The organism is Streptomyces sp. NPDC004031, from assembly GCF_053604375.1.
This window is the reverse complement of sequence record NZ_JBSGHL010000017.1, coordinates 57,007-112,510: the sequence shown is the minus strand read 5'-3', so window position 1 is coordinate 112,510 and position 55,504 is coordinate 57,007. Positions and strand designations below refer to the sequence as shown.

Genomic DNA, 55,504 nt, shown 5'->3' with positions numbered 1-55,504 from the left:
GCGTACGGGGCGATGGGCGCGGCCCTCGGCGTGGGGCCGGGGATCGCGGACGACAAGGCGCGCGGCTGGCTGCGGCAGCTGCGGGTGACCCCGCTGACCCCGCTCCAGGTGGTGCTGGCGCGGGCGCTGACGGCGGGGGTGACGGTGCTCCCGGCGATCGTGTCCGTCTTCGCCGCGGGCGCGCTCGTGGACGGGGTGCGGCTCGCGGTGTGGCAGTGGGCCGCGGCGGCGGTACTGATGTGGCTGGGCACGATCCCCTTCACCCTGCTGGGGCTCGGCAACGGCTACGGGCTCACCGCGCAGACCGCCGGTGTCGTGAGCATGGTCAGCATGATGGGGCTCTCGGTGCTCGGCGGGCTGTGGCTGCCGGCGGACGTCTTCCCCGGCTGGCTGGCCGCGATATCGCGCTGGACGCCCACCGCCCGCTTCGGCGATCTGGGCTGGAGCGTGCTGGACCGGCACGCCCCCGGTCCGGGCACGGTGGCGGTGCTGGGCCTTTGGCTGGTCGTTTTCGCCGGTTACGCTGTGTTCTCCTACCGGCGGAGCGCCCGGACCGTATGACCGTACGACCGTACGGACCGGCGTCGCCTCCCCCGGCGGACGCAAGGCGGCAGCGCACTCGACGGGGGACGGGGACCACCATGGCAAGGACGAGGACGGAACGGGCAGGCACCGCGAAAGCGGACGCCGACGCCCCGGACGAGGCGTGCAGCCGCCGCATGTGGTGGCGGCGCGGCCCCGAGGACTTCGAGCAGGAGGTCGAGCACCTCAAGGCGCCCGACGGCGGGGCCCTCATCCCGTGGCTGCTGATGGTGATCGGCCCCGGCGCGGACATCCTCAAGGGCGAGGTGGCCCTGCCCTGGCTCGCCGGGAGCGGGCTCCTGCTCTTCTGCGTGCTGTACGTGTCCACCGTCCGCTCGTCCTTCAGCGAGCGGTGGCGGCGCAGCCGGGTGCCCTACCGGCTGCTCGCGGCGCTCGGCGCGGTCACGCTCGCGCTGGCGATCGGCTACGGCGGCAACTTCATGCTGCTGTTCGTGCTGACGTCGCTGGGCGCGGGCTGCGTGTCGCGCAGCCGCCGCTTCCTGGGCGCCTCGCTGACGGTGCTCAGCGCCTCGGCGGGCGTGGTGTCGAGCCTGCACCACGAGGGCTTCTGGAGCACCACGAGCCTGGCGTACGGGACGTTCCTGTCCGGCTTCGTCGTGTCGCTGATCATCACGCTCTTCCAGGCGGTGGCGCAGCTCAAGGCCACCCGGCAGGAGCTGGCGCGCAACGCCGTCGCCGAGGAGCGGCTGCGTTTCTCGCGCGACCTGCACGATCTGCTGGGGCACACGCTGTCCGTCGTCGTGGTCAAGGCGGAGGCCGCGCGGCGGCTCGCGCCGCGCGACATGGACGCGGCGCTGACGCAGGTCGGCGACATCGAGGCGGTCGGGCGGCAGGCCCTCACCGAGATCCGCGAGGCCGTCACCGGCTACCGCGAGGGCAGCCTCGCGACCGAGCTGGACCGGGCGCGCTCGGCGCTGGCCGCCTCCGACATCGAGGTCGTGGTGCGGGAGTCGGGCCCGCCGCTGCCGCCGCAGACCGAGGCGCTGCTGGGCTGGGTGGTGCGCGAGGGGGTCACGAACGTCGTACGGCACAGCGGCGCGGCCCGCGCCCGGATCGAGCTGCACGCGGCGGACGGGCAGGCCCGGCTGACGATCACCGACGACGGCTGCGGCCCCGCGCCCGCCGCCCCGCCGCGCCCCACGGCCGCCGGGAGCACCGCGACGCTGCCCCGTACGGGCACGGGCCTGCGCGGCCTGACCGAGCGCCTCGCCGCGGCGGGCGGCTCCCTGACGACCGGCCCGTCCCCGTCGGGCGGCTTCCGCGTGACGGCGGTGCTGCCGACGGGCGAGGACACGGCGGGCTGAGCCGGGGGCGCGGCCGGGCCCGGGTCGGGCCTGGTGTCCGGCCGCGCGGGGTCAGGCCTCCGGGGTCGGCGTGCGCAGGTCGGCCACGACGCGGAAACGCTCCAGCACCACCGGGGTGGTGTCGTCGACCGTGAAGTGCGGGTCGTCCAGGGCCTCGCGCATCGCGTCGCTGTGCCAGAAGGCCTCGTGGCCGCGGCGCCACTGCTCGACCGTCGTGTAGCCCTCCCCCTCGTCCACCGCGTGCGCGAGGTCCACCTCCCCGAGCGGCACCACCCGCACCTCGGTGACCTCGACGACGGCGACCCCCTGCCCGGCGGAGTCCAGCACCACCGACCGCTCCCCGACCCGCGGCAGCTCCTCCCCCTCGTGCGTGTAGGCGGCGACGACCCCGGTCGTGGACGTCTTGCTGCCGTCCAGCACCGCGGCGACCAGCTGGTCGCGCAGCTCCCCGGGAAAGCCCAGCTGCATGATCCCCGGCGGCTCGGCGCCGCCCTCTGTTCCACTCGTCATGGCACGTCACGCTAGCGGCTCGCCCCCGCGGGCCACGAGGCCGGGCACGGCCGGTCTCCTGCTCAGCGCAGGACGGCCGACAGCAGGTCGCTGCCCAGTGCCGTCAGGTCGGGAAGGTTGAGGGAGTAGCGGACGTACCGGCCGTGCCGCCGGGACGTGAGCAGGCCCGCGCGGCGCAGGACGGCGAGGTGGCGGGAGACCTCCGGGGGCGACAGCCCCCAGAAGTGGGCCAGTTCGCTGGTGGTGTGCGGGCCGCGCGCCAGCGTGCGCAGCAGCCGGAGCCGTACCGGGTGGGCGAGGGCCTCCAGCCGGAGGGTGACCGTCTCCACGGAGACCGGCTCGGCCGGGGCGGGCCCCGCGACGGGGTACTGCACGACCGGGTGCCACCCGGGCGCGTGGACGGCGACCAGGTGCGGGCGGTTGAAGACGCTGGGGATGAAGGTCGCTCCGGCGACGCGGGCGGCGGTCGCCTTGTCCTGGACCTTGTCCACGACGATGCACCCGCCGTCCGCCGCCAGGCCGACCGCGCCGGAGACCGAGGTCAGCGCCGCCCCGAGGCCCTGCCGCCTGAGCAGCTCGTTCTTCAGCCGCAGATCGGTCGCGAGCCGCACCACGACGCCCGCCCAGGCCGCGTCGAAGAACGCCTCCGCGCACTCCTCCAGGGTGCGGCGCACCCGCGCCCGCACCGCCGCCGGGTCCGCGAGGAGCCGTTCGGCGAAGGCCTCCTGGAGCGCCCCGCGGGCCTGCGCGACCTCCAGGGCCCGCTCGCGCGCCACCGCGTCGGTGAGCGGCGAGGCCCCGCGGAAGTGCACCCGGTTGCTGCCGCAGGTGGTGACGAGCGCGGCCGTCACGTACGTCTCGTCGTCGATCCGGTCCACGTCGTCGAGTTCCTCGGCGAGGGTGGACCGGGGACGCCCGGGTATCAGGAAGTCGGCCTGTGTGTAACGCCAGAGGAACTCCGCCTCCCGGAGCCGCTCGGCCAGCTCCGGCGGCAGCCCGGCCCACACGTCCGCGGCCCACGCGGCGAACTGCGGGTGGTGGCCCGGTTCGGCGAGCACGTGCAGCATCGCGGTCAGTTCGGCCAGCGGGGAGGCGGCGAACCGCACCGGCTCGGAGGGCGCGCCGCTGATGTCGATCCTCAGCGTCATGCCCCCATCATCACCGCACGGGGGCCCGGGTGGCGGCGCCGATTGACGGGAGGCGTCAACCGGCGTGCCCCGCCCCGGCGGCCGGGCGCACCGTCTGACGTCATGGCAACCACCACCGCGCTTCGGCCCCGCGCCCTCGTCCGCGCCTCGGGAGGCCCCCGTTACGCCGTCGCCCTGGCCGTGGACGCGCTCGGCACCGGCCTGCTGCGGCCCTTCCTGCTGCTGTACGGCGTGACGGTGCTGGGGCTGTCCGCCCCGGTCACCGGCACCGCGATGACGGCCGGCATCGTCGTCGGCCTGGGGTGCATGCCCCTGGTGGGCCGGTGGCTGGACCGCGGCGCGCGCAGCACCGTCGTGGCGGCGTCGATGCTGGTGCGGGTGCTGGGTGTGGCGCTGCTGCTGGCCGCTCCGGCGGGGCACGTCCCGCTCTTCGTCGCGGCCGCGCTCTTCCTCGGCATCGGCAACCAGGCCTGGCCCGCCGCGCACGCCGCGCTCGTGGCGACGGTCGCGCACGGCAGGGAGCGCGACACCGCGCTCGCCGGGGCCCGCGCCCTGCGCAACGCGGGCCTCGGCGCCGGGGCGCTGCTCGCGACCGCGTGCATGGCGGGCGGCACGGGGGCGCTGCGGACGCTGGCGGCCGTCACCGCGCTCGCCTACCTCGCCGCGGCGGCCCTCGCCCGGTCGGTCCATGTGCGCGCGGACCCGGCGGACACCGTCCCGGCCGGGGACGGGACCGGCGCGCCCGTGCCCGCGCCCCGGATGGGCCTGCTGCTGGCCGCCAACGTCGTCTACGTCTTCTGCCTCAACGTCCCCGAGGTCGCGCTCCCGCTGGTCCTGACGACACAGCTGCACGCGTCCGCGGTGTGGCCGGGGGCGGTGTTCGTGGCCAACACGGTGCTGGTCGTCACGCTCCAGGTGCCGCTCACCGCCGCGCTGGCCCGCTTCCCGCGGCGGACCGTACTGGCCGCCTCCGGGGTGCTGCTGACCGTCTCCTACCTGGGCTTCCTCGCGGCCGTCCCGCTGGGCGGCGGCCGGGCGGTCCCCGCCGTCGCCGCGGTGTCCGTGCTCTGCACCGTCGGCGAGATCGTCTACGCGGGCAGCGCCACCGCCCTCGTCACCGCGCTCGCCCCGGCGCCCGTCCTGGGCCGCGCCCTCGCCCGCTTCCAGCTCTCCACGGGCTTCGGCCTCGCCGTCTCCCCCGCCGTCATCACCGCGCTCGCCCCGCACGGCCCGGCCGCGCTGTGGGGCGGCCTGGCCGCGGCGACACTCGGGTCCGCCGCCGCGGTGGCCGCCGAAGGCCACCGCGGACGCGGCCCGGACACGGCCCGCCGGGCCGGAGCGCCCCGGCCCCGCCCGGAACGCCCCGGGCTCGGGGAAAGGCCCGCTCGGGCGGGCCGTAAAGTGGCGGGGTGACGGAGGACGGGGCGCGGTCGGTGCGGGTGCTGCTCGCCGAGGACCAGGGGATGATGCGGGGGGCGCTGGCGCTGCTGCTGGACCTGGAGGACGACATGGAGGTCGTCGCGCAGGTCGGGGCCGGGGACCGGGTGGTGGCCGAGGCGCTGGACGTACGGCCCGACGTGGCGCTGCTCGACATCGAGATGCCGGGGATGAGCGGGCTGGACGCGGCCGCGGAGCTGCGGGAGAAGCTGCCGGAGTGCCGGGTGCTGATCCTCACGACGTTCGGACGGCCGGGCTATCTGCGGCGGGCGATGGAGGCGGGGGCGGCGGGCTTCCTGGTCAAGGACGGGCCCGTGGAGGAGCTGGCCGGGGCGATCCGGCGGGTGCTGCGCGGGGAGCGGGTCATCGATCCGGCGCTGGCCGCCGCGGCGCTGAGCGCGGGGCCGAGTCCGCTGACGGCGCGGGAGCGGGACGTGCTCAACGCGGCCGCGGACGGCGCGACGGTCGCCGACATCGCCGGGAAGCTCTTCCTGTCGGAGTCGACCGTCCGCAACTACCTGTCCGCGGCGATCGGCAAGACCGGCAGCCGCAACCGCATGGAGGCGGTGCGCGCCGCCCGTCAGAACGGCTGGCTCTGACGGGCGGCGCGTGACCGCTCAGCGCGGCCGGGGCCTCAGCCCTTGAGCTGCGGCTGCGGCTTGGGCAGCAGCACCGCGAGCGCGCTCGCCCCGACCAGGAAGGCGGCGCTCACCAGGAACGCCAGGCCGTAGCCGGAGGACAGCGCCACCGCGTCGCTCGCGCCCGCGTGTCCGCGCGCGGTGATGCGGGAGGCGGCGATCGTGGCGAGGATCGTCAGGCCCAGGGCGCCGCCGAGTTGCCGGGAGGTGTTGAGCAGGCCGGACACCAGGCCCTGGTCCGTGCGGCCGATGCCGGACATCGCGGCGGCCGCGACCGGGGTCATCATCAGGCCCGCGCCGAACATGGTGAGGAGGCCGGGTCCGAGGATGATGCCGACGAAGGTGCTGTCGGCGCTCACCCGGCTCTGCCAGGCCAGGCCCGCCGCGGAGATCAGGCCGCCGCAGGCGACCAGGAGCCGGGCGTCGAAGCGGGCCATGAGGCGCGGGGCGAGCTTGGACCCGGCGACGATCGCGATGGTGTGCGGCAGGAAGGCCAGGCCCGTGCGGATCGGGCTGTAGTGCATCACCTGCTGCATGTAGAGGGACAGGAAGTACCACGTCGAGAAGGTCGCGGCGCCCGACACGAAGAGCAGCGTGTTCGACGAGGACACCGAGCGGATGGTGAACAGCCGCAGGTGGATGAGGGGTTCGGCGGTGCGTGCCTCGACCGCCGTGAAGAGCGCGAGCACCAGCAGGCCGCCGACGAGCGGGCCCAGCGAGCGCGCCGACGTCCAGCCGTGCGACTCGGTCTCCGCGATCCCGTACGCGAGCGCGGCGACGCCGCCGGTCACGAGCACCGCGCCGGGGATGTCCAGCCGGCGCACGGACTGGCCGCGGCTCTCGGTGAGGAAGAGCACCGCGCAGATCAGCACCAGCGCGCCGATCGGCACGTTGACGAGCAGCACCCAGCGCCAGGACAGCCAGTCGGTGAGGGCGCCGCCGACGAGACCGCCCGCGGCGCCGCCGCCCGCGCCGACCGCGGTCCAGGTGGCTATCGCCCGGGTCCGCTCGGGGCCTTCGGGGAAGGAGGTGGTGAGGATGGACAGGGTGACGGGGGCGAGCACCGCCGAGCCGAGGCCCTGCACCGCCCGCGCGGTGATGAGCATCGCGGGGTTCTGCGCGAGGCCGCCCGCCAGGCTCGCGGCGGTGAACAGGCCGAGGCCGGTGACGAAGGTGGCCTTGCGGCCGAGCAGGTCGGCGGCGCGTCCGCCGAGCAGCATGAAGCCGGCGAAGGTGAGCGCGTATCCGTTGACGACCCACTGCTGCGCGCTCTCGCCGAGGCCGAGCGAGGTGCGCATCGAGGGCAGCGCGACATTGACCACCGACACGTCGAGCACCACGAGGAACTGCCCGGCGCACACCGCGAGCAGCACCGCCCAGGCGGGTGCCGCCCTGCGCGTGCCGCGGTCGGACGGGGTGGTGCGCTCTCCGAGGATTTCACTCATGGGCCCCATGCTCCCGGTCCGGAGGCCTTCTCCGCATCGGGACTTGGGACTACGACCATGGCCCCGGGTGCCTACGCCCCGCGGCCCGCGTGCGACTACCGCCCGCGGCCCGGGGGGCGTACGCCGGGCGTCCGGCGGGACCGGCGACCGCTCGCCGCGCCGACCCGGGAGGACGCGCCCTGCGTACCCGCACGACCTGCGGCTTCGTAGGATGCGGGGATGACAGAGGCGACGGAGACGGCGGAGACGGCGGGACCCGCGGCGGACGTGCTCGCCGCGTTCGAGGCGGCCCGGGGGTTCATGCCCGCGGACGAGGGCCTGGCCCTGCACGCGGCGGCGCGCGACGCGGCCGCGCGGCTGCGGCTGCCGGTCCTGGAGATCGGTACGTACTGCGGGCGTTCGACGATCCTGCTCGCGGACGCGGCCCGGCGGGCGGGCACGGTCGTGGTGACCGTCGACCACCACCGGGGCAGCGAGGAGCAGCAGCCCGGCTGGGAGTACCACGACCCGACGCTGGTCGATCCGCACACCGGGCTGATGGACACCGTCCCGCACTTCCGCCGCACCCTGCACGCGGCGGGCCTGGAGGATCACGTCGTCGCCGTCGTGGGGCGGTCGCCGCAGGTGGCGGCGCTGTGGGCGCGTCCCTTCGGTCTGGTGTTCATCGACGGCGGCCACACCGACGAGCACGCGGGCGCCGACTACGAGGGCTGGGCGCCGCGCGTCGCGCCCGGCGGGCTGCTCGCGATCCACGACGTCTTCCCCGACCCGGCGGACGGCGGCCAGGCCCCCTACCGCGTGTACCTGCGCGCGCTGGAGTCCGGCGAGTTCGCCGAGGAGTCGGTGACGGGCTCACTGCGGCTGCTGCGCAGAGTGACCGGTGGCGAGCACACGCGGTGACAGCCACCGCCCCGCGGCGGACGTACGGTAGCGGCCCGGTCGCGCCGGGTGGCCGTTGCGCGGGGGCGGTGCGGGGCGGCGAGCCGGGCCGATAGAGTCGCGGGCGTGTTCAGCAACGAGTCACACGGGGGCACTCGGAGCAGGTCGCTGGCCGTCACGGCAGTCGTGGTGGTCGCGGCCCTGGCCGGGGGCTGGTTCGTGTACGACGCGCACCGCGGCACGGACGCCGGTACGGCGGACGGCCGCGGGCCCGCGGCGGCGCCCGCCGCCGATCGTACGAGCCCCGCCCCGGTCGCACACGGTGACTCCGCGACTGCGGGCCCGGCGTCCACGGCGCCCCGCAGGGAGCTGACCGGCCGCGTCGTCGTGCTCGACCCGGGACACAACCTCGGCAACGCCCGGCACACCGCCGAGATCGGCAAGTCCGTCGACATCGGCACCAACCGCAAGGCGTGCGACACCACCGGCACGGCGACGAACGCCGGTTACCCCGAGGCGACGTACACCCTGGACGTCGCCCACCGGGTGCGGGCGCTGCTGGAGGCGCGCGGCGCGAAGGTGGTGCTCACCTACGACGGCGACCGCCCGTACGGCCCCTGTGTCGACGAGCGGGCCCGGACGGGCAACGCGGCGCACGCCGACGCCGCCCTGTCCATCCACGCCGACGGGGCACCGGCCGACAAGTTCGGCTTCCATGTGATCGCGCCCAAGTCCGTGCACAAGGGCGCGGCCGACACCCGCGCCGTCGCGGCGCCCTCGCTGCGCCTGGCGACCACCCTGCGGTCGCACTTCACGGCGGTGACGGGTGAGCCGTTCGCCAACTACCTGGGCGGCAAGGGCCTCACCGTCCGCGACGACCTGGGCGGGCTCAACCTCACCAGGGTGCCGAAGGTCTTCATCGAGTGCGGCAACATGCGCAACGCGCGCGACGCCGCCGAGATGACCGACCCGGCCTGGCGGCAGAAGGCCGCCGAGGGGATCGCCGACGGACTCACCGCCTTCCTGGAAGGGAAGAGGTGACAGGGCTGTAGCAGTCCGGTATGGATCGTGCACCAATGCGTATACGAGCCCACCCGGTCAAGATCGTCCCCGTACCATGGGGCACCTCCCCGAACTCGACGGTGCCAGGGCGCACATGCCGCACCCGCGGCGGGTGCGAGAGCCGTTGCGAGAGCACGACAGACACCAGCAGAAGCAGTACCGACAAAGGACAGGACCTGACGTGAACATCCGCTCCCTGACCCGAGGAGACGGCGCGGTGATCGGAGCAGCGGCGCTGCTGCTCATCGCTTCCTTCCTGCCGTACATCAGCATCGACTCGCAGTACGGGTCCGCGTCCAAGAACCTCTGGCACTCGGGCCTCTTCCCGGTGCTGCCCGCGGTCACCCTGACGGCCGTCGCCGCCGGTGCGGCGGTGTTCGCCTCGCACGCCCCGCAGTTCAACGGCAAGCAGGTGCTCGGGCTGTCGTTCAAGCAGTGGTCGGTGGCGCTGTCGCTCTTCGCGGGCTGGACGGCCGTGTGGGCCGTGCTCTTCACCGACTTCGGCGGGTACGACAAGGGCGCGGGCGCCTGGCTGACCTTCGTCTTCGGCGTGGTCATCGCGGTCGTCGCGCCGCTGTCGGACCGCCTCCCGGCGCTCAAGGCGCCGCTGGCGAGCGCCCCCGCCCCGGCCGCGCAGCAGCCCTACGCGGTGGGCGGCCCGTCCTACGGCGCCACCCCGCAGCAGGCCGGCTACGGCTACCCGGGCGGCGCGCAGTCCGTCGACCCGAGCTTCGGCCAGCAGCCGTACGGCGCGCAGACCGCCGCGCCGCAGGCCCCGCAGCCGACCGCCGCGGCCTCGGACTTCAGCGCCTTCTGGTTCGCGGTGCCGGTGCCGCGCCCGCTGTACGCGGAGGACGGTTCCGGCGCGCAGATCGCCGAACTGACCCCGGGCACCTGGTACCTCGCGGTCGACCAGCGCGGTGCGCAGCTCATCGCGCAGACCCAGGACGGGCGCCGCGGCGTCCTCCAGGACAGCAGCGGAATCCAGCGCGGCTGAACCGTATCTCCTCAAGGCACCACACGGCGGCAGGCCTCCCCGCACGGGGCGGCCGGCCGCCGTTCCGCATGTCCGGGCCCGCGCGTGCGCACCGCTCCCGCACGGGGTTTCGAACGACGGATCGCGGCAAGACAGCCGTCATGTACAGACGCTACGGCGGCAACCCCGCCGCGGCGATCATCATGATCGCCGCAGACATCGCTGCGCTGATCCTCATCCTGTGGATCATCTTCTTCGTCTTCGACGCCAACCGGGGCAACGACCTGGTGAACTGGGTCCACCACTCGGCGAACTGGCTGGCGACCTGGTCGAGGGACCTCTTCACCCCGGACAACGCCAATTGGCGCACGGTCCTCAACTACGGCCTGCCGGCCGTGGTCTACCTGGCCATCGCCCAGGTGGTGGCCGGCCGGGTCAACCGCTGACCGGCCCCCGGTGACCCACCGGAGCCTTCTCCTTCAGAACGTTCAGCACTCTCGGAGCCGGGGCGGGCAGCAGCCGGGCGCAAGGCCGTTCGGCAGCCGCTCCGCCCCGAAGACCGCGGTGGTCGCCTCGTCCCCCCCGAGTGCGGCCACCGCCAACAGCAGCGCGCCCGCCGTCCAGGTGGTGCGCTCCACGGGCCAGTAGGCGTCGTCGTCGAAGACGTAGCCGGTCCAGTACAGCCCGTCGTCCGCGCGCAGGTGCTGGATGTCGGCGAGGATGCGCACCGCGCGGTCCGACTCGCCCACCGCCCACAGCGCCAGGGCCAGTTCGGCGCTCTCCCCGCCGGTCACCCACGGGTTGGGCAGCACGCAGCGCACCCCGAGGCCGGGCACCACGAAGCGGGACCAGCCCTCCTCGATCCGGGCCACGGCACGCGGGCCGCGCAGCGCCCCGGAGAGCACCGGGTAGTACCAGTCCATCGAGTAGCGGGACTTGTCGAGGAAGCGCTCGGGGTGCCGGCGGATCGCGTGGCCCAGCGCACCGGTCGCCAGCTCCCAGTCCGGCTGCGGCTCCTCGCGGTGCTCGGCCAGCGCCAGCGCGCAGCGCAGCGCCTGGTGCACCGACGAACTCCCGGTCAGCAGCGCGTCGGTGACGACCGCCCCGCCGTCCTCCACGGATTCCCGCTTCCAGCCGATCTGCCCGCCGGGCTGCTGGAGCGCGAGCACGAACTCCACGGCGGCGGCGACGGTCGGCCACATCCGGTCGGCGAAGGCGTCGTCGCCGGTGGCCAGGTAGTGGTGCCAGACGCCGACGGCGACGTACGCGCAGAAGTTGGACTCGCGGGAACGGTCCACCGGGCGCGCCGGGTCGCCGTCCTGGTAGGCGGCGAACCACCCGCCGTCCGGCTGCTGGTGGCGGGCGAGCCAGGTGTACGCGGCCTCCGCCGCGTCCCGTTCGCCCGCGGCGTCCAGCGCCATCGCGGCCTCGATGTGGTCCCACGGGTCGAGGTGGTGGCCGGGGAACCACGGGATCGCCCCGTCCGGCCGCTGCGCGGCGAGCAGCGCGTCCACCGTGTGCTCGGCCTGCTCGGCGGTGAGCACACCGGGCAGCACGAGCCGTTCGGTACCGCGCCACCGCCCGGCCCTGGTCACGCGGGGGCGTCCAGCGACTCGTCGAACACCGCGGCGGCGTCCGGCAGTTGCGGCTTGGTCGCGTACGCCACGAAGCTCTTGCCGATCAGCGGGTTGAGCGCCTGCTCGGCCAGCCGGGTGGCCAGCGGCTTCTTCACGATGTCCCACACCAGCAGCTTGTGGTAGAGCTTCACCGGCAGCGCCTTGTCGTTGTCGACGCCGACCGCGCACTTGATCCACCAGTACGGCGCGTGCAGGCCGTGCGCGTGGTGCGTGCCGTACGGGCGCAGGCCCGCCTCCCGCATCCGCTCCAGCAGCTCGTCGGCCTTGTAGATGCGGATGTGGCCGCCCTCGACCTCGTGGTAGGCGTCGGAGAGCGCCCAGCAGACCTTCTCCGGCCCGTAACGCGGCACGGTCACGGCGATCCGGCCGCCGGGCCGCAGCACCCGCACCATCTCGGCGAGCACGCCCTTGTCGTCGGGGATGTGCTCCATCACCTCGGAGATGATCACGACGTCGAAGCTGTCGTCGGGGAAGGGGAGATGGTGGGCGTCGCCCTCCATGGCCACCGCGCTCGCCCCCGCGGGCGCCTCGCCCGCCTCCCGCATCGCCGCGAACCACTTCGCGACCTCGCGGATCTCCTCGCCGTTGCGGTCCAGCGCGACGACGCGGGCGCCGCGGCGGTAGCACTCGAAGGCGTGGCGGCCGCCGCCGCAGCCGAGGTCCAGCACGCGGTCGCCTTCGGCGACGGGGAAGCGGGTGAAGTCGACGGTCAGCATGAGGTGCTCCCCTTTACGGCTGCTGCCCGCTCCGGTTCCGCACCGAAGGGGTCGTTGCTGTCGTCCCCGGACCACCGGCCGGTGGAGGACTGAGCGCGCAGTTCCCCGCGCCCCTGAGTAACCGGCTCCTGCGCAACGCTGCCCTGCGCCCCGCTGCCCTGCCTCGCGATCGCCTCGCGGTAGAGCTCCGAGGTCTGCACGGCCGCGCGGGCCCAGGTGAAGTGGGTCAGGACGCGGGTGCGGCCCGCGGACGCGAGGCGGTGGCGGAGCGCGGGGTCGGCGAGGGCGCGGTCGAGGGCGGCGGCGAGGGCGGGGGCGTCGCCCGGCGGGACGGCCAGGCAGGTCTCGCCGTCGGGTCCGGCGACCTCCGGGACGGCGCCGCCCGTGGTGGCGACCAGCGCCGTGCCGGTCGCCATCGCCTCCGCGGCGGGGAGCGAGAAGCCCTCGTAGAGCGACGGCACGCACGCGACCTGGGCGCTGCGGATGAGGTCGACCAGCTCCGCGTCGCTTATGCCCTTGACGAAGTCGACCGCGCCTTCGAGCCCGTAGCGCTCGATCGCCTCGGCGACGGGCCCGGCCTCGGGGCGCTTGCCGACGACGACCAGATGCGCGTCCGGGTGCGCGGCGCGGACCTTCGCGAGCGCCTCGACGAGGAAGACCAGGCCCTTGAGGGGCACGTCGGCGCTGGAGGTCGTGACGATGCGGCCGGGTACCTCGGGCACCGCCGGGTCGGGGCTGAAGAGCGCGGTGTCGGCGCCGATCGGCACGGTGTGCACGCGCTCGGGGCGTACTCCGAGGTCCGTGGTGATCTCGGCGCTGGAGGAGCCGGAGACGGTGAGCACGGAGGGGAGCCGCCGGGCCACCCGCTTCTGCATGCGGGTGAAGCCGTACCAGCGGCGTACCGACGCGCGCCGCTTCCAGTCCTGCGCGGCGGCCAGTTCCAGCCGCCGGTCGACGGTGATGGGGTGGTGGATGGTCGTGACCAGCGGCATCCGCAGGCCCAGCAGTCCGTAGCCGAGCGTCTGGTTGTCGTGGACGACGTCGAAGTCGGCGCGGCGGGCGGCGAGATGACGGCGCGCCCGCAGGCTGAAGGTGAGCGGCTCGGGGAAGCCGCCGGTCCACATGGTGGCGACCTCCAGCGCGTCGATCCAGTCGCGGTACTCGCCGCGCGAGGGCGTACGGAACGGGTCCGGCTGGCGGTAGAGGTCGAGGCTGGGCAGCTCGGTGAGGGTGACACCCGCGCCGACCGCGTCCAGGACGGGGTAGGGCTGGGCGCCGATCACCTCGACGCGGTGGCCGAGCGCCGCCAGCTCACGGGAGAGGTGCCGTACGTAGACGCCCTGGCCGCCGCAGTACGGGTTGCCCTTGTAGCTCAGCAGCGCGATCCGCAGCGGTCTGGAATCTGCCGTCACTCCGGCCCCCTTCGCAGCGATTGAGCCGGAGCGTAACCGGTCGCGCTAATCTAGAACAAGTTTCAGACTCGATGGTACAGAGGGTGGATCACCCGGCAACCGGACGGCCCCCCGCGGGCCGGACGGCGCCCCCGGGAGGCCGCCTGCGTGACGGACGGACGTGCCCATGGACCGCGTGACCGGTGGTGTGACCGGCAGGACCGGTGTGACCAGTGCGAACCGTGTGACAAGTCTGTCCGGTTTGACCGTACGGCAGGAGGCCCGGCGGCGCCGCATCCTGGAGGCCAGCACCCGGCTCGCCGCCGGGGGCGGTTTCGACGCGGTCCAGATGCGGGAGGTCGCCGAGGAGTCCGGGGTCGCGCTCGGCACGCTCTACCGCTACTTCCCGTCCAAGATCCATCTGCTGGTCGCGGTGATGCAGGACCAGCTCGGACGGCTGCACGGCACGCTGCTGGACCGCCCCCCGGCCGCCGCGACCCCCGGCGAGCGGGTGGCCGAAACACTGCTGCGGGCCTTCCGGGCGCTCCAGCGCGAGCCGCTGCTCGCCGAGGCCATGGTGCGGGCGGTGATCTTCGCCGACCGGTCGGTGCGCGAGGACGTCGACACGGTGTCGGTGCTGACCCGGGCGATCATCCTGGACGCGATGCGGCTGGGCGGGGAGCCGAGCGCGGAATGCCTCTCGGCCGTCCGGGTGGTGGAGCACACCTGGCACGCGGCGCTGGTCAGCTGGCTGACCGACCGCGCGGCGGTACGGCAGGTGCAGACGGACATCCGCACGGTGTGCCGGCTGATCCCGGCGGGGTGAGGCGCGGGCGAGGCTCGGGTGAGGCGCGGGACGAGGCCGCGCCGACGTTTGGCCAAAGCCTGACCGTGTCACCCACACGGGTGGCGCGAAACGTATCGCGCCGCGCGCCCCCAAAAGCATCCGATTCACCCCTGTCCACCACTGAATGACGCGAATACGGGTCCTCCAGGACAACTCGCCAGGGTAGGAATGGACCGCTCTCTTCCGGTCCCGTCCGTGGCGACCGGCGTGCGCCGAGACAAGGGGACGGCCGAGTTGATACGCGTTCTGGTGGCCCATGACACCAGCCTGATGCGGTCCGCACTGGCGGCACTGCTGGGCAACGAGCCGGATTTCGAGGTGACCGACGTGGGATGGCACCAGATGGGTGAGCCGGGCCGATGTCGCGGCACCCATGTGTGCGTGGTGGACGCGGACTGCCCCGGCTGGCGCCGGCACGCCGACCGCTACGCGACCCCGGCCGCCGGAGTGCGCAGGCGCACGGACGGCGGCAACGGCTCCGGCGGCGGCGCGTGCAGCGCGGTCATCGTGCTGACCAGCAGCGGCAAACCGGGCAACCTGCGGCGCGCGTACGCGGCCGACGCGCTCGGCTTCGTCAACAAGGACCGTTCCGCGGATCGCTTACCGGCGGCGATACGCCGCGTCGCGGCGGGGAAACGGTTCGTCGACGAGTCGCTGGCCGTCGAATTCCTGCAAGCCGCGGACATGCCGCTCACCCCGCGCGAGCTGAGCGTGCTGTCGCTCAGCGCGGAGGGCGCGTCCGTCACGGAGATCGCCCGCAGCCTGCACCTGTGCAACGGCACGGTGCGCAACTACCTCGCGGCCATCACCCGGAAGACGGGGGCGCGCAACCGGGTGGACGCGATCAGGATCTCCCGCTTCGCGGGGTGGGTGTGAGCGGCGCCGCCGCGTCGGCGGGCGCCGGAGCAGGGGCCGGGGCGGGGGTCCAGGCGGCGGCCAGGTCCCGGTAGAGCGGCGAGAGCGCGAGCAGTTCGGTGTGCGGGGCGCACGCGGTGTGCGCGCCGTCCAGCACCAGGGTGCGGGCGGCGCGGCGCGCGGAGCTGATCCGGTGGGCGACGACGACCAGGGTCGTCCCCGGCCGCGCCGCGAACGCCCGCTCCGCGCGGGCCTCGGCGTCCGCGTCCAGATGGCAGGTCGCCTCGTCGAGCAGCACGACCCGGCCGGGGGCGGCGTACGTCCGTGCGAGCGCGAGCAGTTGCCGCTCCCCCGCGGACAGGGCCGCCGGATCGACCCGGCCGTCCGGCCCGCCCAGCGCCGCGACCAGTTCCCCCGCCCCGACGGCGTCGACGGCCTCCTGGACGGCCCGCTCTCCCGGTCCTCCCGCCGTCAGGTAGCCGACGTTCTCCGCGACCGTGCCGCGGAAGACGTACGCCTCCTGCGGCACCAGCACCACCTCCCCGCGGACCCGCACCTCCCCCGCACCGGCCCGCAGCACCCCCGCGACCAGCCCCGCGAACGTCGACTTCCCCGCCCCGCTCGGCCCCACCACGGCCAGGTGCTCCCCCTCCCCCACCACCAGATCCACCCCGTCCAGCACCGGCGCCGCGCCCGGCCCGTACGCGAAACCCACCCCCCGCAGCTCGACGGCGACCCCGGGCGCCGGGCTCCCCGGCACGGGCCTCGCGGCCTCCCCCGGATCCGCCCCCGCCGGGGCCAGCCGGGTGAGGATGACGCCCAGCCGGGTGCCCGCGGCGCCGAGGGTGTGGACGAGGTTCTGCAGGGCGGGCTGGAGGGACTGCGTCAGATACGCGAACGCGCCGAGCAGCGCCCCCGGCGTCAGACGGTGCGAGGACAGCAGCCAGGGCGCCGCCAGCAGCAGCAGGACCAGCGGGAGCTGGCCGCCGACCGCGAGGGCCGCGGTACGCACCACCCCGAAGCGGGCCAGCGAGCGGGCGGCGCCCAGCGCGGCCCCGATCCGCTCGTCGGCCCGCGCGGCGACGGTCTCGCGCGCCCCGCACGCCGTGATGTCCCGCAGCCCCGCGGCGAGCGCGCCGCACTCCCGCGCCACCGCCTCGTCCGTCGTGAGGTAGCGGTCCTGCCGCCGGGCCAGCGGGCGCAGCGCCGCCACGAACAGCCCGACGCCCGCCACCAGCGGCGGCAGCACCACCAGCAGCAGGACGGGCGCCAGCGCGATCATCCCGGCCAGCGCGCCCGCCGCCGTGAAGACGAAGGAGCGCAGCACCATGACGATGCCGCCGAACGCGTCCCGCGCGATCTCCACCTGGTGGGTGAGCCGCGAGACGACCGCGGAGTCCGCCGTGCGCCCGCCGCCCCCGGCCGCCCGTACGGCGTCCCGCAGCCCGCGCCGTACGACCCCGCGCACCAGCCGGTCCCGCAACGGCTCGACGAGCGCGGCGACCGCCCCGAAGACCCGCGCGGTCCCGTACGCCCCCGCGGGCACCCCCGCCGCGGCCAGCGCCAGCCACCACAGCCCGGTGCCCTGGCGCCCGCGCAGGAAGCCGTCGTCCATCGCCCGCGCCAGCGCGTAGCCGAGCAGGAACGTCTGCCCGGCCTCCAGCACGGACCACCCCAGCAGCACCGCGACGCCCCCGCCCCGCCCCCGGAACGCGTCCCGCATCCGCATCCCCCCGCCCCCCGGGCCGCCATCGGCGTGCGCCCCGGGGGGCGGGGCGGGATCGTCGCGGTACGGCCCGGCGCCGGGGACGGCCTCCCCGGGCGCGGCCGGACGCGGGCCGCCGCGGGCGGGGGCGGCCGACGCGCCGGCGCCGGGCGGGCGTGCGGCGGAGGCTCCTTCCGTCGGCCCGCTCGTGCGGCCCGCGTCCGGGCCGCCGCCGGTGGACGCGGGCCACGCGTCGGCGCCGCCCCGCCCCCCGGCCGCAACGGTCGGCTCCTTCCCGTCCGCCTGGGGCTCGTCCGGGTCGTGCCGGTCTTCCGCGCTGGAAGCGCTACGCATCGGACGCTCCGAAGAGGGTGCGGTAGGCGGGGTCGGGCCACAGGGCGGCGTGCGGGGCCAGGGCGCGGAGGCGTCCGGCGTCCAGCCAGGCGACGAGGTCGGCGCGGGCCGCGGTGGTCGCGCGGTGGGTGGTGAGCAGACGGGTGCGGTGCGGGTGGTCGTGGAAGAGGGCGCGGGCGACGCGCAGTTCGGTGACGGTGTCGAGGCTGGACGTCGCGTCGTCCAGCACGAGCAGCCGCCCCGGGTGCGCGAACGCCCGTGCCAGGCCGAGGCGTTGGTACTCCCCACCGGAGAAGGGCGCGTCCGCGCGGGGTGTCGCGTACCCGGCGGGCAGCAGCGTCACGAAGCCGTCCGCCTCAGCGGCGCGCGCGGCCCGCGTGACGTCCACGGCCGGGAGGGGCCGCGGCCCGAACGCGACGGCGTCCCCGACCGTCTCGCCGAACAGCACGGGCCGTTCGAAGGCGTAGCCGACCGCGTCGCGCAGCTCGCGCTCGGTGAGGTCCGGCAGCGGGCAGCCGTCGAGCAGCACGGTGCCGTGCTCCGGATCCGCCAACCGCCCGGCGAGCGCGGCCAGTACGGACTTGCCGGCGCCCGAGCGTCCCACCACGGCGACGCAACTGCCGCCCGGCACGGTCAGGTTGAGCCCGTCCAGTACGGTCTCGCCGCCGCGGCACGCGGTCACGTCCCGCAGTTCGAGCGTCCCCGGGCCGTGCGGCGGCAACGTCCGCTCCCCGTAGGCCGGTACGGGCTCGGCCAGCACGTCGGCGATCCGCGCGGCCGCGGCCCGGCCGCGTACGACCGCGCCCAACTGGCCCACGACCAAGCCGATTCCGGTGGCCAGCAGGACGTAGCGGCCCGCCGCGAGGAGATCGCCGGGGCTCAGGGCGCCCTGCGCCAGGCGGATGCCGCCCACCGCGAGGACCGCGATCTGGAGCAGCGGCACCAGGACGGTCGCCTGCGCCGTCGCCCGGCCCTGCACCTGCCACATCTTCCGCCCGTGCGAACCCAGTTCGGGCAGCGGCCCGAGCACGCGGGCCGTCTCGCGCTGCTCCGTCCCGGCCGCGGCGATGGTGCGCGCCCCGCCGAGCGCCTCGACCAGCAGCGTCGCGATCCGGCCCTGCGTCTCCTGGTAGCCGGTCACGCAGTCCGCCGACGCGCGGGCGAAACGGTGCACCAGCAGTGTCAGCAGGGGGGCGCCCGCGAGGAAGACCACGGCGAGCCAGAGGTCGGTGAGGGCCAGCGCCACGATGCCGCCGATCGGTGCGGCCAGCGCCGCGGGGAGGGCGGCGGCGGCCGCGGGGGTGCCGGCGGCGTCGGCGGCGTTGCCGACCAGCCGTGTGACGAGGTCGCCCTCGCCGTGCCGGGCGGCCGCGCCCGGACCCGCCGCGAGCACGTGCCGCAGCGTGCGGCGGCGCACGAACGCGGTGGCTCGCGCCGTCGTCACACCCGTGAGCAGGTCTTCGGCCGCGGCGGTGGCCGCCTGGGCGGCGACGATCGCCGCGCACAGGGCGACCCAGCGGGTCGCGGCCTCGCCGCGCAGCAGCAGGTCCAGGGCGTGGCCCAGGGCGGCGGGCAGCGCGACCGCTCCCGCCGCGGAGGCGAGCCCGAGCGCGGTCAGCGCGGTGACCCGCCCCACGTCCCGCCGCGCGGCGGCTGCGACGCTTCCCATGACCTCTCCTTCCGGGACGCTCCGGGTTGCCCCGTGCGGTGGGCCCCGCGACCTTCCGCCGGTGGTGGGTTGCGCGCGCAGTTCCCCGCGCCCCTTCACGCTCCGGGCTGCCCCCGGGGGCGCAGCGCGCGATCTTCCGCGCGAGGTGGCTGGTCGCGCAGTTCTCCCCCCAGAGCTTCGCCTGGGAAATGCCCCCACGCGCCCCTGGTTGGTCGCCCTGCGCGGCTACGCGCGAGCCCCTGCGGGGGCTGGCCTTGCGGGCGAGGGCGAGCGTTTTTCAGGGGCGCGGGGAACTGCGCGACCAGCCCACTACCGGCAGAAGGTCGCGGGCCCACCGCAAGGGGCAGCCCGTGGCGAAAGGGGTCCCGCCCCCCGGGCGGGGTACGGGGACGGCCCCGGGGGCGGTAGGTCGCCGTCCGGGGCCGCCGCCGCGCGGGCTAGAGGCAGATCAGGAAGCTCACGGAGCTGATGCAGCTCAGCAGGCTCAGAGAGCTGGCGGCGCCGCCGCCGCTGTGGTTCTCGGTCTCCATGTTCTGCAGGTCGAGGAGCGCCATGACATGTCCCTTCGATCGGTTGTGCGTGGATGGGTGGTGCGCGGTCCCGGCCGGTGGCCGGGCCCGGTTCAGGAGCCGCCCCTGAAGGGCGGGAGGAAGGGCAACCCCGCGGCGGCGGCGCCGCCGGTCGCGGCGCCCAGGGCCAGCAGGCAGCCGGCGGTGCCGGTGCCGAGGTCCATGGAGAGCCGCATCATCTGGTTGCCGGGGAAGGCGAGCCCGCCGCCGTACGGCATGCCGTACCAGCCGAGTGCGCCGGTCTGTTCGGCGAGTGCGCCGGCGGGTACGGGGGTGCGGGTGCGGGCCAGGTGCAGCAGCGTGCCGGCCCGGCCGGCGAAGAGGCCGGGCTGGGCGTACAGCCGCAGTGTGGCGGCGCGCACGATGTCGGTGCGGGCCTGCTCGAAGCGGACGGCCTCGTCGGACGTGAGGGTCCCGGCGTGCCGGGCGAGCGGCAGCAGGTCGTCGAGGACCATGCCGATGCCCGCGCTGCCGTCGCCGAGGTAGGGCATGGTGCGCCAGCCCTCGTCGACGTCGAGGCCGCCCGCGGCGGTGTGTACGCAGCGGTCGAGGTCGAGGGAGAGGGCGCGGGCGGCGTGCACGAGCAGGCCGCGGGCGCCGGTGCGTTCGTGGAGGCGGACGAAGAGCAGTGCGGCGCCGGTCGCCCCGTGCATGAGCCCGGCGCGGGGGGTGCCGCCGGAGAGCCGGGCGGCGACGATGCCGGCGGCTTCGAGGGCGCGGTCGCGCAGCGAGATGTCGCCGGTGCTGCGGGCGAGGCTGTCGAGGACGAGGCCGAGTCCGGCGAGGCCGCCGTACAGGTCGGAGGCGAGGTGCTGCCACTTCTCGTCGAGCAGGCTGTGGACGAGGTCGAGGGCGCGCTCGGTGTGGCCGAGCCGGTCGAGGACGTACGCGATCCCGGCGACGCCGTCGTAAAGGCCGAGGGGGGTGCCGTTCGGGGGCGGCGCGGTGCGGTCCAGGAGCCAGCGTTCGCCCTCGGGGTAGCGGGGCAGTCCGGTCTCGGCGAGGGCGAGCAGCACTCCGGCGGCGCCGTGCGCGATGCCGAGCCCGCCGCCGTCGCCGAACTGTGCGATGTCGCCGGGGAAGAGCCGGTCGTCGCGCTGCGGTGTCGCGGAGGCGAGGATCGCGCGGGCCATGGCGTCGCGGGCGGCGGACCAGTCCCCGACGTCGACGGGCAGGTAGCCGCTCGTGCCGTCGGTCCGGGCGGCCGCCGTGCGGGGGTGGTCCGGGGCGGTGTCCCGGGTGATCTCCCGGACCGCCTCCGCGAGCCACTCGTGCGGCACCGGGAACTGCTCGGCGATGACCTCCGCGAGGTGGGCGGCCTTGGTGCGGTCGATGGGCAGCAGGGTGGTGACGGGGAGGAAGAGGGCCAGCCGCAGGCACGCGAGGGCGTAGTGGTCGACGGCGGTGCCACGGCGGTCGGGGGGCGCCATGAAGCCGGGGTGGGCGACGGACTGGCCGCGCCCGTCGCCGGCGTCGGTCGCCGCCTCGAAGTCCAGCAGGCGGACGGATTCGTCGTCGGGGCCGACCATGACGTTGTACATGTGCAGGTCGTTGACGACGAGGCCGCGGGCGTGGACGGCGGCGACCGCCCGCGTGACGCCCTCGTGGATCCGCAGCGCCCAGCGCGTGTAGTCGGCGACGGCCTCCGGGTCCGGCTCGGGGGTGAGCAGCGGGTGGCGGTGGCCGAAGTAGCTGTTGAGCGGCTTGCCTTCGAGGAATTCCATGACCAGGAAGCGGTGGTCGCCGAGGGTGAACCAGTCGCGCAGCTCGGGGGCGACGCCCGATCCGCCGAGCGCGCGCAGCACGTCGCGTTCGCGCTCCAGGCGGGTGACCGCGTCGGCCCCGTCGGAGGCGAGTCCGGCGTGCGGGCGGCCCTCCTTGAGGACGACCTTCTCCCCGGTGCGGGTGTCGGTCCCGGTGTAGACGCCGCCGCCGTTGGAGAAGTGCAGCGCCTTCTCGATGCGGTACGGCAGTTCGCCGACGGTGGTGGCGTTGCGCGCCTCCAGGTGCGGGCGCAGGAAGTCCGGCAGCGTCACCCATTCCGGTACGTGGAAGGCGGGCGCGCGGCTGTCGGGGACGAGCCGGCCCTCGGCGTCCTCGATCGCGGAGACCAGCGTGCCGTGCTCGCCGACGCAGAAGCGTTTGGCGAAGGCCCCGTAGCGCACGTAGAGCGGGCCCTCGCGCCAGCGCAGGTCGGTGAGGATGTACGGGCCGCTCTCGCCGTCGAGGAGTTCGCCGAGTTCTTCGAGGATCTCGTGCAACTGCTCGTCGCCGTCCGGGTAAATGGTGACGAACTTTCCGCTGGTGTCGCGCCCGGCGTATTTCGAATTGCGCAGGTGCAGCAGCTGCGGGCTGGGCACGAATTTAAACGGAATGCCGCGCGGCACGCAGTGGTCCCATACCTTGGCGGCCACCTTGTCGGCGTTGCCGAGGCCGGCGGAGACATGGATCTTCCAGCCCTGCATAGGGCGTACGGCTCCGTCCCGACCGCTGGGGCCCGGGTCGAGGTGCAGCCAGTCCCCGACCCGGAGCGTGTGCCAGCCGGCCGGTACCTCGCGCTGCGCGGTCTCGAAGGCGGCGACCGGCGTCCGGACCGGCCCCTCTCCCGAGACCGCGCCGGACACCGCGCCGGCCACCGCGCCGGATGCCGAAGCGGAATCGCTGGACACGGCCATGGGAAGCCGGTCGAGGCTTTCGTAGAAATGCCGGTCCGCGAGGCAGAAAACCTCGTAGCGGTTGTCCATCGATCCCCCTTGTGGCGGTGACGGACACGAGATTTCCATATCGGCGGGCGGGCGGAGAAGTCACTGTTGTCACGTCCTGGCCGTGACGAACGCACGGGTCCGGCGGGCGCGTCGGCGTAGTCCCGCGGGCGGTCGCGGGCGGTGGTCGCGGGTGCGACCGGAGGGGATGTCAACTGCCGTGCGGCGTAGGGGCGTCAACGCGCCGCCCGGCGGAACGGACGCCGTCCGGCTGATGTTCCTCGGCCATTCGGGGGCCTCCCGGGACCCGCTGCGGGCCGCACCGTGCGAAAAGACCACGGCAACCGCGTACCCCGTCAACACCCCTACGTCATAAGGGAGTTGACTGTCCGAAGACGTATGTACCGCCGAACCTTATGGGGCAATACTGCCCCTCTGCAACCTTGTCGCCGAAATTTCCAGAAACGATCTGGACCCGGCGTGAGCGGAACGGCACACTCGAACCAGAGTCAAGAAGGGACACCATGCCGCTCAGAAGCACCGCAACCGCCCGTCAGGAGCGCCTCGGTGCGGAGCTACGGAAGATGCGCGAGGCAGCCGGAATCACGGCCCGCGACACCGCCCGTCTGCTCGGCACCGACCCGGCCAAGGTCAGCCACATCGAGGCCGGACGGCTCGGCGTCAGCGAGGAGCGGCTGCGGCGCCTCGCGTCGTTCTACCAGTGCGGTGACGAGGCCCTCATCGACGCGCTGGTCGTGATGGCCAACGGCATCGGCCGCAAGGGCTGGTGGGAGGCCTACCGGGGGGTCGTGCCGGCCCCGCTGCTGGACATCGCCGAGCTGGAGTTCCACGGCACCGCGATGCGCGCCGTCCAGATCACCCACATCCCCGGTGTCTTTCAGACCGAGGACTACACCCGCACCATGTTCAGCAACACCGTCCTGCCGCTGCCCCAGGCCGAGTTGGAGGCGCGGGTCGCCCACCGGCTGGAGCGCAGCGGCGTCCTCTACCGCGACTCGGGGGCCCCGTACGAGGCGGTGATCCACGAGGCGGCGCTGCGGATGGGGTACGGCGGCCCCAAGATCGCCCGAGCGCAGCTCGACCATCTGCTGGAGCTGAGCCACCTGCCGCGGATAAGCGTCCGGGTCGTGCCGTTCGCGACCCACGCGTACTTCAGCTCCGGCCACGTGCACCTGTACGTGTGCGGCGCCGTACCCGCCCTCGACACGGTGCAGATGGACTCCTCGCCCGGCCCGATCTTCCTGCACGCCGCGCCCCACCTGGCCAACTACCGCGTCATCCACCAGCGTCTCGCCGCGGCCGCGCTCGACGAGTCCCCGTCACGGGACTTCATCCACGCCGTCGCCCGAGACCTCTGACATCCGAAGGCAGCCGATGACCGCGCATACCACGTCCTGGCAGAAATCCACGTACTCGAACGATTCGGGCGATTGTGTGGAGGTCGCCGTCTCGGCGGGTGGCGCGGTACTGATACGCGAAAGCGACGAACCGGGCGTCGTGCTGTCCACGACGCCCGGCGCGCTGGCGCGCTTCCTTCAGGCGATCAAGCGCGGCTCCGGCGCCTCCTGACGCCTCCCGGCGCGCCGGTCACGGCGTGGGGAGGGCGAGGAGGTGGGAGGTCAGGGCACGGTACCGGCGCAGGGCCAGACGCAGCGCCTCCGTGTCGCTGCCGCCCTGCGCCACCGCGGCCCGCGCACCGGCGACGGCACGCTCGGCCTGCTCCAGCGCCGTGGCGAGCACCTTCTCCGCCTCGCCGACCGCCGACTTCGGCTCGTCGACGAAGCTGACCACCGCCTTCTGCATCCGCTGCTCCAGCGCGTCCCCCGCACCGCCCGGCTGGGCGGACGGCGTACGGCGGTCGGCGGAGGCGGGCGCGGCGGCCGGAGCGGAGGCGGGCGCGGTGGCCGGGGCGGAGGCGGGCGGTGCGGCGGGGCGCTCCGGTGTCTCGCGCGACCCGGACATCTCGGCCGCCTCGGGCGCCTTGCGCATGTCCCGTCGGTCGGTGGTCCCGCGCGCCTCGGACGTCATGGGGGTCTCGCGCGTCTCGCGTGCCTCGGACGCCCTGGTGGACGTCTCGCGTGCCTCGGGCACCGGGGGCACCCCGCGCGCGCCGGGCGCCTTGCGGGTGTCGCGCGCCTCGGACGTCTCACGTGCCTCGTGCGTCTCGCGTGCCTCGGCAGCCTCGGAGGTCTCGGACGTCTCGGTCGTGTTCGGCTTCGTGTGCGTGTCGGTCATCGTTCCATCCCCGTTCCCGTCGTCGTCCGGTCCCGCGCGGTCAGCGCGGAGAACCGCTTGCCGAGCGGCGCCTTCTCGGAGCCGTCCGTCACCTCGTCGGCCTCGTAGGCCTTGTCGGCCTCGTCCGCGCCTCCGGCCCGCTCCGCGGGCACGGCTGCCGCCCCGAGCAGCTGCTCGAACAGGCCGCGCGCGGCCACGAGCGCGGTACGGCGCCCCTCGGTGTCGAGGGAGGCGTCGGTCGCCGCGGTGTGCGCGTCGCGGTAGCCCTGCACGTGGTAGGGGTGGTGGACGGAGAGCGCGTCGAGGTGCTCGGGCGAGTCCGCCGGGGGGTAGCCGCATTCGACGGCGAGTTCGCCGACGACGGTTTCCGCCTCGGCGAGCGCCGCACCCGGGTCGTCGACGAACTGCCCCTGGATCGCGGTCCAGCGCCCCGCGTACCGCTGCCGTGCGTCGTCGTCGAGCGACGTCCGCTCCATGTCGCGGTAGCGCTTGACGCGCCCGGCGAGTTCACGGCGGGCCGCCCGCGCGTCGCCGTCGTGCAGGGCGAGGGTGCGCTCGTACTCGGGGCCGAACCGCCGCTTCACGCCGGGTCCCGCGCTGCCGCCCTTGAGCAGGACGGCCGCGACTGCCGCGGCGATGACGACGATCGCCGCCACGAGGGCGATGATCGTTCCTGTGGACATGGTCTGCTCCCGTCTGTCCCGGTGTGGGCCTCAGACGTTCGGCTTGCCGCCATTCCGCCGCGCAAACCCGTAACAGCCCGCCCCCGCCGGGCGGTTACGCCTCCGTGCGGTAGGAGCCGCTGCGGGCGGCGGTCCGCGGTTCCGGGCGGTCGGCGTCGCCGCCGCACAGCTCGCTGCTGAGTTTGCGGACCAGCGCGGCCAGTTCGGCGTGCCCGGCCGGGTCCCAGTCGCCGAGGAGTCCGGCGAGGACGGAGCGGCGGGCCTCGGTGAGCTGCTCGGTGAGGGCGACGCCGGAGGCGGTGAGCACGAGCGGGTTGCCGGACCGTACGGCGTAGCCGCCGGCCTCCGCCTCGACCGCGGCGGTCTCGATCAGCTCGCTGGGCACGGTGGTGCGGCGGGCGAGTTCGACGGGGTCGGCGCTGCCGTCGTGGGCGATCCGCAGCAGCAGCCAGCTGGTGGCGGGGTGGATGTCGACGCCCGCGAGCCGGGTGATGCGCTGGTAGAGGTCGCGCCGCGCGTCCCGGCTGCCGAGCAGCGACAGGCAGCGGGCGATCTCGTCGAGCGAGGAGCGCTCCACGGGGTTGACGCCGACCGTCTCGCCGCCGTCGGGCACGGTGACGCTGCCGCGCAGCGGCTGCTCCTTGAGCAGCCAGGCCATGACGAAGCCGAGCGCGGCGACCGGGATCGCCCACAGGAAGACGGTCGTGATGGCCTGCGAGTACGCGTGCAGCACGGGCCCCTTGACGCTCGGCGGCAGCCCGCCGATGGCCTTGGGGTCGGCCTGGAGGCGCGCCGGGTCGAAGCCGGGCGGTACGGGAAGGCCGCGCAGCGCCGCGGTGAGCTTGTCGGAGAGCTGGTTGGTGAAGACGGTGCCGAAGACGGAGACACCGAAGGAGGCGCCGATGGAGCGGAAGAAGGTCGCACCGGAGGTCGCGGCGCCGAGGTCCTCGTAGCCGACGGCGTTCTGCACGGCGAGCACGAGCACCTGCATGACCATGCCGAGGCCCAGGCCGAAGACGAAGAAGTACAGGCTCATCACCCAGGTGGCGGTGTGCTCGTCGAGGGTGTGCAGGAGCAGCAGCCCGATCGCGGTGACGGCGGTGCCGAGGATGGGGAAGATCTTGTAGCGGCCGGTACGGCTGACGATCTGCCCGGAGACCGTGGACGCCAGCAGCAGGCCGACGACCATCGGGATCATGTGCACACCCGACAGCGTCGGCGAGTAGCCGTGCACGACCTGGAGGAAGGTCGGCAGGTAGGTCATCGCGCCGAACATGGCGAAGCCGATGATGAAGGAGATCACCGAGCAGACCACGAAGGTCCGCACCCGGAACAGCTTCGGCGGCAGCACCGGTTCCTGCGCGCGCCGCTCGATGACGACGAACGCGACGACCAGCAGCACCCCGGCCGCGGCCAGCGCGATGATCGACGGCGACCCCCAGGAGAGCGTGGTCCCGCCGAGCGAGGTGACCAGCACCAGGCAGGTCGCGGCGGCGGCGACGGTGGCCATGCCCAGGTAGTCGATGCGGTGCGAGGTGCGGCGGGCGGGGATGTGCAGCACGGCGGCGATGACGGCGAGCGCGACGACGCCGATGGGCAGGTTGACGTAGAAGACCCAGCGCCAGGACAGCTGCTCGGTGAACACCCCGCCCAGCAGCGGCCCCAGCACGCTCGCCGCGCCGAAGACACCGCCGAAGACGCCCTGGTAGCGGCCGCGGTCGCGGGGCGGCACGATGTCGCCGACGATCGCCATGGACAGCGCGATCAGCCCGCCGCCGCCCAGGCCCTGGAGCGCCCGGAAGGCGATCAGCTCCCCCATGCTCTGCGCGACACCGCACAGCGCCGAGCCGATCAGGAAGATCACGATGACGGTCTGGAAGAGCCGCTTCCGGCCGTACATGTCGCCGAGCTTGCCCCACAGCGGGGTCGCGGCGGTCGAGGCGAGCAGGTAGGCGGTGACGACCCAGGACAGGTGGTCGATGCCGCCCAGTTCGCTGACGATGGTCGGCAGCGCGGTCGACACGATCGTCTGGTCCAGGGCGGCGAGCAGCAGTCCGAGGGCGAGCGCCCCGATGGCGATCCGCACCTGCCGCCGGTCCTGGCCTTCCCCCGGCGCGACCGCCGTGGTGCTGGTGTCCTGCGCCATCAACGGCTCCTCGCGTCGCCCCCCGACGGTCGGACTCCCATATTCACACCATTGGTACGCCTTTGGCCTGCGGGAGTGCGCCACTGGGGAGGGACCGGCTGTGCGGCGGCATGGTGTGTCGGCATAATCACTGACACGTCTTTGCGAACGCGCGAACGACGGCAGGAGGGGAACCCAGTGGCGCCGCAGCAGCCGCACCGAGCAGCCGGTTCGTACGAGCCCGTGGAAGACGGTGTGACCGATGTGACGGGGGGGCCGGGCGGTGCGCGCGGCCAGGTCATCGAGGGCACGGTCGTCTCCGCGGGCGGCGGTGAGTACGCCGCCGAACGCTCTGCGGGGCACGGCGGGGAGTACGACGCCGGGTACGGCGCCGGGCGGGCCGCCGAGCGGTCGGCCGAACGCGCCGCCGCGCTCGCCGTGACCGAGGGCTTCCACCCGCTGCGGGTACGCCCCTACGTCGGGCCCTCCGACGACGGCACCGCCGCCGGTACGACCGCGCGCGCCCTCATCGACGTCGACCCGGACGGCGGCCCCGCCACCACCGACCTCGGCCTCTTCCCCACGGCCTACGCCGAGATGGAAGCGGCCGAGGAATACCCGGCGGGAGGCCCCGCCGGGCACGGTGCGCTGCTCGCGGAGGACGACGGGGCGGGTCCGGACCTCTACGAGCCGTCCGCCGCGGGTGCTGCCGCCGCTGCCGCTGCCGCCGCCGCGCACGGGCGGCACCGGCGCAGGCGGCGCGGCATCGTCGTGGCCGCCGCCGCGGTCGCCGCGTCCGCGCTCGCCGCCGGGGCGGTCGCCGTGACCGGCTCGGTCATGGGCGAGGAGAACGGCGGGACGCGGGCGCTGCCCGAGCCGTCCGCCGCGACGCCCGACGTCACCCTGCCCGCGGACGCGGCGCCGGGCGCCGCGTCCGAGCCCGTCGCCGTCACGCACACCCCACCGATGCGGGCGACGACCTCGCCCGCGCCCCGGCTCGCCCCGAAGGCGTCCGCGACGCCCACCGTGGCCGCCACGACCGCGCCGCCGTCCGCGACGGCGACGGTGAGCGCGCCGCCGCCCTCGCAGAGCGCGTCGCCACCGGTGACGGCTCCGCCGTCGGACGGCGGGACGTTGCGGCTCGGCGCGAGCGGGGCGGAGGTCAGCGACCTCCAGCAGCGGTTGACCCAGGTGTGGGTCTACGCCGGGCCCGTCAGCGGCACGTACGACCAGGCGACGGAGCGTGCGGTGGCGACGTTCCAGATCTGGTACGGCGTCCGGGGCGACCCCGCGGGCGTCTACGGTCCGGCGACGCGCTCGGCGCTGATGTCTGCGACGGCGTCCTCGGGGAACGGGCACCATCGCTGGTAGCTCTTTGCGGGGGCGCTCCGGGGGGGCTTGTCGCGGTGCGGTGTGCGACCTTCCCTGCGGTGGGGGCTGAGCGCGCAGTTCCCCGCGCCCCTTTCGCGGCGCGCCGGTGGGCGGGTCGGGGGCCGCCACGGGGCACCTCCTCGGAATGCGCCTTCACCCCCCTACGTAGTAGGTGAGCCCCTCCCAGCGCATTCCTGCGGGGGCACCCCGCACCGTCCCCCTCCAGGCCGGTTCAGCGGCTGCCTGTCGGTGGGGGTGAGGGTGAGGTTGAGGGTGCTCGTTTTTAGGGGCGCGGGGAACAAGGTCGCGCGGCGAACCGCAACAGGCCCCCCCGGGGCGCAAGGGGCCGCGTAAAAGAAAAAGAAGGGGCTAGGGTCAGGGCGATGGCGCCCTATGGAGTGGACGAGTTTCAGCTCATGCTGTTGCGGCGCATGGCGGATCACCAGCCGGGGCTGGTGGATGACGCCCTGCGCGCGCTGAGCGCCTCGCACGCGGACCTGCGGGCCGCGCACAACGGGTGGCAGGCGCGGCTGCGATCCCGCACGCATCCGGGGGGTGCCCGGCGGTACCGGATGGCGCTGGGGCCTCCCGAGCGGGAGGTGGAGCGGCGGATCGGTGATCTGACGTGCACCGCACTGCTGTGGCCCCTGCCGTTGTGGCCGGACCTGCGGTTCGAGGTGTTGTGCGCGCCGGGCGGCGGGGTGTGGAACGAGTGGCTGGTCCGCGCGCCGGGCGCGGCTCGTCCGGCGCTGGGCCGTACCGCGGATCTGGAGCCGTGGTCGTGCGTCGTCGAGGACGTGGCGCGGGCGTTTCCGCCGACCGAGCCGCTGCCCCCGGACGCGCCGAGCCGCGCCCGGCTCGCGCTGACGGCGCCGGAGACCGGCGAGCGGCTGGTCGCGCATTTCACGTGGGGCCTGCTGCAGTACGTCGCGGATCGCTGAGCAGCGCGTTTGTCGTACCGCCCATCCGTTTGTATCGTATGGGAACAAAGTGGTTCCGCCCGCTTCCCCTGACCGGCGGGCGGAGCCACTGCGCCACGTCGAGGGAGAGCCATGCCGTCCGTCTTCACCGTCCGCGCCCTGCTCCTCGACATGGACGGCACGCTGGTCGACTCCGGCGCGGTGGTGGAGCGCTGCTGGTCGCGCTTCGCGCACCGGCACGGGCTGGAGCCCGCGGCCGTTCTCGCGGTCGTGCACGGACGGCAGGGGCACGCCACGATGGCCGAGCTGCTGCCGGACCGCCCGATGGCGGAGAACTACGCGGAGAACGCGGTCATGCTGGCCGAGGAGACCGCCGATCTCGACGGCGTCGTCCCGGTCCCCGGCGCCCCCGCGTTCCTCGCCTCGCTCGCGGGGCTCCCGCACGCGCTGGTGACGTCAGCGAGCGACGGTCTGGCGCGGGCCCGTATGGAGGCGTCCGCGCTGCCGCTGCCGCCGGTCATGGTGACCGCGGAGCGGGTGGGCGCGAGCAAGCCGGATCCGGAGGGCTTCCTGAAGGGCGCCGCCGAGCTGGGCTTCGCGCCCGCCGAGTGCCTGGTCTTCGAGGACGCCGAGGTCGGTGTCGCGGCGGCGCGCGCCGGGGGGATGCCGGTCGTCGGTGTGGGTCCGCGCGCGGCGGCGTACGGGCCGGACGCGCTCGCCGCCACGCTGCTGGACGTGACGGTCACCGCGGGCCCGGAGGGCCTGCTCACGGTGACCGTCGGATAGTCAGCCGGCGATCGCCTCGTAGAGGCTGAAGACCGCGAGCACCGCCATGGCGGCGGCGGCGATCTTGGTGATGAGCGTGAGCGGCACCTTCTTCATGAGCATCCGCCCGCCGAAGATGCCGAGCGCGCCGACCGCCCACAGGCCGAGGACCGCGCCGATGCCGACGGAGAGCGGGTTGTCGTAGCGGGCGGCGAGGTTCGCGGTCATGATCTGCGTCAGGTCGCCGAACTCGGCGACCAGGATGAGCATGAAGCCCGCGCCCGCGACCTTCCAGAAGCTCTGGTCGGCGGGCGCCTTGACGTTCTCCTCGTCCTCCGGCTTGGAGCGCAGCAGCATCACCGCGCCGCCGAGGAAGAGGACGCCGACGATCGCCTGGAGCAGGCGGTGCGGGAGCAGCGTGAGCAGGCTGCCGGCGGCGATGGCGAGCGCGACGTGGACCAGGAAGGCCGCGGCGACGCCCGCGAAGACGTACGACGCCCGGTAGCGGGTGCCGAGCATGAGACTCGCGAGGGCGGTCTTGTCGGGGAGTTCGGCCAGGAAGATCACGCCGAAGACGACGACGATGACGGTCAGGCTGAGCACGGGTCGGTTTCCTCGATCGGTAGGGGCGCCCTGCCGAGAGACCGGAAAAAAGGGGGTCGCTTCGGCACGGCAGCGTTGGAACACTGCGGCCGAAGGTCTCGCTGGCGGTGCGCATCGCGTGCGATGCCCCACCGCTCCGGGCGCCGGCCAGGTCGCCTGCCGTGCCTTACGGCACCGCATACGAACCCGGCAGTATGTCGACGGTCCGGCGAAGAGCTACTCCCCTTCTGCTGCCCACCAGTGTACGGGACCCCGGACCTGGGCATATCCCGGGCACAGGAGTGGAACGGCGGCGGCGCGGGCCGTAACGATGCGGTATCGGCGGCACTTGGGGCGGAGCGGGAACGTTGCTTCAGGAGGTATTCCTGTCGTGACAAGGTCGTGATTGTCTCGTACGTCACTCACCCTGACCGGTACCGCCCGGCCATGCTGGCGTACGCTGTACGGCTGACGGCGGATGAAGATCCGCCGGCGTTGACGCAAGACCGGCACTGAGCGTTCACAAGGCCCTGACCTGTGCGAATGGTCAGGATCGATTCGTCATTGCAGGACCTGACAGGACCCGGAAGCGACATGTAGGACCGGCAAGGACGAGGAGGCGCGGTGCTGCAAGGCCTGGGCTCTCTTTTCGAGTGGCCGTGGATCTATCTGCTCGTCGCACTGTCCGTGCTGCTCGACGTCTTCGTGCCGGTGCTGCCCAGCGGTGTGCTGGTGGTGAGCGCGGCGACCGCCGGATCGACCGGCTCCAGCGACGACATACTCGACGTGGTGGCGCTGCTCGCCTGCGCCGCCATCGCGTCCTGCCTCGGGGATCTGCTCGCCTACCGGCTCGCCTTCCGCGGCGGGGAGTGGTTCGCCCGCCGGATGGCCGCCTCCCGGCGGCTGACGGCCGCGCACGACCGGCTCGGCCAGGTGCTGGCGAGCGGTGGCGGCGCCCTGGTCGTCCTCGCCCGTTTCGCGCCCGCGGGCCGCAGCGTGGTGAGCCTCGGCGCGGGTACGGCCCGCCGCCGGCCGCGTGAGTTCCTGCCGTGGTCGGCCCTTGCCGGGGTCTGCTGGGCCACCTACAGCGTGGGCCTGGGCTGGGTCGGCGGCGAGTGGCTGGGCGCGAGCTGGCTGGGCACGCTGATGTCCTTCGTCGCGCTGCTGGGCGCGGGTGTCTTCGCCGCGTACGTCTTCCGCCGCGAGCGGCGCTCGGCGCTGGCCGCCGCGAGCTACGCGGCCGTGCCGCTCACGATCCCGCCGCAGAGCGCCGCGGGTCCGGACCGCACCTCGGTCGTCGAGGCCCTGTAGCAGTCCGGCAGGGCACCGTGGAGCCCCGCGCGGGCCCCGGAGCGCACGCCGGGCGGCCGACCGCGTCGCGCGCCTGCCGTTCGCGCCCCCTCTCCGCCTTTCACCACCCGGCGCCACCCCGCGCCGCCCGTCCTGCACGGCTGCCCGCAGGGGCAGTTGTGCAGGCGTTTTCCGTTGCTCTCCCCCACCCGCCGTCAAAGTATTCTCACTCGATACGGCAATAGTCAGCACGCAGCGTCACCGAAAGAATGCTCCCGTATCACCCCCATACGGGAAGGACAGGCACCATGTCGGTAGATGCGGGCCAGGACACCGCACTCGGCAACTCCCCGGATGACGCGCGGACGAGCCTTGACACGGCCGCCGCGCGGAATCTGGCCACGACCACGAAGTCCGCGCCCCAGATGCAGGGGATCTCGTCCAGGTGGCTGCTGAAGGCGCTGCCCTGGGTGAACGTCAACGCGGGTACGTACCGCGTGAACCGGCGGCTGAGCTACGCCGTCGGGGACGGGCGCGTGACCTTCGTCAAGACCGGGTCGCAGGTCCGGGTCATTCCGCAGGAGCTGGGCGAGATCGCCGCCCTGCGGACCTTCACCGACGAGGAGGTGCTCACCGCCCTCGCCGACCGCTTCGTCCAGCGCGAGTTCGCGCCGGGCGACGTGCTGGCCGCGGCCGGCGAACCGGCCGACACGGTCTACCTGATCGCCCACGGCAAGGTCGACAAGCTCGGCGAGGGCTCCTACGGCGAGGAGAACCGTCTCGGCAGCGTCGCCGACGGCGGGTACTTCGGCGAGCAGGCCCTCCTGTCGGCCGACGCGGCCTGGGACTTCACCGCACGCGCGGTGACGACCACGACCGTCCTCGCGCTGACGCGGCAGGATCTGGAGCAACTGACCGCCCAGGCCGAGCCGCTGCGCACACATCTGGAAGCGGTGCGCGCGGTCCCGCAGCAGCGCACCAACCGCAAGGGCGAGGCCGACATCGCGTTCGCCTCCGGCCACCGCGGCGAGCCCCGGCTGCCCGGCACCTTCGTCGACTACGAGCTGAAGCCCCGCGAGTACGAACTGAGCGTCGCGCAGACCGTGCTGCGCGTCCACAGCCGCGTCGCGGACCTCTACAACGAGCCGATGAACCAGACCGAGGAGCAGCTCAAGCTGACGGTCGAGGCGCTGCGCGAGCGCCAGGAGCACGAGCTCATCAACAACCCGGAGTTCGGCCTGCTCCACAACGCGGAGTACGACCAGCGCATCCAGCCGCACGCCGGCCCGCCGCTGCCGGACGACCTGGACGAACTGATCAGCCGCCGCCGCGGCACCCGCTTCCTCTTCGCCCACCCGCGCACGATCGCGGCGATCGCCCGCGAGTGGACACGGGCCGGCATCTACCCCACCCCCGTCGAGCTGCACGGCCACTCCGTGCCCGCCTGGCGCGGCATTCCCATCCTGAGCTGCAACAAGATCCCGGTCACCGAGGCCCGTACGAGCTCGATCATCGCCATCCGTACCGGCGAGGACAACCAGGGCGTCGTCGGCCTCAACCAGACCGGCCTGCCCGACGAGTACTCCCCCGGGCTCAACGTCCGCTTCATGGGCATCGACGAGAAGGCCGTCATCAGCTATCTCGTCAGCACGTACTTCTCGGCCGCGGTCCTGGTGCCGGACGCGCTCGGCGTGCTGGAGAACGTGAACGTGTCCAACTGGGGCTGATCCTCAGCCCACAAGGGGGAGGCCCCGCCGCCGGTCCGGGCGGCGGGGCCTCCCCCTTCGGTTTGCTCCTCACGGGACGGATCGTGGTCCATGGCCGGACCTTGCAACTGCCCGGTCCGGCGGATCACGGCTCAGCGGACGGGGGCCCGACGGGCCGGCTGTCCGTACGGCGCAGGATCCGCCGGACCGGCCCTAGCCGAGGATGTCCCGGAGTGCGTCCGCCGAGACGGCGAGTCCGCTGCCGAAGGGCGAGTCGAGGTCCCAGATCAGGAAGAGCAGGAAGGCGATGAGCGCGCTGAACAGCCCGGCGAGCAGCAACTCGCGTGCCGAGCGCCGGATCTGCAGCGTGAAGATCAGGCCGACCGTCACCAGTGCCCCGGTGATCAGGCCGAACCACACCACCGGCGGCATCGTCGCCCCCGCGCTCTGCCCGCGCGCGGTGCGGGCCGCGTCCGCCGCGGCGACCTCGTCCACGAGCGGCTGGTAGGCCTGCGCCTCCAGGTCGGTCTTGGGGTCGTACTGCGTGATGTCGGTACGGACCTGGTCCAGCAACTGGGTGCCGCGCGGCGCGAGGTCGCCGTGGTGGCGCATGTACGGCCACTCCTTCTCGGCGGCGAAGGACGCGTAGGCGTCCACGTCGGCCCGCACCTTGTCGCGGATCGCGGGCGGGTAGACCTGCACCCGCTCCTTGACCTCGTGCAGGGCCTGCGCCTCGGCCTGGACGGTGGACTGCGCCCCGCTCTGGCCCTCCCACACCCCGGCGATGGCCAGGCCCAGCACGATCGCGTAGATCACACCGATCATCATGACCATGTACTCGATGACGTCCGGTGTCTCGTTCGGGTCGTCGTCGTCGCCGATCCTGCGCTGCCGCAGGACGACGATGGCGATCACGACCGCGCAGACCGCGACCATCGCGATCAGCAGGGCCACCCACTGCGTCATATGAACTCCCCCTCGCGTCCTACCGGTTGTTCCTGCGATACGCGCCCGATCCGGGCTTGAGCACGGCCGCGGCCAGCAGCCCCGGCACCGTCGTGACCAGCAGCACGGTCGTGAGCTTGCGGCGGTGCTGCACGGGCGCCGAGGCGGGCACGGGCGGCCGGTCGGGCCAGTGCACGGCGGGCGGCGCGGGTTCGGGCGCCGGTGCGGGCGCGGGTGTGGTCGGTGCCGGTTCCGGCGGCCGGGGGCTCGGTCTGGGCTTGGGCTTCGGGGCGGGCGGGGGCTGCGGGATGGCTCTCACCACCGGTTTCTTCGTGGGTTTCGGCTTCGGGTGCGGTACGGCCGTGGGTTTCGGGGTCGTGGTCGGCGCAGGCGTCGTGGGGGGCGGGGGCGGCGGTGTGGTCGGGGGTGGTGGCGGGGGCGTCGGCCGGTGGCAGTGCAGCGGCGCGGGCCACTTCCACTCCCGGTGCCAGTGCCCGCACCAGTGGAAGGGCCGCGGCAGCTTCGGCGGTTTCGGAAGGTGCGACGGGTGCGCGGGGTGCGGCGGCCGGGGCTTCGGCGTGTGGTGCGAGGCCGGGACCGCGGGCTCCGGCACCCGGACGCGGACGTCCACCTGCCCGCCGGAGACGCGTACGGAGACGTGTGCGGGGATCCGCACGGAGACGGCGCCCGGGGCGCGCGCGGAGGCGCGTACGGGCGAGGACGGCCGGTCGGCGGGATCGGGCGCGCGCACGGACCCGGGCGGGCGCGGGCGCCCCGGCGCGGCCTCCGCCGCACCGCTGACCCCCCACACCCCGGCGGCGGCCGTCACCACGGCGACCACCGTCCAGGCCCGCAAGCGCCTCCCTCTGGGAGTGCTCACGCGTTCATGGTCAGCACCGCGCAAGCCACCGCACAGACACATCGGCGGCATTCCCCGTAAGGGGGACCAAGGCCGTCAAACATACGATCACCTGCTCGAATCCCCCGGTCCGGTGGACCGCCCACCGGATGATCCACGACGAGCTGCTGCTCGACAGGAGTTCGCGGCTGAACATGGCCACGTTCGTGACGACGTGGATGGACCCCGAGGCCGAAGTGGCGGCAGCGCAGGCAGGCCGCCGGGCTGCCCGCGGACCGGCCCAACCTGGTCATGGGCTCCGACGTCCAGATCGTCGGCCGGCACTACAGATTCGTACGGCTCGGCCGCGAGGGCTGCACCAAGGTCATGGAGGGCCTGCGGGACACCGCGCGGTTCGTCGCCGACGGCATCTCCGCGCTCGACGCGTTCGAGGCACCGGGCCGCGTCCGGCTTCTCCCACCCGTGACGGCGGCTCCCCGGGGCCGCGCCCCGGGGCCCGCCCCGGCGGTCATCCCCCCGGCGGTCAACGCAGCGACGGTCAACCCAGCGCGGCCGCCTTGCGCATCAGCACGGACCGCTCGCGGGCGTTGCCGCACAGCCGTGCGGCGAACTCCAGCTCCTCCCGGGCCTCGGCGGTGCGGCCGAGGCGGGCCAGCAGCTCGCCGCGCACGCTCGGCAGCAGGTGCGACCCGGACAGCCCCCCGGCGGCGGCCAGCTCGTCCACCATGCGCAGGGCGGGCTCCGGCCCGCTCGCCATGGCGACGGCCACGGCACGGTTGAGCTGGACCACGGGCGAGGGGGCCACCCGCCCGAGCGCCTCGTAGAGCAGCACGATCCGCTCCCAGTCCGTCTCGCCCACCGAGGCCGCCGTCGCGTGGCAGGCGGCGACGGCGGCCTGCAACCCGTACGGCCCGAGGCCGCGCCCGGCGCCGCCGGCCCGGCCGAGCGCGGCCAGGCCCCGGCGGATCGCCGAGCGGTCCCAGCGGCGCCGGTCCTGGTCCTCCAGCAGCACCGGCTCCCCGTCCGGCCCGGTGCGCGCCGGGAAGCGCGCGGCGGTCAGCTCGAAGAGCGCGAGCAGTCCGTGCGCCTCCGGCTCGGCGGGCAGCAGCGCGGTCAGCGTCCGGGCCAGCCGGACCGCCTCGTAGGCGAGGTCGCGGCGGATCAGCTCGTCGCCCGCCGTGGCCGTCGAGCCCTCGGTGAAGATCACGTACAGGACGCTCAGGACGGCGCCGAGCCGCTCCCGGCGCTCCTCGGCGGGCGGCAGCTCGAAGGGGACGTGCGCGGCCGCGATCGTCTTCTTCGCCCGGGTGATCCGGGCCTGGACGGTCGCGGTGGGCACCAGGAACGCGCGGGCGACCTCCTGGCTGGACAGCCCGCCGACCACGCGCAGCGTGAGCGCCACCCGGGCCTCCGGTGAGAGCACCGGGTGGCAGGCGGTGAACATCAGCGCGAGGACGTCGTCGTCCACCCGGTCGGGGTCCCACGGCAGGTCGTCCGGCTGCCCGGCGACCGCGTGCACGCCCGAGCTGAACTCGCCCTCGGCCAGCTGCCCGGCGAGCAGCGCGTACCGCTCGTCGAGCGCCGACCGGCGGCGGTAGGCGTCGACGGCCCGCCGCCGCGCGGTCGCCAGCAGCCAGCCCACCGGGCTGTCCGGCACCCCGTCGCGCGCCCAGCCGACGAGCGCCTCGGCCAGCGCCTCCTGGGCGACGTCCTCGGCGAGCGCGAAGTCCCCGGTCCAGCGGGCCAGCGCGCCGACGATCCGCGCGGACTCGATCCGCCACACGGCCGAGGCGGCCCGCCGCGCCGCCTCGGCGGCCGGCGGGCCGCCACCGACCTCGGCCATCAGAGCTGGCCGGTCCGCTCACGCCAGGCCCGCTCCCTGACGATCCACTCGTTGTCCTGCGGGAATTCGTCGATACCCGGCACCCGCCGGATCTCGACCTTCGAACCGGCGGTCGCCGGGAGCCGCTTGGCCCACTCCACCGCCTCCTCCTTCGAGGCGACGTCGATGAGGTAGAAGCCGCCGAACAGCTCCTTGGTCTCCCCGTAGGGCCCGTCGGTGACCACCGGCGTCTCCGCCCCGAAGTCCACGACCACCCCCTGCGACGGGTCGTCCAGCCCCTCCGCGGCGACCAGCACCCCGGCCCGGATCAGCTCCTCGTTGAAGCGCCCCACCGTCTCCAGCATCTCGTCGAAGGGCGTCTCCATCATCTTCGCGACGGATTCGTCCGTCCCGCGCATGATCAGCATGTACTTCGCCATCGTGGCTCTCCTCGTCCGGGGGGTCGTCTGTCGACCCTCTCTATCCCAGGTCGAGCGGCGGACGCGCGGATCGACACAGGGCGCGGAAACGGAGCAGGTTTTTTTCTTCCGGTTCCTCTCCGGACTCCTCCGGTGCCGGAACGGGCCGCCGCCGGGGGGAACCGGACGGCCGGCAGGACCGTCGGTGAGGGGTGGGCGTGGACGGTTTCGAACCGCCGACATCCGCCTTGTAAGGGCGGCGCTCTACCACTGAGCTACACGCCCCGCAGAATGCGACGTCACAGGTTACCCCGCCGCGGGGGCCGGTGGGCAAGGGCATACCCGGGCGCGTACGGGGGTCCCGGGGGCGGGCGGACCGGGCCGTGTGTTCGGGGCGGGTGGGTGGGAGGATGGGACGCGACGGTGTGGGGCGGCGACACGGGGAGAGAGCAAAACGTGACGACGGCACGTTCGTGGTGGCGGCGCGGCGACAACACGCGTGCCGAGGCCCAGGCCGCGAAGGACGCCGCCGCGCAGGCCTTCTACGAGCTGGACACCGCGCAGCGGGAGCTGGAGATCTCCATCGAGACGATCTCGGCGGTCGAGCAGTCCGCCGAGGCCCGCAGGGCGCTGTCCGGCTTCGAGGCGCTCAAGAACCGCATCGACGAGGCCAGCGCGGCCTACATCCGTACCGTCGACGCCCACGACCTGGACCGGGACGACCTGGACCACGGCGCCGCCAACCGTGCGATCACCGAGCTGAACCGCGCCAAGGACGACCTGGCGAACGTGCGCAAGGAGCTGGAGCGCTACCAGACGCAGACGGCCCCGCTGCTGGACCGGGCCGAGACCCAGCTGGCCCGGCTCGCCCCGGCCCGTGAGCAGGCCAAGCAGACGCTGCTGGCCGCCAGCCAGGCGCTCGACGCCGTACGCGCCGCGGGGCTGGCCGCGGACGACCTCGCGGCCCGGCTCGCGGCGCTCGCCCCCGAGCTGACCAAGCTCAACGAGGGCGCCGCCAAGCACGGCGTGCAGGACACCGTGCGGCGCGCGAACGACATCCGGCTCAAGGCGGAGGCGATCCGGGCCGAGGCCGAGCGACTGCCGGAGCAGGCCCGGGAGATCGACAAGCGCCTGGTGTCGCTGCGCACCCGGGTGCAGGCGCTCGGCACCCGCGCGGAGGGCGTGGCCCCCGTGCTCAGCGAGCTGCGGCGGCGTTTCTCGCTCGCCTGCTGGCAGGACCTCCAGCCGGTGCCGGAGCAGGCCGCGCAGGCCGTACGGCAGGCGGAGACGACGCTCGCCGAGGCCCGCCGGGCGCGGGACGCCCAGCAGTGGGCGCAGGCCACCGCGAAGCTCGCGACGGTGCGCGCGCTCATGGACGACGTGGACGGCGCGGTGGGCGCCGCGCGGGACCGGTTGCAGCGCCTCAACGAGGTCAGCAAGGACCCGAAGGCCGAGGTCGAGCGCACCCGCTTCGCGATCCGGGACGCCCAGCGGCTGGCGATGCAGGGCCGCACCCAGCCCGAGCCGCGGCACGCCCGCCCGCTGGACGAGGCGGTCGCGCGGCTGGACCGGGCGCTGGCCGGGCTGGAGGGGGCGCACCCGGACTACTGGGCGTTCCTGACCGAGACGGCCGCGGTGCGCGAGAAGGTCAACCGTGTGGTGTCCAACATCCGCGAGGACCGCGCGGCCGGCCGCTGAGGAATCCTTTTCCCGGCTTCCCGGCTTCCCGGCTCTCGGGCCCGGGGCCCAGCCCCGGGCCGCGTCCGTACCGCGTCAGCTGCAGCAGCCGCCACCGCAGCAGCCGCCTCCGCCGCCCGCGGGGGCCGGGGCGGCCGCGGAACCGCCGGCGGACGAGGCGGTGCCGCCGACCGAGACGGTCGAGAGCAGCTTGACGGTGTCGCCGTGGCCCTGGGGGCAGGGCGCGGGGGCGGCGGACTGCGACATGGGGCGGCGCATCTCGAAGGTCGCGCCGCACGTCTTGCACCGGTATTCGTAACGAGGCATGGCCACAGCGTATCGGGGCCGCGCTGCCGGGCGGCGGTCCCCGGCCTATCCTGGGAAGTGGCGTCCTCGACCGGTCAACCTCCCCGAAGGAGACGCCCATGCAGCTGAACGACCACGTCCCCGTCGACCACCGGCTCAGTCAGGTCTACCGCTTCGGCGCCGGACTGATGGGCCTGATCCTCGTCGTCTTCGGCATCCTCGGCCTGCTCAACCACGTCTCGTTCCTGAACCAGGCGGGTGAGCGCGTCGCGGGCCTGAACTCCAACGGAGCGCTCAGCTCGATCTCGATCGGCGTCGGCGCGCTGCTGTTCGTCGGCATGGTCATCGGCGGCAATTTCGCCTCCACCCTCAACATCTGCGTCGGCGCGGCCTTTCTGATCAGCGGCTTCGTCAACCTGGCGCTGCTGGACACGGACAGCAACCTGCTGGCGTTCAAGATGTCCAACGTGCTCTTCAGCTTCGGGGTGGGGCTGCTGCTGCTCTTCTTCGGCATGTACGGGCGGGTGACGGGCGGTCTCCCGCACGACAACCCGTACTGGCGCAAGCGGCACCCGCAGGAGGCCGCACGCGAGTACGAGGCCCGCGAGAAGGCGGCCGCCCCGCAGCGCCGCCCGCCGCCGCGCGGCATCCCGCAGCACTGACCTGCGCCCCGACGGCGGCACATAGGCCACCGGCCATACGTATGAGGTATGACCGGTGGCCTATGTGCATGGCAGCCGTGCCGGGCGGCTAGCGGCGGCGGGCCAGGGTCAGCCCGTCCGCCACCGTGAGCAGGACGTCGTCGACCCGGTCGTCGGCCCGCACGTGGTCGTTGAACGCGCGGATGGCCGCGCCGCCGCCCGTGGTGTCCGGGTCGCTGACGTCGCCGTGGAAGAGGGTGTTGTCGACGACCAGCAGGCCGCCGGGGTTCATCCGCGGCACCAGCTCCTCCCAGTAGTCGACGTACGCGCCCTTGTCGGCGTCGAGGAAGACCAGGTCGATCCACGGGCCCTCCGGCAGCGCCCGCAGCGTCTCGATCGCCGGGGCGATGCGCAGGTCGATACGGTCGGCGACGCCCGCCTTCTGCCACGCCTCACGGCCAACGGCCGTCCACTCCTCCGAGACGTCGCACGCGATGACCCGCCCATCCTCGGGCAGCGCCTGGGCCATCGACAGCGTCGAGAAGCCGGTGAAGGTGCCGACCTCGACGATCTGCCGCGCGCCGGTCAGCCGCACCAGGAACGCCAGCAGCGGGCCCTGCTCCTCCGCCGTCTGGAGGCCCGCGACATCGCCGAGCCGCTGGTGGGTGACGTCCACCAGTTCGCGTTGCACCGGGTCGAGCGGATTGTGCTCCAGGACGTATGCGTACAGCTCGGGCGTGAGCTGCGGGTTTTTCGTTTCGTACACGAGTCTGCTCCCAGGTCTGGCACTTAGGGTGACGGGATGCTTGTCGATGACGCGGTCGCCCTCGTGCCCAGCATTCCAGGCCGCCGCGCGCTGCTGGGGCTCGCGGGCGCGCCCGCCGCGGGCAAGTCGACGCTGGCCAGGCGGCTGGTCGCGGGCGTCGACGAACGGCTCGGCGCCGGAACGGCCGCATATGTGCCGATGGACGGCTTCCACCTGTCCAACGCGCAACTGGACCGGCTGGACCTGCGCGACCGCAAGGGCGCCCCCGAGACGTTCGACGTGGACGGCTACGTGGTGCTGCTGGAGCGGCTGCGGGCGGAGCGGGCGCGCCCGGTCTACGCGCCCGACTTCGACCGGCGCCTGGACGAGCCGATAGCGGCCGGTCTCGTCGTGCCGCCCGGCACCGCGCTCGTCGTCACCGAGGGCAACTACCTCGCCGACGACGGCCCCGGCTGGGCGCGGGTGCGCGACCTGCTGGACGAGCTGTGGTACGTCGAGACGCCGCGGGGCCTGCGGGAGCGGCGGCTCCTGCGCAGGCACCTGCGCGGCGGGCGGACCGAGGAGGAGGCGCGGGAGTTCATCGCCTCCAGCGAGCGCGTCAACGCGGTGCGCGTGGAGAAGGGGCGGGGGCTGTGCGACCGGGTCGTCTCTCCACGGGAGGGTTAGGGGTGCCGCTCACACGTGTGCCAGGAACTCCCGGAGGATCTGTTCGCCCGCGGCCACGCCCGCCGTGGGGAGGGGGGTGACGGTGGGGGCGGTCCAGCCGGTGTCGGCGAGTTCGCCGTGGCCGGGGGTCCAGCCGCGGTCGGCGGCGAGCAGGAGGTCGACGTCGAGGAGGGAGTCGCCGGCGGCCAGGACGCGGTCGGCGCCGGTGCGGCGGACGACCTCGGCCAGGGCCGCGCTCTTGGACAGCGGCCGGGGCACCGCGTAGATCTTGCGGCCCTGGAGGGAGACCGTCCAGCCGAGCGGTTCGGCCCAGGCGCCGAGTTCCTTGACCCACCCGGCGGGCAGCCGCTCGCGGTCGACGACCAGGTAGCAGAAGAGGTCCTCGGCGATCCGCTCCTTGCGCATCCACTCGGGGTCGGCGGTCGCGGCCAGGTGCGCGCGCACCTCGTCGAGCGGGGCGGAGCCGTCGGCGAGCCGGCGGCGCATCTCGGTGTTCCAGTCGTGGTCGGTGCGCCCGTTGACCAGCAGGTGCCCGCCGTTGGCGCAGATCGCGTAGCTCGGCGTGGGGCAGGGCAGGCTGATCCGGCGGTACTGCTTGCGGGTGCGGGTGGTGGCGGGCACGAAGCGTACGGTGTCGGACAGTTCGGCCAGGACGCGGGCGGCGGTCTCGGTCATGAACGACAGCGGGCGGCTCTCGTGCACCTCGACGCACAGCAGCCGCGGGGCCTGCTCGTCGGGCATGCCCAGGGCGAGCGCGGCGGCCGAGTAGATGAGGGTGCGGTCGAGGTCGCTGGCGACGATCGTCCGGCTGTAGGCGCGGTTCACCGGCCTGCCACCGCCTTGCCGTCGGTGCCGGTCGCGCCGCGGGTGTAGCGCGGGTGGATGAGGCCGACGCACGAGTAGGGCAGGTCGTCGGTCTCCTCGACGGGCACCCCGCGCTGCTCGGCGAGCAGGCGTACGTGGTCGAGGTCGGCGCCCGCGCCGCGGGAGGCGAGGATCTTCCACGGGACGCGCCGCAGCAGCACCCGGGTGGTCTCGCCGACGCCGGGCTTGACGAGGTTGACGTCGCCGATGCCGTACTCCTCGCTGATCCGCTCGACGGCCGCCCAGCCCGCCCAGGTCGGGGAGCGGTCCTGCGCGCGCAGCGCCTTGACGTCGCGGGCGACGTCGTCGCCGACCTCGTCGAAGGCGGCGGTGACGGTGTCGAGGAAGAGTCCGGAGACGTCGGAGCCGGCCAGCTCGCGGTAGAACTTGGCGCCGTGGAACTCGCCGGGCCCGACGAGGTCGGCGCGCAGCACGGTGCGCGAGACGAGGCCGGAGACGGTGGAGTTGAGGCACGCGGAGGGGATCAGGAAGTCGTCGCGGGTGCCGTACGTGGACACGCAGCCGCCGGGGTCGGCGAGCACCGCGATCTCCGGGCGGAAGCGGGCGAACTCGGGGAAGGCGCCGATGGCGTCGGCGAGTTCGCGGGTGATGGCGCCCTTGCCCGTCCAGCCGTCGACGAAGACGCAGCCGGCGGCGTCGTGGTGGGCGGCGAGCCAGCGCAGCGCGGCGGGGTCGATGCCGCGGCCGCGGACGATGGAGACGGCGTAGTGCGGGAGGTCCAGGCCGTGCGCCTGCCGGGCCCAGCGGCGCATCAGCACGCCGACCGGGGTGCCGGCGCGGGCCAGCGACACCAGGACGGCGTCGGGGCCGCGCTCGGCGAGCACCAGCTCGGTCACGGCGCCGACCGCGCGGGCGATGCGCCCGGCGGAGGTCTCCAGGGCCGCCCGGAAGAGGTCCTGGTAGGCGGCGCTGGGCTGGTACTCGACAGGCAGCGACTCGGCGTAGTGGGCGCCGCCGCTCTGGATGGCCTCCTCGCGCTCCTCGGTGGGTGCTTCGAGCTGCACGTCGGACAGGTCCTTGAGCAGCCAGCCCACCTCGTCCGCGGCATAGGAGCCGAAGGCGGGGCCGCGCAGCGGTCCGGGGGTTGCACTCATCAGGCCGGGGTTTCCGTTCGGTCGGGAGGGGGCGGGCTCATGGGCGGGGGCGGGCTCATCGGCGGAGGCCGGCTCGTGGGTGGGGACGACGGCGAGCAGCACCGCGCCGGTGTGCGGGGCGAGGGAGGCGAGCAGCCCGCCGGGCGCGTGCAGCGCCGGGGTGTCGCCCGCGGAGTCGGTGACGACCACGACGGCGTCGAATCCGGCGCCCGCGACGTTGTAGGCGTACCGCTCGCGCGAGCCGTCGTCGGCGGGGTCGTCGTGCGCGGGGAAGACGAGCCGGCTGCGTATCGCGTAGCCGGGGTCGTCGACGGCGAGCACGGGTGAGCGGGTGGTGGTGGAGAAGTACGCCGCCACCCCGGCCGCCGCCTCCGCCTCCGCTCCCGCCGGGAGCCCCTCGGCGCCCTCCTGCGGCCCCGCGGGCGCCCCGCCGGGCGCGTAGGCCTCCAGGGCCTGGGCGAGCCGCAGCGGCGCGTACATCAGCTCCTCGGTGCCGAGGACGAGCACCCGGCGGGCGCCCACCGGGAGGGCCTCGGCGAGGCGGCGGCCCATGGCGGGCAGGGCGGCCTCCAGGGCGGCGCGGTGGGCGGGCAGGAAGCCGTGCCGGCCGCCGTCGGGCACGCCGGCGGGCCAGTCCAGGGCGACGCGGCGGACCTCGGCGGCGGGGGCGTCGGCCGCCTCGGCGGCGGGGGTCAGCTCGGCGACGAGGGCCTGGGCGGCGGTGAGCACGCCGTCCGGGAGCGTGACCGTCCCGGCGGCCAGCGACAGCACGTCGACGCGGGCGCCCAGCTCCGCGGCGAAGGCGGTGAGCCGGGCGTGGTCGGCGGGGGCGCGCATGTCGGTGAGGGCGACGACGACGTAGTGGCCGCGCGGGTGGCGGGCGTGCAGGTCGCGGATGGTGTTGAGGACCGTCTGCCCGGTGGAGAACTCGTCGTCGACGAGCACCAGCGGCCCCGTCCCGGCGAGCAGTGCCGGGTCCTCGGGCAGCAGCAGGTGGCCGGTGGCGTGGCTGTGCTCCTCCTGGAAGGCGCCGCCGGAGGCGAGCCCGGCCACCTCCCGGCGGGTGGAGTGCAGGTACGGCACGGGTCCGACGCCGTCGGCGACGGCGTGGCCGAGTCCGGTCGCGGTCTCGGCGTAGCCGACGACGACGGCGCGGGCCGCGTCCTGCTCGCCGAGCAGCGCGCGGACCCGCAGGCCCAGGTCGTGGGCGTGCCCGTAGACCGTGCCGGGGCGCTGCGGGACGTGCTTGCCGAGCACGTTGGACACCAGCAGGTGGGCGCGCTTGGGGTTGCGGCGCAGGGCGAGGCCGAGCAGATCGGGCAGGCCCTCGCCGTGCAGGGCTATGCCGAGCCGGTCGGCGACCCACTGGCCCGGCCAGGGGGCGTCGGCGGCGGGGCGGGGGCGGTCTTCTCCGGTGAATTTCATGTCTTGTACAAGGATGCCTGGTCAGGCGGCGGGAACACAGGCCGCGAGGAGTTCGACGAAGCTGATGCTCTCGCGCGCCACGCCGAAGGCCTCGGCCCGCAGCAGGGTGCGCTCGGCCCAGGCGCGGTGCGGCTTGACCTCGTTCATCTTGTTCGTGTAGGCGGAGCGCAGCACTCCGCCGCCGCTGCGGTCCTCGTGCAGGATGTCGGCGGCGTCGCTGTACTCCTCGTGCGTGACGACGTTCAGCGCGTGCACGATCGGGACGTGGGTGGGGTGGATGCAGGTCTTGCCCTGGAGTCCGTTGGCGCGGTCCAGTTCGATCTCGCGCAGCAGCCCGTCCATGTCGCGCTCCAGCAGCGCGGCACGCAGCTCCTCGGACTCGCCCTCGGCGAAGGGGCTGCGGCGCAGCTGCGGCTTGAAGATGCGCTCCTGGTGGCGGAAGTACTCCCAGACCGGGCCGGTCACGGTGAAGCCGGAGCCGTCGGCGCGGCCGAGGACGTTGACGACGTCGGCGATCACCGAGGCGACGATCCGCACGTCGTAGGCGGTCATGGCGGGCCCGCGGCGGATGCCGTAGGAGGAGCAGAAGTCGGTGACGCCCAGGCGCAGCGCGAGCACCCGCTCGCGGTACTTGTCGACGGTGCGGGATATGCCGTTGAGCGCCTCGACCCGGGTCTCCAGGTGCATCAGCTCGGGCGACTCCAGCACGGGCATGGCGAACAGCCGGCGCCCGCACGCGGCCTCGGCGGCGGTGAGCGCCTCCAGGAAGGGGACGCCGGTCTCCTCGGTGAACTTCGGCAGCACGAAGCCCGACAGCAGGGCGACGCTGTCGCCGAGCCGGGTGGTGAGGTCGGTGATCTGCCACGGGGTGCGGACCCGGATGAAGAGCAGCGGCAGGGCGCCGGCGGCGTCCGGGCGGTCGGCGAGGTCGCGGAAGTGCCGGACGATGTTGGCCTCGCCGGCCTCCACGTCGCGGTCGTCGATGGAGTCCTCCAGGCACAGCACCATGGACACGACCCCGCGCGCGGCCTGCTTCAGCACGTCGTCGGCGAGCGAGGGCCGCGTCGCCGGCGAGTAGAGGGTCGCGCCGAGGGCGGCCGCGAGCATCGCCGCGGGCGAATCCGAGGTGAATTCCCGTGGCTCGATGTGAAACAGCTCCTGCCGCGTTTCGGCGGCGAGGTGGCCGAAGTGTCGCATGGCGCCCCCTTTCCAGGTACGGGTCAAGTGACGGGCCTTGAGGACATCTGGCCGATTATCGTACGAGTGAGCATGCCCCAGACGTTCCCTCCGAACGTGAAGAACACGTAACCACCGCAGGTCGGCGGGGTGACCCGGAGGATCCCGTCCACCGTACGGCGGGGACCGGGGCGGCGGAAGCGCCGCCGCGGGGCCCGGCGCCCCCGTCCGACGTTGTGAGGCGGCCCGCCGGAAGGGCAGGATGGCGGGCATGACGCACGTGATGGTGAAGGGCTCGAACGTCCCCCTCGACGCCCCCGGCATCCGCGCGGTGCTGCGCTGGAGCCCCGGCAGCGGAACACCCGACGTGGACGCCTCCGTGCTGCTGCTGGGCCCCGGCGGCAAGGTGCGCTCGGACGCCGACTTCGTCTTCTACAACGCCCCCCGGCACCCCTCGGGCGTGGCCCGCCACCTGCCCAAGCACCGGGTGGCCGAGGGCCTGACCGACACCGTCGAGGTGGACCTCGCGGCGCTGGACCCCGGCGTCCAGCGGGCGGTCATCGCCGCCTCCTGCGACGGCGGGCCCTTCCGGCTGGTCCGCGACCTGTGCGTGCTGCTGTACGACACCGCGGCGCCCGGCGGCCCGCCGCTGCTGACCTTCGACGTACGCCCCGACACCGGCGCCGAGACCGCGCTCAACTGCGGCGAGCTGTACCGCAAGGACGGCGGCTGGAAGTTCCGCGCGGTGGGGCAGGGCTACGCGACCGGCCTGGTGGGCCTGGCGACCGAGTTCGGCATCACGGTGGACGACGCGGCGGAGGAGGGCGCCCAGGCCGCGAAGGGCGACGACGCCACGTCCCAGGCCCAGACCCCGGCCCCTGCTCCCACGCCGAACCGCCCGCCGCAGCCGCCGAGCCCGTCGCAGGTGCAGACCCGGCCGCACCCCGCGCCCTCGCCCGACCAGTCCAGCGCGTACGGCTACCCGCTGCCCGCGCCCGCCGTCGGCCACGTCCCCGCCCAGCCCGCGTACGGCTACCCGCAGCCCGTCGCCGCCCCGCCGCCGCCCTCGGTGGCGCCGCAGGTGCACCAGCAGCCGCAGCCCGGCTACCCGGCGTACGGCTACCCGCAGCCGGTGGCCGCCTCCGCGGTGGGCGGCCCGGTCTTCGCGCTGCCCCCGCAGGGGCCGCAGTTCCAGCAGCAGCGCTGACGGGGTGGTCCGGGGCCGCGGTCAGAGCTTGGACTTGTAGCCGCGGCCCCATTGCAGGCCCCAGCCGTACAGCCGGTCGATCTCGGCCTGGAAGCCGTAGACGTACTTGACCTCGCGGCGCACGGTCAGCTCGCCCTTGTTGTTCTCGATGAGCACCACGGCGCACGAGCGGGCCTGCGGCTCGCGCTCGTTGAGCGGGATCTCGATGCGCGGGCCGGAGCCGGGGAAGATCTCGATCTTGGCGTGCGTGCGGTCGAAGGCGGGCGTGCCGTCGTAGATGTAGACGAAGACCAGCAGCCGCTTGAACTCGTCGCGCTTGTCGAAGTTGATGTAGAGCGTCTCACCGGAGGTGCCGCCGAAGCGGTCGTCGCCGCTCATCTGGATGTACGGCGGCGCGTCCAGGTCGCCGTGGAACTCGCCGAGCGGCTGGACGACGCCCTTGCTGCCGTCGGCCAGCTCGTACATGCACGCCAGGTCCAGGTCGACGTTGACCATCGCCGGACCGGCGGCCTGGACCACCCGGGGCCGGAAGACGTCGAACTGGCGGCGCAGGAAGCCGCGCTCGTCGGTGGCCCAGCTGCCGGTGTCGGACGAGCGCATCGACCACGACAGATTGACCCGCATGTTGCCGACCGCCGCGCCCTGCTTGGTCAGCGACACCACCGGGTGCCGCTTGGTCAGCTCGACCGTGTGCGCGTTCGCCATGTCGAACTGCGCCGCGCCGCTGGGCCGGAAGAAGTCCCGCCACGCCATTGCCGCCACCCCTCCGTAGCCGTAGCTCCCCCCGCACACGTGCCGCTGCCCCCGCCGGGCGGCGGGGGCAGCGGGACGTCACGGGTGACCGGTCACACGCCGGTCGTGACTTCCGTCTTGTCGTCGTCCGCCGACTGGGAACCTTCCCCGAGACGACGGTTGCGTACCACCGACGACCAGTACGACGCCGCGATCAGGACGACGCCGACGAGGCCGGTGACGACCTCGCTGATGTCGTACTTGATGGTGGCCAGCAGGATGAAGGCCAGCGCGCCGATCGCGTAGTGGGCGCCGTGCTCCAGGTACACGTAGTCGTCCAGCGTGCCCTTGCGGACCAGGAAGACGGTCAGCGACCGGATGTACATCGCGCCGATGCCGAGGCCGAGCGCGATCTCGAAGATGTCGTTGCTGATGGCGAAGGCGCCGACGACACCGTCGAAGGAGAACGAGGCGTCGATGACCTCCAGGTAGAGGAACATGAAGAACGCGGCCTTGCCGGCCAGCCCCGCCACCTGCCCGGCGGTGGGGCCGCTCTTCTCCGCGGCCGCGCCCTCGGCCTCGTCGTCCCCGTCCTCGTCGTCGTCCTCCTCGTCCTCCAGGCGCTCCTCGAAGAAGCCGGAGACGCCGCCGACCACGAGGTACGTGATGAGGCCGCCGACACCGGCGAGCAGGACCGTCTCGGCCTTGTCGATCTCACCGTGCCCGCCGTGCACCGGAACACCGGTGGCCACCGTGGTGGCGGCGATCACGAGCACGACGAGCGCGATGACGACCGAGAGCATGTCCAGCTTGCCGAGCTTGGCCAGCGGGCGCTCCAGCCAGCCGAGCCAGGTGATCTCGCGCTCCTCGAAGATGAAGTCGAGGAAGATCATCAGCAGGAACATCCCGCCGAAGGCCGCGATGGCCGGGTGGGCTCCGGTGACCAGCGCCTCGTAGCGGTCGTGGTCGTTGATCGCGACCTTGACCGCCTCCCACGGGCTCAGCTTCGCGGTGATCGCCACGATGATGATCGGGAAGACCAGCCGCATGCCGAAGACCGCGATGAGCACGCCCACCGTCAGGAACATCTTCTGCCAGAAGGCGTTCATCTTGCGCAGGATGCCCGCGTTGATGACGGCGTTGTCGAACGAGAGCGAGATCTCCAGGACCGACAGGATCGCTACGATCGCGAGTCCGTGCCACCCCCAGAGGACGCCGGCCAGGGCGAGGCCGGCGGCAGTGATGCCGAACGACCAGCCGAATGTTCTGAGGAGCACGTGCTTCCCACCCAATCCTTGTGACCTATGACCACGAGGTCCCCCGCACGGTGCGGGCTTTACGAAACGTTGACCCCGAAGTCTAGGGCGATCCCGCGCAGACCGGAGGCGTACCCCTGACCTACCGCACGGAACTTCCACTCGCCGTTGTAGCGGTAGAGCTCGCCGAAGATCATCGCCGTTTCGGTCGACGCGTCCTCGGTGAGGTCGTAGCGGGCCAGCTCGGCTCCGTCGCTCTGGTTCACGACCCGGATGTACGCGTCGCTGACCTGCCCGAAGGTCTGCGCACGGGCATCCGCGTCATAGATCGACACCGGGAAGACGACCTTGTCGGCCCGCTCCGGGACCAGCGTCAGATCCACCAGGATCGTCTCGTCGTCGCCGCCGCTGCCGCCGGTGAGATCGTCACCGGTGTGCTCGACGGAGCCCTCGGGACTCTTCAGATTGTTGTAGAAGACAAAGAACTCGTCCCCCAGCACCCGGCCGTTTCCGCACAGCAGCGCGCTGGCGTCCAGGTCGAATTCGGCGCCGGTGGTCGAGCGGGCCCGCCAGCCCAGGCCGATCTGCACCCGGGTGAGATTCGGCGCGGCCTTGGAGAGGGAGACGTTGCCTCCCTTGGCCAGTGTGACGCCCATGGTGGTCCTTCCCCCTAGGTCGGTGCTCTGTCGCTGCTGCTCGTCGCTGCCGCTCGGTCGAACCGGCCCGGGTCAGACGTTGACGCCGAAGTCCTGCGCGATGCCGCGCAGACCCGAGGCGTACCCCTGGCCGATGGCGCGGAACTTCCACTCGCCGCCGTGCCGGTACAGCTCACCGAAGACCATCGCCGTCTCGGTCGAGGCGTCCTCGGTCAGGTCGTAGCGGGCCAGCTCGCGCTGGTCGGCCGCGTTCAGGACGCGGATGTAGGCGTTGCGCACCTGGCCGAAACTCTGCTGGCGCTGCTCGGCCTCGTAGATCGACACCGGGAAGACGATCTTCACGACGTCGGCCGGCACGCCCGCGAGGTTGACGTTGATGACCTCGTCGTCGCCCTCGCCCTCACCCGTGAGGTTGTCACCGGTGTGCTCGACCGAGCCGTCCGGGCTGCGCAGGTTGTTGAAGAACACGAAGTGCTGGTCCGACAGCACCTTGCCCGCCTCGTTCGTGAGCAGCGCGCTCGCGTCGAGGTCGAAGTCGGCTCCGGTGGTCGTGCGTGCGTCCCAGCCCAGACCGACGACGACCGCCGTGAGATTGGGCGCCTCCTTGGTCAGCGAGACGTTGCCACCCTTGCTCAGGCTGACTCCCACGAGTCCTCCCCATCGGTTCGTGTGTATACGTTCGTGCCACCGGGCGATCCACCCGGTCAACGAGGCGAGCTTAGTGACCCGTTCCCGTCGACCGCACTGCTTCCAGCGCCTTTACGTAGTCGTGAAGGTCCCGCGCGTCCGGCAGCCCGTTCAGCACGGACCACCGGATCACACCGTCCCGGTCGATCACGAACGAGCCGCGCAGCGCGCAGCCCTTCTCCTCGTCGAAGACGCCGTACGCGCGTGAGGCGTTGCCGTGCGGCCAGAAGTCGCTGAGCAGCGGGAAGTCGAAGCCCTCCTGGTCGGAGAAGGCGCGCTGGGCGTGCATGGAGTCGCACGAGACCGCGAGGAGGGTGGTGTCCTCGCGCTGGAGGACGTCCAGCTCTCGCTGGAGGGCGTGCAGCTCGCCGCTGCACACGCTCGTGAAGGCGAACGGGTAGAAGACCAGCACGAGGTTCTTCTTCCCGTGGAAGCTCGTGAGGGTGGTCGTCCGGCCGTGCTGGTCGGGCAGCGCGAAGTCCGGCGCCGGCCTCGGCAGGGTGCTGCTCATTCTTCCTCCTGGCGGCGGGCGCCCCGGGCTGCCCCTTGCGGTGCCCCCGCGGCCGTCCGCCGGTGGGGGCTGAGCGCGCAGTTCCCCGCGCCCCCTGAGGGTGCCCTCTTCACGCGGGGTGAGCGTTTTTTTGGGGGCGCGGGGAACGGCGCGCTCAGCCCACCGCGAGTGGCACTCGGCAACGCAAATAGCCCCGGCGGCGGGGAGCCGCACCGCCGGGTGAGCCGGGAAGGCTACCGCTTGCCGGCCTTCGCCGCCTTCGGCGTGACCAGACGCGTCCCCGTCCAGTCCTTCGCGGCGTTGACGCTGCTGGTCTGCGCCAGTCCGGCCGTCTGCGCGGCCTCGCCGATCTCGCTGGGCTCGACGTGTCCGTCGCGGCCCGTCTTGGGCGTCATGAGCCAGATCGGGGCCCCGGGGTCGACCGTCGATGTCGCGTCGACGAGCGCGTCGGTGAGGTCGCCGTCGTCCTCGCGGAACCACAGCAGGACGGCGTCGGGCACGTCGTCGTACTCCTCATCGGCGAGCTCCTCGCCCGTGAGCTCCTCGATACCCTCGCGAAGCTCCTGGTCGGTGTCCTCGTCGTACCCGAGCTCCTGGACCACCTGTCCGGGCTCGAAACCAAGCCGGCTCGCCGGGTTGGTCCGCTCCTCCGCGTGGTCCGCGGTCGCGCTCACGCTTTGCCTCCTGTCATGGGGTGAGCCCGCGCGCACGCGGACTTATTGGCGGTAGTCCACACGGGCGCGGCGGATCGCGCAAGTACCCGGCGTACGAGACCGCCGAAACGGTGACGATTCGACCGTGTCACCGCAACCCGTACCCCCTATGGTGACGCAGCTCACGACGGTTTGCCGGTGTTACGCACGATTGGCGCCGCCAGTCGGTCGTACGTCCGAGTGGGCGTAGAGTTCACGTTTGGCCGCGGGTGGGACCCGGCCCGAATTGCCGCAGTCCCGGATGTTCCGCGGTTACCACTGGGTAGAGATGACGTTTGACGCGGGGCGGTCCACGATGGATGCGGCGCGACCCCGCGGTGCAAACGAGCACCACCACCGAGCAGCAAAGGAACAGCGTGGCTTCCGCATCCGATCGCAACCCGATCATCATTGGCGGCCTTCCGAGCCAGGTCCCGGATTTCGATCCCGAGGAGACGGCGGAATGGCTGGACTCGCTGGACGCGGCCATCGACGAACGCGGCCGTGAGCGCGCCCGCTACCTGATGCTGCGGCTCATCGAGCGTGCCCGCGAGAAGCGCGTCGCGGTGCCCGAGATGCGCAGCACCGACTACGTCAACACGATCGCCACCAGGGACGAACCGTTCTTTCCCGGCAACGAGGAGATCGAGCGCCGCATCCTCAACGCCACCCGGTGGAACGCCGCCGTCATGGTGTCGCGCGCGCAGCGCCCGGGGATCGGCGTCGGCGGCCACATCGCGACCTTCGCGTCCTCGGCCTCGCTCTACGACGTGGGCTTCAACCACTTCTTCCGCGGCAAGGACGACGGCACCGGCGGCGACCAGATCTTCTTCCAGGGCCACGCCTCCCCCGGCATCTACGCCCGCGCCTTCCTGCTCGACCGGCTGACCGAGGCGCAGCTCGACGCCTTCCGGCAGGAGAAGTCGAAGGCGCCGAACGGCCTGTCCAGCTACCCGCACCCGCGGCTGATGCCGGACTTCTGGGAGTTCCCGACCGTGTCGATGGGCCTGGGCCCGCTCGGCGCGATCTACCAGGCCCGGATGAACCGCTACATGCACGCGCGCGGCATCGCCGACACCTCGGCGTCGCACGTGTGGGCCTTCCTCGGCGACGGCGAGATGGACGAGCCGGAGTCGCTCGGCCAGCTGTCCATCGCCGCCCGTGAGGGCCTGGACAACCTGACCTTCGTCGTCAACTGCAACCTGCAGCGCCTCGACGGCCCGGTGCGCGGCAACGGCAAGATCATCCAGGAGCTGGAGTCGCAGTTCCGCGGCGCCGGCTGGAACGTGATCAAGCTGGTCTGGGACCGCTCCTGGGACCCGCTGCTGGCCCAGGACCGCGACGGTCTGCTCGTCAACAAGATGAACACCACGCCGGACGGGCAGTTCCAGACGTACGCGACCGAGTCCGGCTCGTACATCCGCGAGCACTTCTTCGGCGGCGACCAGCGGCTGCGCAAGATGGTCGAGAACCTCACCGACGAGCAGATCCTGCACCTCGGGCGCGGCGGCCACGACCACCGCAAGATCTTCGCCGCCTACACCGCGGCGCTGGCCCACCAGGGCCAGCCGACGGTGATCCTCGCCCAGACCATCAAGGGCTGGACGCTCGGGCCGAACTTCGAGGGCCGCAACGCGACCCACCAGATGAAGAAGCTCACCGTCGACGACCTCAAGCGCTTCCGCGACCGGCTGCACCTGCCGATCACCGACCAGCGCCTCGACGAGGGCTACCCGCCGTACTACCACCCCGGCCGGGACTCCGAGGAGATCCAGTACATGCACGACCACCGCAAGGCCTGCGGTGGGTACGTGCCGACCCGGGTGGTGCGCGCCAAGCCGCTGCCGCAGCCGGCCGACAAGACGTACGCGGCGGCGAAGAAGGGCTCGGGCGCCCAGTCCATCGCCACCACGATGGCCTTCGTGCGGGTGCTGAAGGACCTCATGCGGGACAAGGAGATCGGCAAGCGCTTCGTGCTGATCGCCCCCGACGAGTACCGCACCTTCGGCATGGACGCGTTCTTCCCGAGCGCGAAGATCTACAACCCGCTGGGCCAGCAGTACGAGTCGGTGGACCGCGAGCTGCTGCTCGCCTACAAGGAGTCGCCGACCGGGCAGATGCTGCACGACGGCATCTCCGAGGCGGGCTGCACGGCCTCGCTCATCGCGGCGGGCTCGGCCTACGCCACGCACGGCGAGCCGCTCATCCCGGTCTACGTCTTCTACTCGATGTTCGGCTTCCAGCGCACCGGCGACCAGTTCTGGCAGATGGCCGACCAGCTCGCCCGCGGCTTCGTGCTCGGCGCGACGGCCGGCCGCACCACGCTCACCGGCGAGGGCCTGCAGCACGCGGACGGCCACTCCCAGCTGCTGGCGTCCACCAACCCGGCGTGCGTCGCCTACGACCCCGCCTACGCGTACGAGATCGCGTACATCGTGCAGGACGGTCTGCGCCGGATGTACGGCGAGACGGCCGACGGGCAGCCCGGCGAGGACGTCTTCTACTACCTGACGGTCTACAACGAGCCGATCCAGCACCCGGCCGAGCCCGCCGACGTGGACGTCGAGGGCATCCTCAAGGGCATCCACCGGATCCGGGCCGGGGCGGCCGGGGCGGTCCCGGCGCAGATCATGGCGTCCGGCGTGGCCGTGCCGTGGGCGCTGGAGGCCCAGCGCATCCTCGCCGAGCAGTGGAACGTACGGGCCGACGTGTGGTCCGCGACCTCCTGGAACGAGCTGCGCCGCGAGGCCGTCGCCGTCGAGGAGCACAACCTGCTGCACCCCGAGGAGGAACAGCAGGTGCCGTACGTGACGCGCAAGCTCACCGGCGCCGAGGGGCCCTTCGTGGCCGTCTCGGACTGGATGCGCTCGGTGCCGGACCAGATCTCCCGCTGGATCCCCGGGCAGTACACCTCGCTGGGCGCGGACGGCTTCGGCT

51 protein-coding genes and 1 tRNA gene (2 of these 52 running past the window's edge) are annotated in these 55,504 nt (G+C 73.5%); 22 read left to right on the top strand and 30 right to left on the bottom strand.

Going from position 1 to position 55,504, the window contains the following annotated elements; all coding sequences use genetic code 11:
• Window positions 1-561, top strand: partial view of an ABC transporter permease gene (locus ACWERV_RS13885; protein WP_452932630.1) — the 3' portion only. The gene continues 171 nt to the left of window position 1, outside the view; only the last 561 of its 732 coding nucleotides appear in the window; the start codon falls outside the window, past its left edge; its stop codon occupies window positions 559-561.
• A gap of 80 nt (window positions 562-641) precedes the next feature.
• A complete protein-coding gene (locus tag ACWERV_RS13880; RefSeq protein ID WP_452932570.1) occupies window positions 642-1,907 on the top strand; it encodes a sensor histidine kinase in 1,266 nt (421 codons plus the stop codon).
• 51 nt (window positions 1,908-1,958) lie between these two features.
• Here the strand turns inward: ACWERV_RS13880 and ACWERV_RS13875 are convergent, their stop codons facing one another.
• Window positions 1,959-2,417 carry an ASCH domain-containing protein gene (locus ACWERV_RS13875; RefSeq protein WP_452932567.1) on the bottom strand — a complete coding sequence of 153 codons (459 nt, stop codon included), beginning with the start codon at window positions 2,415-2,417 and terminating at the stop codon, window positions 1,959-1,961.
• Between the two features lie 62 nt (window positions 2,418-2,479).
• Complete coding sequence (locus ACWERV_RS13870) at window positions 2,480-3,565, bottom strand: DUF5937 family protein (RefSeq protein ID WP_452932565.1); 1,086 nt, start codon at window positions 3,563-3,565, stop codon at window positions 2,480-2,482.
• 102 nt (window positions 3,566-3,667) lie between these two features.
• On the opposite strand from ACWERV_RS13870, the gene ACWERV_RS13865 reads away from it, so the two are divergent.
• Window positions 3,668-4,978, top strand: a complete 1,311-nt coding sequence (locus ACWERV_RS13865) for an MFS transporter (RefSeq protein WP_452932562.1) — start codon at window positions 3,668-3,670, stop codon at window positions 4,976-4,978.
• Window positions 4,975-5,601 carry a response regulator gene (locus tag ACWERV_RS13860; protein WP_398191738.1) on the top strand — a complete coding sequence of 209 codons (627 nt, stop codon included), beginning with the start codon at window positions 4,975-4,977 and terminating at the stop codon, window positions 5,599-5,601. The genes ACWERV_RS13865 and ACWERV_RS13860 overlap by 4 nt, the downstream gene beginning before the upstream one ends.
• Before the next feature lie 35 nt (window positions 5,602-5,636).
• Here the strand turns inward: ACWERV_RS13860 and ACWERV_RS13855 are convergent, their stop codons facing one another.
• On the bottom strand, window positions 5,637-7,085 hold the full coding sequence (locus ACWERV_RS13855; RefSeq protein ID WP_398191741.1) for an MFS transporter: 1,449 nt from the start codon (window positions 7,083-7,085) through the stop codon (window positions 5,637-5,639).
• A gap of 219 nt (window positions 7,086-7,304) precedes the next feature.
• Here ACWERV_RS13855 and ACWERV_RS13850 point away from each other — a divergent pair, with 219 nt between their 5' ends.
• The 4 genes from ACWERV_RS13850 (at window position 7,305) to ACWERV_RS13835 (ending at window position 10,448) form a co-directional block, all read left to right on the top strand.
• On the top strand, window positions 7,305-7,985 hold the full coding sequence (locus tag ACWERV_RS13850) for a class I SAM-dependent methyltransferase (protein WP_452932558.1): 681 nt from the start codon (window positions 7,305-7,307) through the stop codon (window positions 7,983-7,985).
• A 105-nt stretch (window positions 7,986-8,090) separates the two neighbouring features.
• Entirely contained in the window at window positions 8,091-9,005 is a 915-nt protein-coding gene (locus ACWERV_RS13845; protein WP_452932556.1) for an N-acetylmuramoyl-L-alanine amidase, read from the top strand.
• 202 nt (window positions 9,006-9,207) lie between these two features.
• The gene (locus ACWERV_RS13840; protein ID WP_452932553.1) at window positions 9,208-10,023 is read left to right on the top strand and encodes a hypothetical protein; all 816 of its coding nucleotides are present in this window, start codon (window positions 9,208-9,210) and stop codon (window positions 10,021-10,023) included.
• 140 nt (window positions 10,024-10,163) lie between these two features.
• Window positions 10,164-10,448: a hypothetical protein gene (locus ACWERV_RS13835; RefSeq protein ID WP_398191752.1), complete on the top strand. Its 285-nt coding sequence runs from the start codon at window positions 10,164-10,166 to the stop codon at window positions 10,446-10,448.
• Window positions 10,449-10,490: 42 nt separating this feature from the next.
• On the opposite strand, the gene ACWERV_RS13830 is transcribed toward ACWERV_RS13835, so the two are convergent.
• From ACWERV_RS13830 to ACWERV_RS13820, 3 genes are read right to left on the bottom strand one after another with little or no spacing between them, the layout of a single operon-like run.
• Window positions 10,491-11,597, bottom strand: coding sequence for a prenyltransferase/squalene oxidase repeat-containing protein (locus ACWERV_RS13830; RefSeq protein WP_452932550.1), 1,107 nt, complete (start codon window positions 11,595-11,597; stop codon window positions 10,491-10,493).
• Window positions 11,594-12,355, bottom strand: coding sequence for a class I SAM-dependent methyltransferase (locus tag ACWERV_RS13825; protein ID WP_452932548.1), 762 nt, complete (start codon window positions 12,353-12,355; stop codon window positions 11,594-11,596). The genes ACWERV_RS13830 and ACWERV_RS13825 overlap by 4 nt, the downstream gene beginning before the upstream one ends.
• A complete protein-coding gene (locus tag ACWERV_RS13820; RefSeq protein ID WP_452932547.1) occupies window positions 12,349-13,767 on the bottom strand; it encodes a glycosyltransferase family 4 protein in 1,419 nt (472 codons plus the stop codon). The genes ACWERV_RS13825 and ACWERV_RS13820 overlap by 7 nt, the downstream gene beginning before the upstream one ends.
• Window positions 13,768-13,972: 205 nt before the next feature.
• On the opposite strand from ACWERV_RS13820, the gene ACWERV_RS13815 reads away from it, so the two are divergent.
• On the top strand, window positions 13,973-14,572 hold the full coding sequence (locus ACWERV_RS13815; protein ID WP_452932628.1) for a TetR family transcriptional regulator: 600 nt from the start codon (window positions 13,973-13,975) through the stop codon (window positions 14,570-14,572).
• A gap of 291 nt (window positions 14,573-14,863) precedes the next feature.
• Entirely contained in the window at window positions 14,864-15,469 is a 606-nt protein-coding gene (locus ACWERV_RS13810) for a LuxR C-terminal-related transcriptional regulator (RefSeq protein ID WP_452932626.1), read from the top strand.
• On the opposite strand, the gene ACWERV_RS13805 is transcribed toward ACWERV_RS13810, so the two are convergent.
• From ACWERV_RS13805 to lanKC, 4 genes are all read right to left on the bottom strand, one after another.
• Window positions 15,438-17,507 carry an ATP-binding cassette domain-containing protein gene (locus ACWERV_RS13805; RefSeq protein WP_452932544.1) on the bottom strand — a complete coding sequence of 690 codons (2,070 nt, stop codon included), beginning with the start codon at window positions 17,505-17,507 and terminating at the stop codon, window positions 15,438-15,440. The genes ACWERV_RS13810 and ACWERV_RS13805 overlap by 32 nt on opposite strands.
• On the bottom strand, window positions 17,500-19,176 hold the full coding sequence (locus ACWERV_RS13800; RefSeq protein ID WP_452932541.1) for an ABC transporter ATP-binding protein: 1,677 nt from the start codon (window positions 19,174-19,176) through the stop codon (window positions 17,500-17,502). The genes ACWERV_RS13805 and ACWERV_RS13800 overlap by 8 nt, the downstream gene beginning before the upstream one ends.
• A 437-nt stretch (window positions 19,177-19,613) precedes the next feature.
• Window positions 19,614-19,730 carry a SapB/AmfS family lanthipeptide gene (locus ACWERV_RS13795; protein ID WP_398191770.1) on the bottom strand — a complete coding sequence of 39 codons (117 nt, stop codon included), beginning with the start codon at window positions 19,728-19,730 and terminating at the stop codon, window positions 19,614-19,616.
• A 68-nt stretch (window positions 19,731-19,798) separates the two neighbouring features.
• Window positions 19,799-22,489: a class III lanthionine synthetase LanKC gene (gene lanKC / locus ACWERV_RS13790; protein WP_452932538.1), complete on the bottom strand. Its 2,691-nt coding sequence runs from the start codon at window positions 22,487-22,489 to the stop codon at window positions 19,799-19,801.
• A 482-nt stretch (window positions 22,490-22,971) separates the two neighbouring features.
• Between lanKC and ACWERV_RS13785 the strand changes: the two genes are divergently transcribed.
• Window positions 22,972-23,826, top strand: coding sequence for a helix-turn-helix domain-containing protein (locus ACWERV_RS13785; protein ID WP_398191776.1), 855 nt, complete (start codon window positions 22,972-22,974; stop codon window positions 23,824-23,826).
• Window positions 23,827-23,842: 16 nt separating this feature from the next.
• Window positions 23,843-24,037, top strand: a complete 195-nt coding sequence (locus ACWERV_RS13780) for a DUF397 domain-containing protein (protein WP_398191779.1) — start codon at window positions 23,843-23,845, stop codon at window positions 24,035-24,037.
• 18 nt (window positions 24,038-24,055) lie between these two features.
• Here ACWERV_RS13780 and ACWERV_RS13775 read toward each other — a convergent pair whose 3' ends face one another.
• From ACWERV_RS13775 to ACWERV_RS13765, 3 genes are all read right to left on the bottom strand, one after another.
• Complete coding sequence (locus ACWERV_RS13775; protein ID WP_452932534.1) at window positions 24,056-24,703, bottom strand: hypothetical protein; 648 nt, start codon at window positions 24,701-24,703, stop codon at window positions 24,056-24,058.
• Window positions 24,700-25,386 (bottom strand): hypothetical protein, encoded by a 687-nt coding sequence (locus ACWERV_RS13770; RefSeq protein WP_452932531.1) that lies wholly within the window; start codon window positions 25,384-25,386, stop codon window positions 24,700-24,702. The genes ACWERV_RS13775 and ACWERV_RS13770 overlap by 4 nt, the downstream gene beginning before the upstream one ends.
• Window positions 25,387-25,480: 94 nt before the next feature.
• A complete protein-coding gene (locus ACWERV_RS13765; RefSeq protein ID WP_398191788.1) occupies window positions 25,481-27,532 on the bottom strand; it encodes an MFS transporter in 2,052 nt (683 codons plus the stop codon).
• 234 nt (window positions 27,533-27,766) lie between these two features.
• Here ACWERV_RS13765 and ACWERV_RS13760 point away from each other — a divergent pair, with 234 nt between their 5' ends.
• The 3 genes from ACWERV_RS13760 (at window position 27,767) to ACWERV_RS13750 (ending at window position 30,588) form a co-directional block, all read left to right on the top strand.
• Complete coding sequence (locus ACWERV_RS13760) at window positions 27,767-28,882, top strand: peptidoglycan-binding domain-containing protein (RefSeq protein ID WP_452932529.1); 1,116 nt, start codon at window positions 27,767-27,769, stop codon at window positions 28,880-28,882.
• 383 nt (window positions 28,883-29,265) lie between these two features.
• Window positions 29,266-29,823 carry a hypothetical protein gene (locus tag ACWERV_RS13755; RefSeq protein WP_398191794.1) on the top strand — a complete coding sequence of 186 codons (558 nt, stop codon included), beginning with the start codon at window positions 29,266-29,268 and terminating at the stop codon, window positions 29,821-29,823.
• Between the two features lie 111 nt (window positions 29,824-29,934).
• Window positions 29,935-30,588, top strand: a complete 654-nt coding sequence (locus tag ACWERV_RS13750; protein ID WP_398191797.1) for an HAD-IA family hydrolase — start codon at window positions 29,935-29,937, stop codon at window positions 30,586-30,588.
• Here the strand turns inward: ACWERV_RS13750 and ACWERV_RS13745 are convergent, their stop codons facing one another.
• Window positions 30,589-31,170 carry a TMEM165/GDT1 family protein gene (locus ACWERV_RS13745; protein ID WP_398191800.1) on the bottom strand — a complete coding sequence of 194 codons (582 nt, stop codon included), beginning with the start codon at window positions 31,168-31,170 and terminating at the stop codon, window positions 30,589-30,591.
• Window positions 31,171-31,773: 603 nt separating this feature from the next.
• On the opposite strand from ACWERV_RS13745, the gene ACWERV_RS13740 reads away from it, so the two are divergent.
• Both ACWERV_RS13740 and ACWERV_RS13735 read left to right on the top strand, forming a co-directional pair.
• Entirely contained in the window at window positions 31,774-32,460 is a 687-nt protein-coding gene (locus tag ACWERV_RS13740) for a DedA family protein (protein WP_398191803.1), read from the top strand.
• Between the two features lie 287 nt (window positions 32,461-32,747).
• Window positions 32,748-34,166, top strand: a complete 1,419-nt coding sequence (locus ACWERV_RS13735; protein WP_452932524.1) for a family 2B encapsulin nanocompartment shell protein — start codon at window positions 32,748-32,750, stop codon at window positions 34,164-34,166.
• Between the two features lie 192 nt (window positions 34,167-34,358).
• On the opposite strand, the gene ACWERV_RS13730 is transcribed toward ACWERV_RS13735, so the two are convergent.
• The 5 genes from ACWERV_RS13730 to ACWERV_RS13710 form a co-directional block, all read right to left on the bottom strand.
• Window positions 34,359-35,111: a bestrophin-like domain gene (locus ACWERV_RS13730; RefSeq protein WP_452932521.1), complete on the bottom strand. Its 753-nt coding sequence runs from the start codon at window positions 35,109-35,111 to the stop codon at window positions 34,359-34,361.
• A 19-nt stretch (window positions 35,112-35,130) separates the two neighbouring features.
• Window positions 35,131-35,970 carry a hypothetical protein gene (locus tag ACWERV_RS13725; protein ID WP_452932519.1) on the bottom strand — a complete coding sequence of 280 codons (840 nt, stop codon included), beginning with the start codon at window positions 35,968-35,970 and terminating at the stop codon, window positions 35,131-35,133.
• A gap of 517 nt (window positions 35,971-36,487) precedes the next feature.
• A complete protein-coding gene (locus tag ACWERV_RS13720) occupies window positions 36,488-37,792 on the bottom strand; it encodes an RNA polymerase sigma factor (RefSeq protein WP_452932516.1) in 1,305 nt (434 codons plus the stop codon).
• On the bottom strand, window positions 37,792-38,211 hold the full coding sequence (locus tag ACWERV_RS13715; protein WP_398191816.1) for a YciI family protein: 420 nt from the start codon (window positions 38,209-38,211) through the stop codon (window positions 37,792-37,794). Before ACWERV_RS13715 ends, ACWERV_RS13720 begins: the two co-directional genes overlap by 1 nt.
• 192 nt (window positions 38,212-38,403) lie before the next feature.
• Window positions 38,404-38,475: transfer RNA gene (locus tag ACWERV_RS13710), tRNA-Val, on the bottom strand.
• A 6-nt stretch (window positions 38,476-38,481) separates the two neighbouring features.
• Here ACWERV_RS13710 and ACWERV_RS13705 point away from each other — a divergent pair.
• Window positions 38,482-39,888 carry a hypothetical protein gene (locus ACWERV_RS13705; protein ID WP_452932513.1) on the top strand — a complete coding sequence of 469 codons (1,407 nt, stop codon included), beginning with the start codon at window positions 38,482-38,484 and terminating at the stop codon, window positions 39,886-39,888.
• Between the two features lie 75 nt (window positions 39,889-39,963).
• Here the strand turns inward: ACWERV_RS13705 and ACWERV_RS13700 are convergent, their stop codons facing one another.
• Window positions 39,964-40,194: an FmdB family zinc ribbon protein gene (locus ACWERV_RS13700; RefSeq protein ID WP_398191822.1), complete on the bottom strand. Its 231-nt coding sequence runs from the start codon at window positions 40,192-40,194 to the stop codon at window positions 39,964-39,966.
• 98 nt (window positions 40,195-40,292) lie between these two features.
• Between ACWERV_RS13700 and ACWERV_RS13695 the strand changes: the two genes are divergently transcribed.
• Window positions 40,293-40,835: a DUF4383 domain-containing protein gene (locus tag ACWERV_RS13695; RefSeq protein ID WP_452932509.1), complete on the top strand. Its 543-nt coding sequence runs from the start codon at window positions 40,293-40,295 to the stop codon at window positions 40,833-40,835.
• 88 nt (window positions 40,836-40,923) lie between these two features.
• Here the strand turns inward: ACWERV_RS13695 and ACWERV_RS13690 are convergent, their stop codons facing one another.
• Complete coding sequence (locus ACWERV_RS13690; protein ID WP_398191827.1) at window positions 40,924-41,580, bottom strand: O-methyltransferase; 657 nt, start codon at window positions 41,578-41,580, stop codon at window positions 40,924-40,926.
• 36 nt (window positions 41,581-41,616) lie between these two features.
• Between ACWERV_RS13690 and ACWERV_RS13685 the strand changes: the two genes are divergently transcribed.
• Complete coding sequence (locus ACWERV_RS13685; RefSeq protein ID WP_452932506.1) at window positions 41,617-42,246, top strand: nucleoside/nucleotide kinase family protein; 630 nt, start codon at window positions 41,617-41,619, stop codon at window positions 42,244-42,246.
• A gap of 9 nt (window positions 42,247-42,255) precedes the next feature.
• On the opposite strand, the gene ACWERV_RS13680 is transcribed toward ACWERV_RS13685, so the two are convergent.
• The 3 genes from ACWERV_RS13680 to ACWERV_RS13670 are packed head-to-tail and all read right to left on the bottom strand — an operon-like array spanning window position 42,256 to window position 46,847.
• Window positions 42,256-43,071 carry an HAD family hydrolase gene (locus ACWERV_RS13680; RefSeq protein WP_452932504.1) on the bottom strand — a complete coding sequence of 272 codons (816 nt, stop codon included), beginning with the start codon at window positions 43,069-43,071 and terminating at the stop codon, window positions 42,256-42,258.
• On the bottom strand, window positions 43,068-45,650 hold the full coding sequence (locus ACWERV_RS13675; protein ID WP_452932502.1) for a phosphoribosyltransferase: 2,583 nt from the start codon (window positions 45,648-45,650) through the stop codon (window positions 43,068-43,070). The genes ACWERV_RS13680 and ACWERV_RS13675 overlap by 4 nt, the downstream gene beginning before the upstream one ends.
• A 21-nt stretch (window positions 45,651-45,671) precedes the next feature.
• Window positions 45,672-46,847 (bottom strand): HpcH/HpaI aldolase/citrate lyase family protein, encoded by a 1,176-nt coding sequence (locus tag ACWERV_RS13670; protein ID WP_452932499.1) that lies wholly within the window; start codon window positions 46,845-46,847, stop codon window positions 45,672-45,674.
• A gap of 250 nt (window positions 46,848-47,097) precedes the next feature.
• On the opposite strand from ACWERV_RS13670, the gene ACWERV_RS13665 reads away from it, so the two are divergent.
• Window positions 47,098-48,033 (top strand): TerD family protein, encoded by a 936-nt coding sequence (locus ACWERV_RS13665; protein ID WP_452932497.1) that lies wholly within the window; start codon window positions 47,098-47,100, stop codon window positions 48,031-48,033.
• A 21-nt stretch (window positions 48,034-48,054) separates the two neighbouring features.
• On the opposite strand, the gene ACWERV_RS13660 is transcribed toward ACWERV_RS13665, so the two are convergent.
• The 6 genes from ACWERV_RS13660 to ACWERV_RS13635 all read right to left on the bottom strand — a co-directional run bounded on the left by ACWERV_RS13660 (window position 48,055) and on the right by ACWERV_RS13635 (window position 52,549).
• A complete protein-coding gene (locus ACWERV_RS13660; protein ID WP_398191846.1) occupies window positions 48,055-48,786 on the bottom strand; it encodes a TerD family protein in 732 nt (243 codons plus the stop codon).
• A gap of 92 nt (window positions 48,787-48,878) precedes the next feature.
• Window positions 48,879-50,042, bottom strand: a complete 1,164-nt coding sequence (locus tag ACWERV_RS13655; RefSeq protein WP_452932494.1) for a DUF475 domain-containing protein — start codon at window positions 50,040-50,042, stop codon at window positions 48,879-48,881.
• 59 nt (window positions 50,043-50,101) lie between these two features.
• Window positions 50,102-50,677 (bottom strand): TerD family protein, encoded by a 576-nt coding sequence (locus ACWERV_RS13650; protein ID WP_398191852.1) that lies wholly within the window; start codon window positions 50,675-50,677, stop codon window positions 50,102-50,104.
• A 72-nt stretch (window positions 50,678-50,749) separates the two neighbouring features.
• Window positions 50,750-51,325 (bottom strand): TerD family protein, encoded by a 576-nt coding sequence (locus ACWERV_RS13645; RefSeq protein ID WP_031523543.1) that lies wholly within the window; start codon window positions 51,323-51,325, stop codon window positions 50,750-50,752.
• Between the two features lie 70 nt (window positions 51,326-51,395).
• Window positions 51,396-51,875, bottom strand: a complete 480-nt coding sequence (locus ACWERV_RS13640) for a peroxiredoxin (protein ID WP_452932489.1) — start codon at window positions 51,873-51,875, stop codon at window positions 51,396-51,398.
• Between the two features lie 233 nt (window positions 51,876-52,108).
• The gene (locus tag ACWERV_RS13635) at window positions 52,109-52,549 is read right to left on the bottom strand and encodes a DUF3052 domain-containing protein (protein ID WP_398191859.1); all 441 of its coding nucleotides are present in this window, start codon (window positions 52,547-52,549) and stop codon (window positions 52,109-52,111) included.
• Between the two features lie 395 nt (window positions 52,550-52,944).
• Between ACWERV_RS13635 and aceE the strand changes: the two genes are divergently transcribed.
• Window positions 52,945-55,504: the 5' portion of a pyruvate dehydrogenase (acetyl-transferring), homodimeric type gene (gene aceE / locus ACWERV_RS13630; RefSeq protein ID WP_452932485.1), read on the top strand. It continues 188 nt past the right edge of the window; 2,560 of the gene's 2,748 nt are visible here — the first part of the coding sequence; its start codon is at window positions 52,945-52,947; its stop codon lies beyond the right edge, outside the window.

Bases quoted from the DNA above. Each gene is read 5' to 3' on its own strand.
- ACWERV_RS13880 (WP_452932570.1), top strand. From the start codon at position 642: ATGGCAAGGACGAGGACGGAACGGGCAGGCACCGCGAAAGCGGACGCC.
- ACWERV_RS13875 (WP_452932567.1), bottom strand. From the start codon at position 2,417: ATGACGAGTGGAACAGAGGGCGGCGCCGAGCCGCCGGGGATCATGCAG.
- ACWERV_RS13870 (WP_452932565.1), bottom strand. From the start codon at position 3,565: ATGACGCTGAGGATCGACATCAGCGGCGCGCCCTCCGAGCCGGTGCGG.
- ACWERV_RS13865 (WP_452932562.1), top strand. From the start codon at position 3,668: ATGGCAACCACCACCGCGCTTCGGCCCCGCGCCCTCGTCCGCGCCTCG.
- ACWERV_RS13855 (WP_398191741.1), bottom strand. From the start codon at position 7,085: ATGAGTGAAATCCTCGGAGAGCGCACCACCCCGTCCGACCGCGGCACG.
- ACWERV_RS13850 (WP_452932558.1), top strand. From the start codon at position 7,305: ATGACAGAGGCGACGGAGACGGCGGAGACGGCGGGACCCGCGGCGGAC.
- ACWERV_RS13835 (WP_398191752.1), top strand. From the start codon at position 10,164: ATGTACAGACGCTACGGCGGCAACCCCGCCGCGGCGATCATCATGATC.
- ACWERV_RS13825 (WP_452932548.1), bottom strand. From the start codon at position 12,355: ATGCTGACCGTCGACTTCACCCGCTTCCCCGTCGCCGAAGGCGACCGC.
- ACWERV_RS13810 (WP_452932626.1), top strand. From the start codon at position 14,864: ATGCGGTCCGCACTGGCGGCACTGCTGGGCAACGAGCCGGATTTCGAG.
- ACWERV_RS13805 (WP_452932544.1), bottom strand. From the start codon at position 17,507: ATGCGTAGCGCTTCCAGCGCGGAAGACCGGCACGACCCGGACGAGCCC.
- ACWERV_RS13800 (WP_452932541.1), bottom strand. From the start codon at position 19,176: ATGGGAAGCGTCGCAGCCGCCGCGCGGCGGGACGTGGGGCGGGTCACC.
- ACWERV_RS13795 (WP_398191770.1), bottom strand. From the start codon at position 19,730: ATGGCGCTCCTCGACCTGCAGAACATGGAGACCGAGAACCACAGCGGC.
- lanKC (WP_452932538.1), bottom strand. From the start codon at position 22,489: ATGGACAACCGCTACGAGGTTTTCTGCCTCGCGGACCGGCATTTCTAC.
- ACWERV_RS13785 (WP_398191776.1), top strand. From the start codon at position 22,972: ATGCCGCTCAGAAGCACCGCAACCGCCCGTCAGGAGCGCCTCGGTGCG.
- ACWERV_RS13780 (WP_398191779.1), top strand. From the start codon at position 23,843: ATGACCGCGCATACCACGTCCTGGCAGAAATCCACGTACTCGAACGAT.
- ACWERV_RS13775 (WP_452932534.1), bottom strand. From the start codon at position 24,703: ATGACCGACACGCACACGAAGCCGAACACGACCGAGACGTCCGAGACC.
- ACWERV_RS13770 (WP_452932531.1), bottom strand. From the start codon at position 25,386: ATGTCCACAGGAACGATCATCGCCCTCGTGGCGGCGATCGTCGTCATC.
- ACWERV_RS13765 (WP_398191788.1), bottom strand. From the start codon at position 27,532: ATGGCGCAGGACACCAGCACCACGGCGGTCGCGCCGGGGGAAGGCCAG.
- ACWERV_RS13755 (WP_398191794.1), top strand. From the start codon at position 29,266: ATGGCGCCCTATGGAGTGGACGAGTTTCAGCTCATGCTGTTGCGGCGC.
- ACWERV_RS13750 (WP_398191797.1), top strand. From the start codon at position 29,935: ATGCCGTCCGTCTTCACCGTCCGCGCCCTGCTCCTCGACATGGACGGC.
- ACWERV_RS13735 (WP_452932524.1), top strand. From the start codon at position 32,748: ATGTCGGTAGATGCGGGCCAGGACACCGCACTCGGCAACTCCCCGGAT.
- ACWERV_RS13730 (WP_452932521.1), bottom strand. From the start codon at position 35,111: ATGACGCAGTGGGTGGCCCTGCTGATCGCGATGGTCGCGGTCTGCGCG.
- ACWERV_RS13720 (WP_452932516.1), bottom strand. From the start codon at position 37,792: ATGGCCGAGGTCGGTGGCGGCCCGCCGGCCGCCGAGGCGGCGCGGCGG.
- ACWERV_RS13715 (WP_398191816.1), bottom strand. From the start codon at position 38,211: ATGGCGAAGTACATGCTGATCATGCGCGGGACGGACGAATCCGTCGCG.
- ACWERV_RS13705 (WP_452932513.1), top strand. From the start codon at position 38,482: ATGCGACGTCACAGGTTACCCCGCCGCGGGGGCCGGTGGGCAAGGGCA.
- ACWERV_RS13700 (WP_398191822.1), bottom strand. From the start codon at position 40,194: ATGCCTCGTTACGAATACCGGTGCAAGACGTGCGGCGCGACCTTCGAG.
- ACWERV_RS13695 (WP_452932509.1), top strand. From the start codon at position 40,293: ATGCAGCTGAACGACCACGTCCCCGTCGACCACCGGCTCAGTCAGGTC.
- ACWERV_RS13685 (WP_452932506.1), top strand. From the start codon at position 41,617: ATGCTTGTCGATGACGCGGTCGCCCTCGTGCCCAGCATTCCAGGCCGC.
- ACWERV_RS13675 (WP_452932502.1), bottom strand. From the start codon at position 45,650: ATGAAATTCACCGGAGAAGACCGCCCCCGCCCCGCCGCCGACGCCCCC.
- ACWERV_RS13670 (WP_452932499.1), bottom strand. From the start codon at position 46,847: ATGCGACACTTCGGCCACCTCGCCGCCGAAACGCGGCAGGAGCTGTTT.
- ACWERV_RS13665 (WP_452932497.1), top strand. From the start codon at position 47,098: ATGACGCACGTGATGGTGAAGGGCTCGAACGTCCCCCTCGACGCCCCC.
- ACWERV_RS13660 (WP_398191846.1), bottom strand. From the start codon at position 48,786: ATGGCGTGGCGGGACTTCTTCCGGCCCAGCGGCGCGGCGCAGTTCGAC.
- ACWERV_RS13650 (WP_398191852.1), bottom strand. From the start codon at position 50,677: ATGGGCGTCACACTGGCCAAGGGAGGCAACGTCTCCCTCTCCAAGGCC.
- ACWERV_RS13640 (WP_452932489.1), bottom strand. From the start codon at position 51,875: ATGAGCAGCACCCTGCCGAGGCCGGCGCCGGACTTCGCGCTGCCCGAC.